Origin of the sequence: Actinomyces procaprae (assembly GCF_004798665.1) — a bacterium.
Classification (GTDB): domain Bacteria; phylum Actinomycetota; class Actinomycetes; order Actinomycetales; family Actinomycetaceae; genus Actinomyces; species Actinomyces procaprae.
Map to the genome: position 1 here is coordinate 922745 of NZ_CP039292.1, position 56752 is coordinate 979496.

The following is a 56752-nucleotide window of genomic DNA, read 5'->3' on the forward strand; positions in this document are numbered from 1 at the left end:
ATCGGATCGGTCGCCGCGCTGCTGGCGCTGGCCGGCTGCTCCACTGACTCCGCCGAGTCCGCGGGACGGCTGCTCACCATCCCCCGTGAGGACATGGGCACCTTCACCCGCAACTTCAATCCGTTCTCGCCTAACAATGCCCCCATGACTGCGCAGGCGATTTACGAGCCCATGCTGATCTTCAACGCGGTGCGGGGCGATACCGTGCCGTGGCTGGCCGAGTCGTGGGAGGCCGCCGAGGACGGCATGTCTATGACCTTCCACCTGCGTGAGGACGTCACGTGGTCTGACGGCAATCCCCTGGTCGCCCAGGACGTGGTCACCACCTTCGACGTCCAGCTCAAGACGCTCGGCGGCTACGACTACCTGGACACGGTCACCGCAGAGGATGATCACACCGTCGTATTCACCTTCTCCCGCGCGTACTCCGTCGCCTTGTACGAGCTCGGCCAGCAGCTTGTCACGCCGGACCACGTCTGGTCCAAGATCGATGACCCCGCCAAGGACACCAACGAGAACCCGGTCGGAACCGGTCCGTTCACGGAGATCGCCAACTTCCAGGCGCAGTCATTCGACCTCATGCCCAACCCGACCTACTGGCAGAAGGACAAGGTCAAGATCCCCGGCATCCGCATGCTCGCCTTCGCGGGCAATGACGGGGCGAACCTGGCCGCCATCAACGGCGACGTCGACTGGGCGCCGCAGTACATGGCGGACATCCAGACCGCCTACGTGGACAAGGACTCCGAGCACCGCCACTACTGGTTCCCCGGTATCGGCTCGACGATTCAGTGGACGCTGAACACCACCAAGGCCCCCTTCAATGACCCTGCGTTCCGCAAGGCAGTGAGCCAAGTCGTCGATCGTGAGGCGGTGTGCCAGACGGGTATGAGCGGCTATGCCAGCCCGGTCGACCCTACGGGGATGGGGGAGGGATTCGCCGACTGGAAGGATCCGGAGGCGCTCGCCTCCCCGCTGTGCACCTATGACGTGTCGGCTGCTGAAAAGGCGCTTGACGAGGCCGGCTATACCAAGGGCGCCGATGGTAGGCGCAGCAATCCCGATGGCAGCGAGCTCAGCTTCTCTATCTCGGTGGGCTCAACATCCTCGGACTGGCTGAGCGTCGCGCAGATCATTGTGCAGAACCTCGCCGACGTCGGGATCACTGCCACCGTGGATTCGCCGGACTGGTCCGAGGTCACGTCCTCCCTGGAGAACGGCAGCTTTGATACCGCAGTGTGCTGGTCCTCCGTCGGCGCCACGCCCTACACCTACTACCAGTCCGCCATGTCGGTCGACAAGGTCAAGCCCGTCGGCGAGCAGACCTTTGAGAACTACCACCGCTTCGGCGACCAAGAGGCCACCGAGCTGCTGGGACAGTTCGCAGCCACGTTCGACGAGGATGAGCAGAAGGAGATCTGCAAGCAGATCCAGGCTCGCTTCCTTGAGACCTGGCCGGTAATTCCGCTGTTCCCCGGCCCGGAGTGGGGCGCCTACACCGACGTCAACTTCACCGGCTGGCCGACTGAGGAGGACGCATACGCCTCTCTCAGCACCAGGTCGACGACGACGGTGCTGATCCTCACGAGCCTCGAGCCGCGGGCCTGAAGCCCCGTCGGTACGACTCGTCCACGCGACCGCGCAAGGAGAGTGACGCATGTCCTACGTCCTAAAACGGCTGGGATTCTATCTGCTCGCATTCTGGGCCTCAATCACCCTGAACTTCCTGCTGCCCCGATTGATGCCGGGCGACCCGGTATCACGCATGTTCGCCAAGGGCGGTGCGAAACTGACTGAGGAGCAGGCCCTTCAGCTCCAGCAGCTGTTCGGGCTCGACGATCGCCCCATGTGGCAGCAGTACATCTCATATATCAAGTCAATGCTGACCGGTGACATGGGGGTATCCATTTCCCGGTTTCCCAGTCCGGTGTCGGCGGTGATCGGCAGCCAGATCGGGTGGACCATCCTCCTGGGCGCCGTCGCCCTCCTGATCGCCGTGCTGCTCGGCAATCTGCTCGGGATCATCGCCGCCTGGTACCGGGGCGGTTTCATCGACTCCGTCTTCCCGCCGCTGCTGGTGTTCCTGGGGTCATTCCCCTACTTCTGGCTGGCCATGGCTGGCCTGTATGTCTTCGGTACCGGCCTGGGCTGGTTCCCGCTGCGGCATGCGTTCACCGCCGGGATTGTCGCGGACTGGGCAAGCCCCGCCTTCCTCGGAGACGTCGCCTACCACCTGGTGCTGCCGGCCTCCACCATTGTGCTGGTGTCACTGGGCGGCTGGGCGCTGGGGATGCGCAACACGATGATCTCCACCAACTCCGAGGACTACATCGTCATGGCCGAGGCCAAGGGGCTCAAGCGCTCCCGCATCATGCTGCGGTACGCGGCACGTAACGCGATGCTTCCCTCGGTGACCAGCTTCGGCATGTCCCTGGGGTTCATCGTCGGCGGCTCGATGCTCACCGAGGTCGTCTTCGCCTACCCGGGCGTCGGCTACCAGCTGCTCAGTGCGGTAAATGCGCTCGACTACCCGCTGATGCAGGGGATCTTCTTCACGATCACGGCTGCGGTGCTCGCCGCGAACTTCCTGGTCGACATCGTCTACGTCCGCCTCGACCCGCGCGTGCGGACCGCCTGAAAGGAGCCAGTCATGGGAAACCCACTGGTAGCCATGCCATCCGCGCGGAGCCGTCGCTCAACCGGGATTCTGCGCAGTCTCCTGAACTCCCGCAAGGCCCTGTTCGGGATCGCGGTTCTGCTGCTGTTCATCGCCCTGGCCCTGCTGGCGCCCGTCATCAGCCCCGGCGACCCGGCCCGGATCACCTCCTCCACGGCTGCGCCGCCCAGCGCTGAGCACTGGTTCGGTGTTACTCCGAAGGGCCAGGACGTGTTCGCCATGACCCTGTGGGGGGCGCGCTCCTCGCTGGCGGTCGGGCTCAGCGTCGGCATCATCGCGACCTTCGTGGCCCTGCTCATCGGGCTGGCGTCGGCCTACTTCGGCCGCGCGGTCGACGGCATCCTCGCCGTCGTAACCAATGTGTTCCTGCTGCTTCCGGGGCTCCCGCTCCTGGTGGTGCTCGCGGGCTTCATGCCTCCGGGCCAGGGGACGATCATCATCGTCCTGGTGGTCACCGGATGGGCGGGCGCTGCGCGGGTAATGCGCAGCCAGGCGCTGTCCGTGCGGGGGAAGGACTTCGTTGCGGCCGCCCTCGTCACGGGTGAGCGTCCGCTGCGGATCATGTTCGGGGAGATCCTGCCGAATATGGCCTCGATAGTGATGTCCACGATCCTCGGCTGCGTCAATGCGGCCATCGGCAGCCAGGCCGGCCTGGAGTTCCTCGGCCTGGGCGACTCCTCGGTGGTCTCCTGGGGGACCAACCTGTACTGGGCGTCGAACGACGGCGCGCTCATGACCGGTCGCTGGTGGACCTTCCTGCCATCCGGTCTGTGCATCGCCCTGGTGGCGTTCGCGCTGGCAATGATCAACTTCGGCGTGGATGAGGTCACCAACCCCCGTCTGCGCAAGCCCTCTAAGCGCGCCCGGAAGGCGCTGCGTGAGGGCGCGACTGCGGTGGAGGCATGACATGAGTGAAATCATGACCACTTCGGCGAGCTCGGGAGATTCCGGCCACCGGTCTGCAGACGACCAGCCACTGCTGGTGGTTGATGGTCTCCGTGTGGAGTACAGCGGCGACGCCCGCTCCGTAATCGGTGCGGACCGCGTGAGCTTCACAATCGGCAGGGGAGAGGTCCTAGGGCTTGCCGGGGAGTCCGGCTGCGGAAAGTCCACCACCGCCAATGCGATCATGCGGCTGCTCAAGCCCCCGGCCGAGATCACCCACGGATCGATCACCTTCGACGGCCGCGACGTGCTGGGCATGTCCGCGGAGGAGCTGCGCCGATTCCGGTGGCGAGAAGTGGCAATGGTCTTCCAATCCGCGATGAACGCGCTCAACCCGGTGATGACGGTCGGTGACCAGATCATCGACGTCCTGACCACCCATGAGCGAGTCTCCAAGCGGGAGGCGCGCGAGCGCGCCGCGGAACTGCTGGGAGTAGTGGGTATCCCCGCCGATCGGCTCAGAAGCTACCCGCATCAGCTCTCCGGCGGTATGCGTCAGCGCGCGGTCATCGCCATAGGCCTGGCGCTCAACCCCTCGCTGCTCATCATGGACGAGCCGACTACCGCGCTCGACGTGGTGGTCCAGCAGGAGATCATGGAGCAGGTGACTGAGCTCAAGGACCGCCTGGGCTTCTCCATCCTGTTCATCACCCACGACATCTCCCTGATGGTTGATATCTCCGACCGGATGGGTGTCATGTACGGAGGGCGCCTGGTGGAGATGGGGCCGTCGAAGGAGATCTTCTCCGACCCCCTTCACCCCTACACGCGCGCACTGATGGGGGCATTCCCGCCGATCAGTGGACCGCGGGTGCGCCGCACCGGACTGTCCGACTCCCGCGACGGCGCGGACCGCCCCTGGGCCCGTTCGATCGCGGACCTCGTTGAGGCTGCGCCCGGGCGCTGGGTTTCCCCCGTGCACGGCAATCCCTCGCAGACCGACTATGCCAACAAGGAGCTGTCATGAGTGAGCAGCTGATCGTAACCCCGCCCCTGGGAGAACCCGTGCTGAGGATCGAAGACCTGCATAAGGACTTCAGTCAGGGCGGCCTGTTCTCACGGAAAGTCGTCCACGCCCTCTCCGGCGTCGACCTGACCCTCCACAAGGGGGAGATTCTCGCGCTGGTAGGCGAGTCCGGATCGGGCAAGTCCACGATCGCCAGGATCGTCTCGCGGCTCGAGAAGCCCACCTCGGGGCGGTTCCTGGTTGACGGACGTGACATCCTCGCTGAAGAGCCGCGCCGAGTCTCGCGGTCCTACCGCGGTCGCGTCCAGATGGTGTTCCAGGACCCCTTCGGGTCGCTCAACCCGGTACACACAATCGGCCACGTGCTGCGCCGTTCGCTTGCGCTGCACCAATCCGGATTGCGCGGGGCGGAGCGTGAGCGCGCCGCCGCGGAGCTCATGGAGACCGTTGGCCTTGAGACGAGCATGCTCGACTCCTACCCGCACCAGCTCTCGGGCGGTCAGCGGCAGCGCGTCGCAATTGCGCGGGCGCTGGCCTGCGAGCCGGAGATCCTGCTGGCGGACGAGCCGACATCCATGCTCGACGTGTCGGTACGCATCGGAATTCTCAACCTCATGCTCAAGCTCCGCGACGAGCGGGGGCTCTCGATGCTCTACATCACCCACGATCTTGCCAGCGCCCGGTACGTCGCTGACACCACGGCGGTGCTGTTCGGCGGAGAGCTCGTGGAATCGGGGCCATCGGTGGACATCATGGCTCACCCGGACCACCCCTATACGCGGCTGCTGCTGTCTGCGGTTCCGGACCCCTCCCGGCGCCTCGTCCTCACCAAGGAGGAGCGTCAGGCACTGCGCGAGCAGGTGCTTCACCCCGTGTCCTGCCCGCACGCGGGTGGTGCCGAGCCCTGCTCGGAGACGGAACCGGTGCGCCACCGCGTCGGCGAGGACCACTGGGTGCGCTGCCACCTGTACCCTCCGAGAGGTGCCGCAGGCACCGCACTGACCACCGAGATGGGCAGTGGCGTGCAAGCAACTGAGGAGGCTGTAGCACCGTGAGTACCACCGTATGCCCCGAGCCTGCGCCCGCGGATGGCAGAGCGGCCGAGGACGCACTCGTGATGCGCGCGCAGGCCGATCCGCTCCTCCCGCGTTTTCATTTCACGCCGCCCGCGGGGTGGATGAATGATCCGAACGGCCTGCTCCAGCGCGATGGTCTGCACCACCTGTTCTATCAGTACAACCCGGAGGGGCCGACGCACCACCGGATCCACTGGGGGCACGCGGTCTCGCGGGACCTACTGAGCTGGACGGACCTGCCCATCGCGCTTTCCCCCGCCCGCCCGGGTGAGGGGCCGGACGATGACGGGTGCTGGTCAGGGGTCGCGGTGGTCGACGACGGTCGTCCCGCACTCGTCTACTCGGCCAACCACGGGGGCCGTCAGGCGGCGGCCCTCGCGGTTGCCGCCGATGCCACGGATCCCCTGCTCATCGAGTGGGAGAAGGACCCGCGTAATCCATTGATTGCCGGCCCTCCCGGTGAGCTGCCGGTCACCGACTTCCGTGATCACTGCGTATGGCAGGAGTCAGACGGGTCTTGGACGCAGCTGATGGGGGCGGGAACCGCGGACCGCGGGGGCGCGGTCCTGCGGTATACGTCCACGGACCTGCGCCAGTGGACCTATCGCGGGCCGATCCTCGTCGGCTCCGACTGGCGGGGGGTCCCGGAGGATCCCTGGACCGCCAGCATGTGGGAGTGCCCCGACCTCATCGCCCTGCAGCCCGCCGCTCCCGACGGCACCGGCGGCCAGGCGCGTCACGCCCTGATCTTCTCCGCGTGGCACCAGGGGCATCCCCAGGAGACTCTGGCATTCGTCGGCGATTACAGCGAGGGCCGTTTCCGCCCCGCCCGCCTGCAACGCGTCGACTGGGGCGGGCGCTTGTGCTATGCCCCCCAGAGCTACCTGGATGAAGCCGGCCGGCGCATCCAGTTCGCTTGGATGCCGGAGGCGCGTGATGAGCGCGGCGTGGCCCGTGCCGGCTGGTGCGGCGTCATGACGGTGCCGCGGCTGCTGTCGGCCGACGGCGATGCACTCGCCGTCGAGCCGGTGCCGGAGCTCACCCGGCTGCGGGACCGGCACGAGGAGATCCCGCAGGGCGCCGTCGACGGCGCGCGGCCGGCGTCGTCCATTTGCGGCGGCGGGCTGGACATCGAGCTGGAGCTCAGCCTGGACGCGTGCGGATATGCGGAGGTTGTCCTCGACCACGCCGGGGATGAGCCGGGCAGTGGGGAGCGGACCGTGATTCGTGTGGATCGGGGTCCTGAGGGCTGCACGATTCGCGTGGATCCCTCGCATGCCTCCCACGAGCCCGGGGTCGAGGCCCGGACGGTGACCATGCCCGTGCGTACCCGCGGCGACGCCGATGACCCGGTGCGTCTGAGGGTGATCCTGGATCGCTCAACCCTGGAGGTATTCAGCGACCGGCGTGCGCTGTCCGCACGCGTCTACCCGACCGACCCGGAGTCGACTCGCGTGGTGGTTACAGGAGCGCGTGCGCGAGTCGGCGCCGGCTCGGTATGGACCATGCGCTCGACCCGGCGCGCGGGACGCCGCCTGCGGCCGTAGCCGCCGCTACCTGCCCGGCGGGCTCAGTTGTCGCGGGTGCGGCCGCGCAGGCCGGCCCGCAGCACCTCCCGGTTCAGGGCGGCGATGGCCGTCAGCGGGATGCCCGCCGGGCAGGCCGGCACGCACTCCCCGTACAGGGAGCAGGGGCCGAAGATCTCATTCACCGTCTGCGCCATGCGCCGCGCCCGCCGGGAGCGCTCGTGGCGGCCCTGCGGCATCAGCGACAGATGCGCCAGCTTCGCCCCGGCGAACAGCATGGCCGCACCATTGGGGCAGGCGGCCACGCATGCGCCGCAGCCGATGCAGGCGGCGAAGTCGAGAGCCTGCTCCGCCTGCAGGTAGGGCTGGGGCACGGAGTCGGCGTCGGGGGCTGTTCCCGCGGCCACGTCCACCGTCCCGCCGGCGCGGATCAACTCGTCCAGGGCGGTGCGATCCACCACCAGGTCGCGGATGACCGGGAAGGCCGCCGAGCGCCACGGTTCCAGGCGGAAGTGGGTGACGCCGGGGAAGGCCCGCAGGTGCTGGCGGCAGGCAGGGGTGTTGTCCTGTGGGCCGTGCGGCTTGCCGTTGACCAGGAAGCCGCACATGCCGCACACGCCCTCGCGGCAGTCGGACTCGAATACGACCGGCTCGCCGCCGCGCTCAATGATCTGGTCATTGAGGCGGTCCAGCAGCTCGAGCAGGCTCATTTCCGGCTCGGCGTCGTCCACGGTGTAGTTCTCGAAGCGGCCGCGGGCGCGCGGCCCGTCCTGCCGCCAGATCTCCAGTTCCACTCTCATCGGTAATCCCTCACCTGCATCGGTACCAGCGAGAAGCTCAGCGGCTCACTGCGGCGCGTGTGCCGACCGGAGGCGTCGGTCAGCCAGGCGGACACGGTGCACCAGTCGGCATCGTCGCGCTTGGCCTCGCCCTCCGCGGTGGCGTACTCCTCCCGGAAGTGAGCCCCGGCGGACTCGCGCCTATCCAGCGCGTCCAGGATCATGACCTCGGCCAGCTCCAGGAAGTCGGCCACTCGCAGTGCCCTCTCCAACTCCTGGTTGAGACGCTCGGCGCCGCCGACGATCTTCACATCCGCCCAGAACTCCTCGCGCAGTGCCCGCACCTGGTCCAGGCCGTGGCGCAGCCCCGCCTCCGAGCGGCTGACCCCGCAGTCGGCGTACAGGATCTCGCCCAGGCGGCGGTGGAACCAGACGGGCCGGTGCGTGCCGCCAACTGCCAGCAGCGCCTCCACCCGGCTGCGGGCGTCGGCGAGGGCGGCGGTCACCTCAGGGGCGTCGTCGGCGAGCGCGCCGGTGCCCACGAGTCCGGCCAGGTAGTTCGGCACCGACAGCGGCAGCGTGAACCAGCCGTCCACGGAGGCGCTCAGCAGGGAGTTGGCGCCCAGCCGGTTGGCGCCGTGGTAGTTGTTGGACGCCTCCCCGCCCACGAACAGGCCCGGAATGGTGGACATCTGGTCGAAGTCCACCCACAGGCCCCCCATGGTGAAGTGGGCGCCCGGGGCGATGCGCATGGGCACCTCGTAGGGGTCCTCGCCGGTGGCGTCCAGGTACATGTCGAACAGGTTGCCGTAGCGGGCGGCGATCACCGGCTTGCCCAGGCGCTGCAGGGCGTCGCGGAAGTCCAGGTAGACGGAGTTGTGCAGCGGCCCGACGCCGCGCCCGGACTCGATCTGCTCCCGGGCGTTGCGGGAGGCGACGTCACGTGGGGTGAGGTTGCCGAAGGCCGGGTACTTTCGCTCCAGGTAGTAGTCGCGCTCCTCCTCGGGGATGTCATTCGGGGGCCGGTCGTCCCCGGGCCGCTTGGGCACCCAGATGCGCCCGTCGTTGCGCAGGGACTCGCTCATCAGCGTGGTCTTGGACTGCCAGTGGGAGGAGACCGGCAACGCGGTGGGGTGGAACTGCACCATGCAGGCGGAGGCGAATGCGGCGCCGCGGCGGTGTGCCCGCCAGGTGGCCGAGGCGTTGGAGGCCATCGCCAGGGTGGAGTAGTGGAAGACGCTACCGTAGCCGCCGGTGGCCAGGACGACGGCGTGCGCCGTCCAGGCCCGGATCTGGCCGGTAAGCAGGTCGCGGGTGACGATGCCCTGGGCGCGCCCGTCGGCGACGATCAGGTCCAGCATCTCGGTGCGGGAGTGCATGTGCACGCTTCCGGCGTCGATCTGCTCCTGGAGCGCCTGGGCGCAGGCGACCTCCAGCTGCTGGCCGGTCTGCCCACGCGTGTAGTAGGTGCGGGACACCTGCACGCCGCCGAAGGAGCGGGTGGCCAGCTGGCCGCCGTACTCGCGGGCGAAGGGGGCGCCGATGGCATACATGTGGTCGATGACCCGCACCGACTCGATCCCCAGGCGCACCACGTCGGCCTCGCGGCCGCGGTAGTCGCCGCCCTTGACGGAGTCCTTCACGAACCGGTTCAGGGAGTCGCCGTCGACCTTGCGGGCGCGGGCGGCGTTGATGCCCCCCTGCGCGGCCACGGAGTGGGCACGCCGGGGCAGGTCGTGCAGGCTGAAGCACTCCACCCGGTAGCCGAGTCGGCCCAGGGTGGCGGCGGCCCCGCTGCCGGCCAGGCCCGTGCCGACGACGATCACGGTCAGGCGCCGCCGGTTGGCGGGGTTGACCAGACGGTACTCGTCGCGCCGGCGCGCCCAGGCGTCCTCGGGCGGGCAGTTGGGCAGGTGCGGGTCCAGGTCGGGGCCGACGTCGTACAGGTCGTCGACCGGGGGCGGGGGGACGGCGCTCATGAGATCACTCCGCTCAACACCAGCAGGGGCAGCATGCCGTTGCCGATCGCTATGGCCAGGGCGACGGCGATGGCTATCACCAGGCAGACGCGGCGCAGTCTGCTGCCGGTTCCGCCCAGATCGTTGACCACCGACCACAGGCCCTGCGCCAGGTGCACTCCGATGGCCAGCATCACCAGGCTGTAGAAGACCGCCATGGGAGGTCGTGAAAGGCTGGCGATCAGGTTTTCGTACGCGTAGGCCGTCATCTGCCCGTCGGCGTGCGTGGGGGTGAGGAAGCCTCCGGGCGCCACCAGCCGGCCGATGGTCAGGTCCAGCAGGTGCACGGCGATGAATACGAGCAGCAGGGCGCCGGTGATGATCATGGAGCGGGCGCCGAGCGCGCGCCTCCGCATGCCTTGGCGGCGGTATGGCCCGCGGGCGCGGCGGCCCCGCCACCACAGTGTGATTCCGCCCGCCACGTGCAGGATCAGGCAGGTGCCCAGCACCAGCCGCAGGATCCACAGCACGCCCTCGTGGGGGACCAGCGGGTAGCCGATCTCCCGCAGCCACTCGGCGTAGTGGTTGTAGGCGTCCGGCCCCTGGAAGGCCTTGAGGTTGCCGATCATGTGGACCAGCACGAACAGCCCCATGAAGGTGCCGGTGAGCGCCATGGTCGTCTTCAGCGTGGTGAAGGACGGGCGGGCGCGGCGCCTGGGGCGGGGTGCGGGCAGGTCGCCGCGCGCTGGCGCCTGCGATGCTCCTTCCGGCGCAGCGGTGCCGGCGTTTGGGGCGTGGGAGCGGGTTGGTGCGGGCATCGGAGCTCCCCTCGACGACGATGTCCTGCGGGCGTCACCCACGGGTGTTCAGGTACGCAGTTATCGTAACGCGTGTCACAAAAAACGGGTGCAGCCGTGGCGGTCGTCTTGCATGGCGACCGGAGATGTTTCGCTAAATGGGCGTCCTGGGGCTGTGGGTGTGAGCGTCGCGGCACCCAGACCCCGGTTGACGGCGAGGGCTGGGGCCCTTCCTTACCGGGAGGCCGCCTGCGGGTCCAGCTCGATGCCCTTGCCGCCGCGGGAGAGTGCCTCGACCGCCCCGGACTGGGAGTTGCGGCGGAACAGCACGTTCGATGCGCCCGCCAGCTCACTGGCAGACACCACCCGAGGCTCCTTGAACAGCCCGTGTGAACCGGGCACTACGCCGCCCTGCGGCATCAGTGCCACGCGCGTGCCGGCGGTGACGAACAGGCCGGCCTCGACCACGCAGTCGTCGCCGAGCGGAATGCCCAGGCCCGAGTTGGCCCCCAGCAGGCAGCGCTCGCCCAGCGCCACTCGGCGCCCGCTGCCGCCGGTCGGCAGCCCCATGGTGGAGGCGCCGCCGCCGATGTCCGAGCCGTCGCCGATGACCACGCCCTGGGCAATGTTGCCCTCGACCATGGAACGGCCCAGCGTGCCGGCGTTGTAGTTGACAAAGCCTCCGTGCATGACCGTGGTCCCGGCGGACAGGTAGGCGCCCAGGCGCACATTCGCGGCGTCTCCGATGCGCACCCCGGAGGGCAGCACGTAGTCGGTCATGCGGGGGAACTTGTCCACCGACAGCACCTGGACCGGGCGGCCGAGCGAGGCCTGCAGGCGGATGCGCGTGGCTTCGAAGTTCTCCACCGCGCACGGTCCCGCCGACGTCCACACCACGTTGGGCAGGCGGGAGAAGAGGCCGTCCAGGTTGATCGTGTTCGGGCGCACCAGGCGGTGGGAGAGCATGTGCAGGCGCAGGTAGGCGCCGGCCACCGTCTGCGGGGCGTCGTCGAGGTCGGCGGAGGTGCGCACCACCGTGGTGTGCACGCCGCGGGCCGGGTCGCGGCGCTCCATGGAACTGAGCGTGGCCAGCAGGTCGGCATCGCCGTCGTCGGGTGCCTCGCCCAGGACCGGCCGCGGGTACCAGACATCCAGGGTGTTGCCGTCGTCGGTCACGGTCGCCAGGCCGAGACCCCATGCGCTGCGAGTCGTCATGGATGCACCATACGGGACGGCGGGCGGTGGCGCACGATACGCCGCGGCCGCTGCTTGCCTGCCGCCGAGCCACGACCTCGGGCCGCGTCGCCAACGCGGGGCCGGCGTGCGAGAATCGCGGCATGGCGCGTACCACGATCCATCTCATGCGGCACGGCGAGGTCCACAACCCCGAGGGCGTTCTCTACGGGCGCCTGCCCGGGTATCACCTCTCCGAGCTTGGCCGTCAGATGGCCGCTCAGGTCGCGGACGTCCTGTCCGCCTCCGGTCATGACATCGCCGCGGTGATCACCTCGCCCCTGGAGCGTGCCCGCGAGTCCGGTGCGCCCACAGCGGCCGCCTTCGGGCTGACTCCTGGCACCGACCCGCGCCTTATAGAGGCCGACAACCACTTCGAGGGCGTGCCCGTGAACCGTGACCGGAAGGTTCTGGCCCGCCCGGAGCACTGGCGCTACTACCTGAACCCGCTGCGCCCCAGCTGGGGCGAGCCGTACGCGCAGCTGGTGACGCGTATGAGCGCGGCCGTGCGCGCCGCCATCCCACAGGTGGAGGGGCGTGAGGCCCTGCTGGTGTCCCACCAGCTGCCCGTGTGGGCGCTGCGTCTGCGCCTGGAGGGGCGGCCGCTTGCCCACGACCCGCGGCGGCGCCAGTGCGCGCTCGCCTCGCTGACGTCGCTCACCTTTGACGGGCGCACCCTGGTGGGGCTGTCCTACTGGGAGCCGGCCGGGGATCTGCTGCGCCGCGCCGCGGACATGGTGCCCGGAATCTCCGCCGCCGCCGAGAACATCGGGCCCATTGAGGCCGAGGCGCCCAAGGCCGCCGCCGCCGAGCGCGCCGTGCAGGACGCATGACCGCTGCCCCCATGCCTCCGGGGCCGTTCCGGCCCGACGGCGGTGGCGTAGGCCCCAGCCCTGACGACGCCGCGGGCCCGAGCGCATCCGCCGACCATAGTGCCGCCGTCGGCCCGGTAGCCCCAGCGGGAGCGGCCGCGGGTGGACTGGTGCCCGCCCGGGCCGCCGACGTCGTTCCCGCCGCGCCGGCCCGGCCCGCCCCGCAGCGGCCCTGGACCGGGCAGGACTTCGTGTGGTGGAACACCGCCGGCGTGCTCACCGCACTGCGGGCGGGACGCCGCCCCAACCCCGTCTCCCCGGTGGTGGATCCCATTCGCGCTGCCTTCTCCGGTGAGGAGGTCATGCTGGCCACCTGCGATGCGGAGATGCTGGTGTGGCGGCGTGGCGACGCCACCTACAACCCCTCCCGGGGCTTCTTCCTGGCCGGCGGGCCGGTGGGACTGGCGCTGACCGCCGCCTTCTTCGGCGGGCAGGCCTACCTGAATTCCCGGCGCAAGCGGGCCGCCGAGGCCGACGCTGTGGAGAAGTGGCGGCACCTGGCCTACGCCCGGCTGACGGTGTCCACCCATGGCATCTACCTGGGCACGGGGGAGGGCGTCATGCCGATCGCCTTCGCCGACGTGCAGGAGGTGCAGCTCACCGGCGTGGGTGAGGTGGTGATGGCGGCGGCCAACGCCTCCGGCTCGGCGCGGTGGAAGCTGCGCGGTCAGTGGGCGGAGCTGGTGCTGGTGATGTGGGCGGCCCGGTACCTGCCCGGACACCCCCAGCTGGTGGGGCGCACCTGGCTGCCCGCCGACTGGTTCGCGCACGCCGCCGCCTGGGGCTACGCCGTCGACACCTCCAACTGGCCCCGCTATCAGCCGTGCGCCCTGGACTGAGCCAGGCTAGGTGTGGGATCATGACAGGGAGCCGAGCGGCGGCAACCGCCCGACTCCCCGGGAAACCGGGTGTCGCTCAGTGTCCTAAGACACTGAGAAGAGCTGTCAGGGCCCAGATAAATGGCGGAGTCGTTTGGATGGACTACGGTCCGCCAAATCTGGGCCCTTTGCTCACCCGTCATCCCCTTCCGCTTCTGTGCCTTGCGGCGGTGCTTCCGCTTCTTGGATGACATGCCCAGTCTCACCTCCTTATGGTGCGCTCCCCGGCTGAGCTGTGCTGAGTCGTTCCGGGGATGCGCCGTGGAGGCAGGTCAATCATCGCAGAAGTACTGCCTATGCGGGTTCTATGGCCTGTCGGCAGACCGGTTCGCGCACGCCGCCGCCTGGGGCTACGCCGTCGACACCTCCAACTGGCCCCGCTACCAGCCGTGCGCCCTGGACTGACGCGCCCGCGCGGGTGAAGCCGTGGCGGCGCCGGCCTCGGCGGGAGCCGTTGAGCTATTCGGTCCGGCGGGTGGCGACGGCGCGGCCGCGAGCGGCGCTGACGGTGAAGGCGGCCGCGCCGATCGCCAGGCTCGCCGCCGCGATCGCGGCCCAGCGCCCCGGGTAGGCGCCCGCCGCCTGAATCCAGCCCCACGGCGCCAGCCGCCACAGCGGCGTCGCCACCAGCACCTCGTTGCCGTCGATGATCAGGCCCATCAGGAACAGGCCCACGCCGATGATGATCGTCACCGCCGTACCGGCCACCTGCGCCAGCGCATGCGCGAGCGCCGCCAGCATGAAGACGACGAAGGGCATCACCATGAACACGTATACGGGGGCGCCCAGTCCGCCCAGCTCGGAGTCGGTGGGGAACAGCGGTGCGCCCAGGCGGGCGATGGCCCACGCCGGGATCAGTACCGCGGTCAGCAGCACCATCGCCCAGGTCAGCGTCGACGCCGTCAGAGCAGCCGGCCGGGCCCGTAGCACCAGGCCCCGCCAGGCGTCGGCCTGCGCCCGCCACGCCGTCGCCCCCGCCACCCAGGCGGCAATCGGCGCGCCCGCCAGGGTGAGCAGCGGCAGCGCGTAAGCGGCGGAGTACACCGCCTGCGTCAGCCCCAGGAGCGTCAGCAGCACGGCCGTCAGCACCGCCCACAGCCGCCAGGGCAGGCCCAGGGCGACCGCCCGGAAGGCACTGCGCGAGCCCGGCGAGGTCAGTCCGGCCAGAACCGCCGGGGACAGGCTGTGCTGTGGTGCGCGCGCCGTTAGGTCGGCTCCGACCATCGGATGTGCCCACACCCAGAAACGTGGGCGAAGAGTGAAAAGGCGCCGAACGTTGAGAGCCCCGACCGCCCGGTGCGTGCCCGCAAGCGAACTAGTTGCCCGCCGAGCGCCCAGCAGCACCGCGCCGACGCCGAGCAGGCACAGCCCGGCACTGCCTAGCATGCCCGGCGCCACCGGGTAGTCCCAAACCGGTGAGCCCGCCTCCAGGGAGACACCGTTGGCGTGCACCTCCAGCAGCGGCAGGGTCGGGCGCATCGCCCAGGTCCACGGCCGCGCCCACCAGGTCGGCGCCTCCGCCTGCAAAGCACCCGCAGCCGACCACACCAGCGCGAGCGCCGGGGCCAGTCCGACGGCGATGCCGCCCAGCCACTGGCCCAGCGCCAGCCCCCACACGCTCGCCCCCGTGACCGAAACCCACATCACCAGGGCGAACAACAGGTACTGGGGCCACGGTCCCCAGCCGACGCCGCGAATGAGTGCGTCGATGACGATCGGGGCCAGGAGGAGCGCCTGTGAAGCCAGCGCCGAGGCGGCCAGCACGGACATCCTCGCCGTCGCCGAAAGCGCCGGGGATACGCCCCGCCAGGCGGTCCCTCCCGCCCGATGGCGCCGTTCGCGCCAGGCGGCCATGGCGCCGGTCAATGCTCCCATGGGCAGGGCGAAGGCTGCGGGGTAGGGGTTCAGCCAGGGCAGCACGCCGTCGTTCCAGCCGTCGGCGGTAAGGGCGGCATGCGCCACCAGCAGGGCGTGCAGGGAGAAGACCACAACCGCCACCGGAACGCCCCAGGTGGCGGTGCGGCGGCTGCGCCCCAGCTCGGCGTGCAGCACGGCTCCGAGACCCGGCAGGCGCCGCGTACCGGCGGCTGCCCGAGACTCCGCGCGTGCGGGGACAGTCAGGTTGGTCACTGGGCGCTTCACCGAACTCATCGCAGGACCTCCCCGGTGCTGTGGGGCTCGGCCCCGGTGACGGCGGCGAGGAAGGCCTCCTCCAGGTCCTGGCCGGCCACCGCGAACTCGGTCAGCGGCCCCTCATAGACCATGCGTCCGCCCGCGAGCACCCCCACGTCATCACAGGTGCGCGCCATCTCCCCGAGCACATGGCTGGACACGACGACGGTGCGCCCGCCCGCGGCCAGCTCGCGCAGCAAATCGCGCAGCCAGATGATGCCCTGCGGGTCCAGGCCGGACTGCGGCTCGTCCAGCACCAGCACCTCCGGGTCGCCCAGCAGCGACATCGCCAGGGCGAGGCGCACTTTCATGCCGGTGGAGAAGCTCCCGGCCCGCTTGCGGCCAGCGCCTCCCAGGCCGACCTGCTCCAGCAGCGGGTCGATCACCTCCGGGTCGGTGCCGGTCAGCAGACAGTGGATGTGCAGATTGCGGCGGGCGGACAGCTGCGGGTAGAAGGCGGGGCCGTTGATGCTCGCCCCAACATGCATCAGGCTCTCGCGGCTCAGGGGCCTGCCCAGCACCTCGATCGAGCCGGCGTCGGGCCGCAACAGTCCCAGCGCGGTGTTGAAGGTGGTGGACTTGCCGGCGCCGTTGAGCCCCAACAAACCGTAGACCCGCCCCGGGCGCGCGGTCAGGTTGAGTCCCCTCAGCACTCTCTGCCTGCCGTAGCTCACCTCCACATTCCGTAGCGCCAGCCCGGGCGGGGCGGTGACGCTCGCGGCCGGCCGGGACGAGTCGGCGGTGGAAGCGGGAGACGAGGTGGGCGGTGACGATGATGTTGCTGCCATGCGGCCAGAATCCGCTTGGGCGTCCGCCGACGGATCCCCACAAGGGACACGACCAGAGCCGCCGCCCCGCCACCGATCTCCTCCGAAGGGGGGAGAGGCTGCCGTCTACAGGTCTGCGTCGACCATCCCGTACCTGAGCGCGTGGATCACCAGCTCCACCCGGTTGCGGCAGCCGGTGCGCCCGAGCAGCGCCTTGACATGCGTCTTCACGGTCGACTCGGCGATGTACAGGCGCGCGGCGATCTCCGGGTTGGTCAGGCCCCGGCAGACCAGCTCGAGCACGTCGCGCTCACGGCCGGTCAGCTTCTCCCCGGGCAGGAGCCCGACCCCGGCCCCGGGACGTTCGGCGGGCTCCGCGTCGATCGGCGAAGAGACGGGCATCGCGACCGAATCGACCGCTGCCACCGCCGGACCCGCTGCGGCCTGCTCGGGCTCTCCCTCCAGCGCGCGCAGTACGTAGGGGGTGATAACCGGGTCCAGCCAGGCCCGCCCGGCGGCTACTGCGCGTACCGCCGCCAGCAGATCCGCCGGCCCGGAATCCTTCAGCAGGAATCCGACAGCTCCCGCCCGCAGCGCCCCCAGCACCAGCTCCTCCTCCTGGAACGTGGTGAGCATGACTACCCGGGTAGGGCGGTCACCGCCCCTCCCGCTCAGCTCGGGGTCGGACAGCAGCCGGCGCGTGGCGGCAATGCCGTCGAGCCCTGGCATCCGGATGTCCATAAGCACCACGTCAACCGCATCCCCGCGCTCCCGGGCACGGCGCAGTGACTCCAGCGCCGCACGGCCGTCATGAGCGGTGGCCACCACGTCCACGTCCGGCTGGGCGTCCAGCAGGGAGCGGAAGGCGGCGACCAGGAGTCTCTGGTCGTCGACGACGGCGACGCGCAGGCGATTACCGGTCATCTGGTCCTCAGCTGTCCTGGATGATCGGGGAACCGGGCGTTGAGGAGGCCGGGGTCCGTGTGAGGTCGGACGAGAAGCTCACCGGAAAGACGGCGTCGAGCAGGAAGCACGCCCCGCCGTCGTCACTCGGTCCGGCCTCCAGGCGCAGGCGGCCGCCGACCAGACGCAGGCGCTCGGCCATGCCGGCCAGGCCATACCCGTGCTCCTCCCCGTACCCGGCGCCCGGGGCCGTAGTGGGCTCAACGCCGGATCGCGGATTAGCGATACGCACCGCGCACCTGCCGTCACGCATGGCTACGCTCAGGCGTGCGCTGCCGGTGCCATGCCTGGCCGCATTGGTCAGGCCCTCTGCGACCACCCGAATCAGCGTCAGCCGCTGCAACGCCGTCCAGGACTCATTCCAGGAGGCAAGCTCGGCAGCGGTGGGCAGGGCGGCTTCGACCTCCACGCCGGCGGCACGTGCCTGCGCCACCAGATCCGGCAGTCCGGTCAGGTCCGCCATCGGCGTCAACGTGTCCCGTGCCGCGCCCTGGCCGGCAGAGCCGCGCAACAGTGCCACCAGCTCACGAGTGGAGGCGAGCGCCGCCGCGGAGGCGTCGCGTACCGCCGTCAGGGAGTCGCGGGCGGCCTCGGGGGTGCCCAGGGCAAGGCCGGTGTCCGCCTGCACCTTGACCACGGTCAGGCCATGACCAACCAGGTCGTGCAGTTCCCGGGCGATGGACAGGCGCTCCGCGGACACCGCCTGCGCCGCAGCCAGCTCGGCCGCCGCAGCGACGGTGCGGTCCACGGACTCCGCGGCGGCGCGGCGGCTGAACGCCCAAAGGTAGACGGCGGTAACCACGAGCACGCAGGCCAGGGCGAAGCCGACAGGCGGATAGTTGAACATGTGGGCGGTGTGCGGGTTGACGGCGTACACCGTCTGCGGGTTGACCACGGCCCCGGCCAGTGCCGCCAACAACCCCGCCACGCCCCAGCGCCGGTCCGCGGCCCAGCGGGTGAGCGCGTGCAAGGCCGTCGGCACCGCCACGATGACCGGGGACAGGCCGAGGTTGACCGGGGTGGTGCGCAGCAGCGCCACGTAGGCCACCATGGCCAGGTAGACGACCACGCCCGAGACCACAGGCGCCCGGTGCCGGAAGGGCTGGGCCACGGTCACCACCAGCGCGATCAACGCGTTCGCCGCATAGGCCGGGTGTGGGCCCCAGGTGTGCACCAGCGTCAAGTCGGCCAGTACCACCACCGCCAACAGTGCCGTGAGCACTGCGTCGCTGAGCGGGATCCGGCAGGCGGCGGGCCCGATCAGACGGCAGTGCCGACGCCAGTCCAGGGCGGCAGCCGCCGGTTCGGCGTCTGACGCAACAGGCACCACCGTCCCGCCTGCGGCCGGGACTCCCGCAGCCGGTGCCCGCTGATGGCCGGCGGCGGCCCCGGTCACGACGTCGGGGAGTCGTCGGAGGGCACGCCGGGACCGCCCGCACCGGTGTGCCCGTTGGGGTCCTCCCCGGAGCCCGGGTCCTCCCCGTCGGCCGGGGTCCCCTTCCCATCGGTGGGCTTGTTATCCCTGCGCCGCCGCTTGATGTCCCGTTCCAGCCGGGCCAGGAACTCCGGGTCGTCGTCAGGCGCGACCGGGCGGGGACGTTCCGCCAGGCGCAGGTCGACGTGCTCCTTGGAGGACCACACCGTCCGCTCGATCTCCCCGCCGCGCTCCTCGGCGGCACGCACCCGGGAAGTGATGATCCAGGCGATCGGCCCCACCCCGGCGGCCAGCAGAATGATCAGGATCCATATGGGCTTGGGCAGGCGCGCCGGCATGCTCCCCGAGGGAGTGCGCACGCAGTCGATGACGGCATACAGAGCCAGCGCCGGTACGAGGATGTAGGGGACGGCACGCACGTATCTACCCTAACGGTTCCACGGAGTGTGGCGCTGGCCGGAACCCGTGCCACCCTGGTCATCATGTCCTCCGCAACCAGCTCCGGCCGCCCGTTGTTCCTCCTACGTGGCGGCACCCACCCCGACGACGTCGCCGCCCTCACCGCCGTCCTGCGTGAGCGCATGGCGGTCCTGGTACAGGATTCGGCGGCCGGGGGCGCCACCGACGACCCGGCGGGAGGGCGGATGCCCGACGTGGGCGCAGGGCAGTTACGGCCACTGCTGGTTCCCATCGGCCCCGGAGAGGATCCGGGGACCGTCCGGGCGGACCTCGCCCGCCGCCTGGATCCCGCCGGTCCCGCCGCCCGCCCCGACGTCGACCTGCTGCTGCGCACCTCCGGGTCCTCCACTGGCACCGGTGCGCTGGTGGCCATGCCCATGGCCGCCCTGACCGCCTCCGCGCGGGCCACGCACACCCGGCTGGGTGGGCCGGGCTCCTGGGTGCTGGCTCTGCCGGCGCACCACGTCGCCGGCCTGCAAGTGTTGATCCGCTCCCTCCTGGCCGGGCGGGCGCCGGTGGTGGCGGACGTCGGCGGCGGCTTCCGCCCCGATGCGCTCGCGGACGCGATCGAGCGAGCACTTGCGGCACGGCATGGCGAGCCGGTGCGCGTCTCCCTGGTGCCCACACAGCTGGTGCGTGCGCTCGGCCCCGGGCAGCGTCGGGCACAGCGGGCACTGGCCCGTGCCGCCGCCGTGCTGCTGGGAGGCGCAGCTGCCGATCCGGACCTGCTTCGGCGTGCCCGCGCCGCCGGAGTGAAAGTGGTGACCACCTATGGGATGAGTGAGACCGGCGGCGGGTGCGTATACGACGGTGAGCCCCTGGGCGCTGTCCAGGTGCGCATTGAGAATCCCGACGCCGCAGGCGTGGGCCGGATTGTGCTGTCCGGGCCCGTGCTGGCCGCCGGATACGCGGAGCGCGGAGCACGACCCGCGGGCGCGGCGGTCTTTCGTGAACTACCGGGCAGCACCCCGGACGGTGCGGTCGTCCGCCGCGAACTGGTCACCAGCGACCTGGGGCGGTTGGCGGCCGACCCCGACGGCGGGCGGCGGCTGACCGTCCTGGGGCGAGTCGATGACGTGATCATCACCGGCGGTGTGAAGGTCTCCCCGCGCGAGGTCGAGGAGGTACTGACGACGCTGCCGGGAGTTGCCCAAGCCTGCGCAGTCGGCGTGCCGGATGCCGAATGGGGCAGCGCCGTTGTAGCAGCTGTTGTCCCCGATGGGGATGTGGATGGCGGACGCGGCGCCTGGGTGCAGCGGCTGCACGCGGCGGCGCGGGAGCGGCTCGACGGGGCCCACGCGCCCAAGCGGATCACGGTGGTCGACGCGCTGCCGCTGCGCGGGCCAGGCAAGGTGGATCGGCGGGCACTGGCGCGCCGGCTCACTTCCGCCAGCCGAAACGCCGACTGAGTGGGGCAGATCTGGCAGGGAATGCACCACTTTCCCGCAGACAATGTTGCGGCCGAACCGAAAACGCCCCGAATACTGCCAATAGTGTGATGGACCCGAGGGCGGCGGCCAGTGAAAGTGGTGCAGATTGTGACACCCGGTCCTGAGATAGGCTCTGCGCGGCCCAAGGAGGAAGACATGAGCGACCGGGATCTGCCCGCCGGCAACGGCCCACGCGCCACGAGCTGGACGGAGGTGGTGCGCCTGCGCACCCTGCCCGCAGCCGTCGCCCCGGTCATCCTCGGAGCAGGCGCCGCCTCCGCCATGGGCGCGGCCTCGGCGCCACGGATCCTGCTCGCGGCCGGCGTGGCCCTCGCGCTGCAGATAGGCTCCAACCTGGCCAACGACTACTCAGACGGCGTACGCGGCACGGACGACGACCGCACCGGCCCACCCCGGCTGACCGCCTCCGGGCAGGTCGACCCGCGCCACGTGAAGTTCGCGGCATTCGGCTGCTTCGCCGTTGCCGGGGTGCTCGGGCTGGTGCTGGTGGCGCTCTCGGGGCAGTGGTGGCTGCTGGGCGCCGGGGCCGCGGCGGTGGCGGCCGCCTGGTTCTACACCGGCGGCTCGCACCCATACGGCTACGCGGGTCTGGGCGAGGTCTTCGTGTTCATCTTCTTCGGCCTGATGGCCACCTGCGGCACCGTCTACGTGCAGGCCGGGGGCGTGCCCGGATGGGTGTGGCCGGCCGCCTGCGGCATCGGTCTGATCGCCTGCTCGCTGCTGATGGTAAACAACCTGCGGGACATCGCGACCGACCCGCAGCACGGGAAGCTGACCCTCGCGGTACGCCTGGGGGAGCGGGGCGCCCGGAGGGCCTTCACAGCCATGGTCACCGCGCCCATAGTGCTGGCGGTCACGGCGGCCTGGTGGGCGCGCACCGACCTGACGGCCGGAGCAACGGACGGCTCACTGTGGGTCCCGCTCGGCACTGCGGCTCTGCTGGTAGCGGTGCTGGCCGTCATGGCGGAGCGAACACTGCGGCCGGTGCGGGCCGGTGCGACCGGCCGCGAACTCATTCCGGCCCTGCGTGACGCCGGGCTCTACGAGCTCGCCTACGGCGGCGCCCTCGCGCTCGCCCTGATCGCCGCGGCGTGAGATCGGCGGGGCCTGGGCGCAATGGTTTGCGTGGCGCCCCCGCAGCGGGCTAGCGTGCTGACCATGGCGAATATGCACCTGACGACTCGGACCGCTGGCAGCGCACAGGCGCTCGCGGTCATGTGTCGTGAGTGCATGTGTCGGTGCTGTCAGGCGCTCTGAAACCGTCCAAAAGGTGTGACGCCCGCCGACGCCGGATCCGCCGCTCAACCTACGCCCCAGCCGCTCTGGAACCGCATCTGCCTGTGAGCAGGCGGCAGCTGTAGCGGTTACCGCCCGCCGGGACTCGCCCCATGAGGCCCCCGGCGCCGCGCGGTTCTGTGGACTCTACGCAAACCGTTGAGATGCGCCGCGTCGACGACGCCGTCCGCCCGCGCCTGGCAGCCCGCTGCTCTTCGGACACCCCTCCCAGACCGTCCACTGGCCGCCGCCCGCTCAAGCCCACGGGTCGACGCCGACAGGAGAATGACCATGTCCACCCCGAAGAACACTCCCGACCAAGCCCCAGACAACACCCCCACCCCCGGCGACGCCGACGACATCACCGCCGAGAACGCCGCCGCCGTCCTCGCCGCAGACGAAACCGACGCCGCGGAGTCCTCCAAACCCTCGCGCCTTACCCGGCGGCGCTTGCTCACCGTCGGCGGACTCGCCGCCGCGGCCGTCGTCGGCGGCGGCGCCTGGCTGACCCTGCGGCGCACCAACTCCGGCGTCGTCGGGGCCGCCGAGAAGCTCCCGCTGGTAATCGGCGGTGATATCTGCGCCGCCCCGCTGTACGCCGCCTACCACCAGGGCTACTTCGATGACGCCGGCCTGAATGTCACCCTCGCCCGCACCCAGCGCACCGAGGACACCAAGGACGCCCTCAGCGCCGGGAAGTACATCGGCGCCCCCGGCATCTTCTTCTCCTGGCTGGAGCCCATCTACAACGGCATCAACGCCAAGCTGACCGCGGGATTCCACTCCGGCTGCCTGCAGCTGGTGGTTAACAACGACTCCCCGATCTCCTCCTACGCGGACCTGAAGGGAGCCACCATCGGCGTGCCCTCACTGTCCTCCTCTGCCTTCGCCTACTTCTCGATCGGCCTGGCCAAGGCCGGTATCAACGTGGACCCCGAGCACGGGGACATCACCTGGACCACCATCGACGAGGACTCCCTGGGCACCCGCCTTACCAACGGCGACGTCGATGCCATCATGGGCTCCGACCCGGCCCCGCTGCTGCCCGTATTCGACGGCACCGCCCACGTGATCGAGTCCAACGACGGCGAGCCCTTCTGCTGCTCCGTGGCCCTGAACGGCGACTTCGTCGCCAAGCGTCCCGACGACGCCAGGGCACTGACCGAGGCGTGGCTGAAGGGCTCGGACTACTTGGCCGCCTCACAGGCCAACCGCAAGGAGATCGCCAAGATCGAGGTCGACAACAACTATGTGGCCGCCGACCAGTCCCTGGTGGAGCAGGTGCTGGAGACCTACGGCTGGGAGGCCTCGGCCACCGCCTTCCGTGAGGCCATTGAGCCGGGCATCGAGGACTTCAAGCTCACCGGCTACATCGACGCCGGTATCTCCGCCGCCGAGCTCGCCGACACCGTCTACGCGGACCTGGGGATCAACCGGTGAGCGCCGCATCACGGAGGGCGACCTTCGCGGCACTTGCCGTCTGGATCCTCTATGGCGCCGTGGTCGCGGCGGTGCCCGACGCCGCCGACGCGCGCACGGCCAGCACGACGCCGCTGCTTGCCCTGCTTGGCGCCTGGATCGTGGCGCTGGTCGGCTGGACCGCCATCGCCCAGGCGCGTCCCGGATCGGCTGCCGCGGGGGCACTGGCGCACCGACTGCCCTGGATCGTGTTCTTCGGGGCGTGGTTCATCGTCTGGCAGCTGACCACGGTCAAGTCCGGGCTGCTGGACCCGCCCTACTTCGTCGCCCCGGAGGTACTCATCGAGGCCTTCCGCGGCGACTGGACGCTGCTGGCGAGGTGCCTGGGGTCATCGGCGCTGCTGTTCCTGACCGGCTACGCCGTCGGGTCGGTGCTGGGCTTCGTCACGGGCCTGCTCATGGGCTGGTCGCGGCGGGCCGACTACTGGCTGCACCCGCTGCTGCAGACCATTGGGCCGGTGCCCGCGGCCTCACTGCTGCCGCTGGCGGTGCTCGTCCTGCCGACGACGTACGCCTCGGCCGCCTTCATCGTCGCCTTCGGGGCCTGGTTCCCCATGGCGACCATGACCCGCGCCGGCGTGCGGGCGGTGCCCCGCTCCTACATTGACGTGGCCCGCACGCTGGGCGCCGGCGAGTCCTTCCTGGTGCGTCGCATCGCCATCCCGGCGGCCCTGCCCGACATGCTCACCGGACTGTTCACGGGCCTGGGTACGAGCCTGGCGGCGCTGATGACCGCGGAGCTGGTGGGCGTCGACCAGGGACTCGCCTGGTACATCAACTGGGTCAAGGGGTGGGCCGACTACCCGCGCATGTACGTGGGCCTGGCCGTGCTCATCATCTTCTGCCGCGCCCTGATGATTCTGCTGTTCAAACTGCGCTCCTCGCTGCTGGCCTGGCAGCAGGACCTGGTGAGGTGGTAAACGATGACTGCTTCAACGCCCTCCGCCGCTTCCAAGGCTTCTGCGCCGGCGCAGGCGGATACTGCGGGCGCCCCCAGCACCGGCGCCGCGTCGCGCGGAGCGCGGGTGCGCCTGGCCGGCATCAGCCACCGCTATCCGCTGCGGCACGACGTCGACCACGGCTGGGTGCCGGCCCTCATGCGTCTGGTTTCCCCCGCCGCCCGGGCCCGGTATGAGGCCGAGTCCGCCAAGCCGGCTCAGTTGCCGGTGCTGGACGGCATTGACCTGGACATCGCCGCGGGCGAGTTCGTATCCCTGGTGGGCCAGTCCGGATGCGGCAAGTCCACGATCCTGCGGCTGCTGTCGGGGCTGGAGAGTCCCAGTCAGGGCAGCGTCGTCGTCGACGGCGAGCCGGTGACCGGCACCGCCCCCGAGCGGGCCCTGGCCTTCCAGGACGCCACGCTGCTGCCGTGGCGCACGGTGCGCGAGAACGTCGCCCTGGGGCCGCAGGCACGCGGACGGCTGGAGCCGCGGCGGGTCGAGGCGGCGCTGGAAGTGGTGGGGCTGCGCGACTTCGCCGACGCCTACCCGACCACCCTGTCCGGCGGTATGGCGCAGCGTGCAGCCCTGGCCCGGGCCCTGGTGAACCGGCCGCGCCTGTTCCTGCTGGATGAGCCCTTCGGCAAGCTCGATGCGCTGACCCGCCTGACCCTGCAGGACGAGATCGCTTCCCTGTGGGCCTCGCAGGGCTTCACCGCGGTGCTGGTCACCCACGACGTGGAGGAGGCACTGCGCCTGTCCAACCGTGTCATCGTGCTCTCCGAGCGGCCCGCGCACGTGGTGGAGGACATTCGCGTGCCCGAGGGGCTGGGGCGTGACGAGGCAGCCCCCGAGTTCCAGCGGTTGCGGCGCCACATTCTGACGCTCCTGGGACGCTGACCGGGCTATGACCGACGGCGCCCGCCCCGGCAGGAGAGCCGGGACGGGCGCCGTCGTCAAGTGAGGGGGCTCAGCGGGTGGCCGCCTCCGGGGAGACCTCCGCGTCGGGCTCGCGGGTGATGCGGTTACGCAGGTCGCGGCGCACGATCTCAATGGACCACATCCACACGATGTGGCCGAAGAACTCCGAGAAGTGCTCCGACCAGGTCTGGGCGCCGTCGATCCAGGGGAAGGGGTTGGGCGCCCAGCCCAGCAGCGGCATGACGATGACGTGCGCGCCCACGTACACGAAGACGCCGAAGACAGCACCCTGCCACAGCTTGATCCGCGGGAAGTACTCGGCGGCGATGCAGTAGATCAGGCCGAAGACGATCGCGAAGCTGAAGTGCACGATGAAGGACATGATCGGCAGCTCGTTGTTGGAGAACGTCACCGTCAGGTGCGAGGTCTCCGGGGACATGCCGAACCACTCCAGCATGGCCTGCGGCGGGTTCGTGTCCGAGCGGATGCCGGGTGTGCGCGGCGGGAAGGGCACCTCCCAGCCGAACTTGACCAGGGCGGAGAAGGCGCCGCCGATGAGGCCGACGAGGGTGGACACGCCGACGCGGCGGCGGGACGGCTCGGTCGAGCCGAGCAGGCGGGTGATCCAGGCGGGCATGTGGGAACCTCCGGGTATTGCGGCGGGGTCGCCGCGGCGATGATGAGCAGGCGCTCGCGGCGCGCGCTCATCGGGGTCGACCAACGATTTCACGGCGTAGCGTCGGTGTCCAAGCGACCCGGCGGCGAAGGCGGGCGTCGAACTCGTCAACACAACTCCAGCAAGCGCATAGGGTAAGGCTGTGATCTACTACCAAAGGGACGATGAACACGGCGGAACGGCGCTGGGTGTTGTCAGTGCCATCCTGGCGGTCGTTCTGGTGTGTGGTCTGCGGCTGGCAGTGATGTTCTCCGCGCTCTTTGTCATTGTGGACCAGGCGGCTACGGGGGCCTTCGTACTGTTGTGCTACTTCGCGGCGCTTGGAGCCGCCTGGTACGGCGCCCACCGTTTTTTGTTGTCGCCCCGGACCGTGCAGGTGACTGAACGCGGCATGCACGTCGCCAGGGACTACCTGCCCTGGCCGCGGCGGCGCGAGGAACTGCTAGTTGTCGAGAAGCGCCGCCTGGGTGGGCGCGTCCACCACCGCGCCGTCTACGACTCCAAGTTCGGCCGCGTGCGCATGCGCGGACTGGAGAACATGAAGCAGTACGACAACCCCGCCGTCGCACGTCAGGCGGTGGAGGACCGACTGGACCAGGTATGGGCGGCCTGTGAGTGGGCGCGTGCGGACGCGGCCAAGAGACGCCGCCAGGTGGCTGCGGAGCAAGGCGCAGACGCTCAGAAGTAGTAGGGGAACGGCGACCAGTCCGGCTCGCGGCGCTCAAGGAAGGCATCGCGGCCCTCGGCGGCCTCGTCGGTCATATAGGCCAGGCGGGTGGCCTCCCCGGCAAATACCTGCTGGCCGGCCAGGCCGTCATCGGCCAGGTTGAAGGCGTACTTGAGCATGCGGATGGCCTGCGGCGACTTGCCGGCCACGATGCGCGCGTACTCCAGGGCCCGCTCCTCCAGCTCGGCGTGGGGGACGGCCTCGTTGACCACGCCCCAGCGCTCGGCCGTGGCGGCGTCGTAGGTGCGGGCCAGGAAGAAGATCTCGCGGGCCCGCTTGTCCCCGACCTGCCGGGCGAGCAGGGCGGAGCCGTAGCCGGCGTCGAAGGAGCCCACATCGGCGTCGGTCTGCTTGAAGCGGGCATGCTCGGCGGAGGCGAGCGAGAGGTCGCAGACCACGTTCAGGGAGTGTCCGCCGCCGGCCGCCCAGCCGGATACGGCCGCGATGACGACCTTAGGCATGGTGCGGATGAGTCGCTGCACCTCCAGGATGTGCAGGCGCCCGGCCCGGGCGGCGTCCAGGCGCTCGCGCTGGGCGGCGACGGCGGCGTCGTGGTCGTCGGTGGGCGCGGCCGCGGCGGCCTCGTCTACGGCGTCGGGGCGTGACGTCCCGGCGTCCGCCCAGGCAGTGGAGGTGGCCCCGGCGTCGTCGCTCTTTTCATACAGGTAGCCGTCCCGTCCGCGCACCCGCTGGTCGCCGCCGGAGCAGAAGCCCCAGCCGCCGTCCTTGGGGGAGGGACCGTTGCCGGTGAGGATGACGGCGCCGACGTCGCCGCTCATGCGTGCGTGGTCGAGCACCCGGTACAGCTCGTCGACGGTGTGGGGGCGGAAGGCGTTGCGCAGCTCGGGACGATCCAGGGCCACCCGCACCACCGGCAGGTCGCGCACCCACGCGCCGTTGGCGTCGCGCTCGCAGCCGCGGTGGTAGGTGACGTCGGTGAGTGGGCCCGGACCGTCGCCGCGGTTGGCGAAGCCGGCGACGTCGCGCCAGCGGAGAGGATCGAAGATCTCCGAGACCCGCTGCGGCAGCGGGTGGGGCGACGGCTCGGCAGTTGACGACTGGCTCATGCGCACAGGGTAAGGGGAGGAGACGGCGTCTTGGTCAGCCGGTGATGTAGGCGGCCATGAGTTCGGTGCGTGAGTTGTAGCCGAGCTCGCGGAGCACATCTGACACGTAGAGGCGGACCGTGTTCTGTGAGAGGTTCAGGCGAGTCGCAATCCGTTTGTTGGTCAACCCCTTCAGCAGGCAGGCGTGGACCTCTTGGAGGTGCGGCGGCAGCTTCTCGACGGCGGCCTGCGCCTGCCGCACGGCATCGCTCCGGTCCTGCTGCACCCGGTAGGCCTCTACGAGCAGCTCGGTGGGTCGGGAGGACATGACGGGCTCGCCCCGGGCGGCACGAACCAGGGCATGGGCAACCGCCTCCGGTGGCTCGTCCTTGGTGATGAACCCGCTGACTCCCTCGGCTAGTGCAGCTCTGAGGGAATCCTCGCGCCGAAACACGGTAAACATGACGACGGCGATGCCGGGGCGGTTCTGAATGATGGCGCGCGCGGTGTGGGGGCCGCTCAGCCCCGGCATGTCGATGTCGACGAGGGCCACGTCGATGTCCAGATTGCCGCGGCTGAGCAGGTCCAGCGCGGTCATTCCATCCGCGGCGGTGGCGACGACGGCGACGGGCGGCTGTGCATCGATCTGCTCGGCGAATACGGTGCGGATGAGCGGATCGTCATCCACGATCATGATCCGCAGCGGTGGGGTTACCTCAGACATGGGACGCTCCAGTGCGTTCCGGTAGTTCGGTGGAGCGGGTAGTTCCTGGGTGATCAGGTGCCGGGGCGATCGGGATGGTTGCCAGGACGGTCCAAGACTCACCTACCCTACTGGCGACGAGCTGGCCGCCGGCCTTCTCGAAGCGGCTCGCCAGGGTGGCTAGGCCGTGTCCGCCGTGTAGCTCGGCGGGGACCTCGCGGTCACGCCAGGGCGCGGTGAAGGTGATCGCCAGGTGCTTCTCGGTCGGTTCGACTACCAGCGAGAGCAGATCGCCGTCGTCACTGTACTTCAGGGCATTGACGGTGCACTCGCGAATGAGTGCCGCGAGCAATCGGCTGGCTTCGGGCCCGTACCGCGGGAGAAGACGTTCGGTATTGTCCAAGTCCGCATCAAGGGTGATGGACCGCTGCGCAAGTGCCTTCCTACTGGTGGCAACGAGCTCAGGGATGGCGGGTTCTTCGGCCTGGGAATACGGGGATGTCGCGAGGTTGTCGATGAGCGCGCGCAGGTGACCGAGGGACTTCCGCGCGTTCGCCTCGACGGCGGCTGCTTCGGACTCGTGCTCCGGGGCTGCATCGCGCAGCTGGCAGGTCAGGATCAGTAGGTGAGTCAGGTCCGCGGCGAGGTCGTCGTGCAGGGTGTCGGCGATGTCACGGCGCAGTTGGCGGTTGAGCGCATCGGCCGCCTCGCGAGACGCCTTGGCCTCCCGCTCTAGCGCATGCATGCGCCTACCAACCCATTGGAGCAGCAGCCCCGCACCACCGCAGATGACGGCCCAGAGTGCCATTGGGGTAAGAACGTCTGCGGGTGTATCTGCCGAGGGGAGTTGAACGATGTGGACGGTGAGGAAGACCGCGACGGCGACGAGTACTCGTCGCCGCGCAATGAGGTCAATTACCACCACGTAGGCGAGAACTGGTGTCCAAACGAGGTATGCGTCAGGGAGCAAAAGCGCTGTGGCGAGAGTGGCCGTGAATACTAGTACGCCAATACGCTCGCTTCCTATGTAGACGATGAAAGTGGCAACCTGGAGTGCCTCCCACCACGCGGAGATAGGGTCACGTGATGTGATAAGCGTATGCAAGTCTAACGCCAGTATGATGGCTGAGACCAAAGCTAGGGATAGGGGCCTGACCTGTGTCGGTGCCAGTGGGTGAAATGCTCGAGTCATTGTCGTTGACACAACCAGGATGACGGTAAAAGCGTGCACCAGGGAGGCGGAGTCCGGTTTTCTGGGCTAGTGCTCACTGGTGCAACCACGAGGGCCGCTGTCAATGCAAGGCAGGTGAATATAACTCTGTTTCTACTTGGCTCACTCGTCTTCTTCGATCCGGTTGCCATCTTCGTCAACGTAGTAGCCTTCATCGTCGATCTCCTGGAAATTCAAGCGGCCGTCCTGAATCTCCTCGGCGAAGTGCTCGCGCGTCATCAAACGCACTTGACGGCCTCGCCTCATCATTTCCTCGTGGTTGAGGGTGGTGTCCCAAGGCTTCTCAAGCGTGATGATGATGACCATGTAGAAGATCCAGGTCACCAGGGTGAGGGTGAGTATTGAGGCGGACGCCAACAGCGTAGCAGCCGCGAAGCCTGCAATGGCTGGGCAGATGAGCGATATGACAGTCAGGAGCGCTCCTTCGGGGTCCTGAGAGCGCTTGGCACGCATGATCAGCCGCGAAGCCGTCGCGTCGAGAATCTCCCGTATGACTGCGGCCACGATCACGAACGCGACCACGCGGTCGATGGTCAGGCCCATGTGGGTCAGCGCCGACCAGATCCCTATGACGATGCCAAGTCCGACTCCATAGAGCAGAGCCATGAAGGCCCTCCCGGAAGCCAGCGCCCAGAGCGGGATCGCTGGGCGCCAGCGGGAGTCGGATTCCTGTGTTGTGGTCGCCATGGGTTCTCCTGATTGGATTTCGTCCGTCGATCTGCGATCGGCCGATACCTATCAGGGTGAGTATAGGGAAAGTATGAGCCGAATCATAGACTGATCTTCGTCAGGGTTGTCGTGCCAGACCGCTATGCAAGCCGGATGTTCCGCTTCGGTGGCGTCACTGCCGCCGACCGGGGTGCCATCAGTCGTCTCCTTCGGGTATGGGGATCTTCCCGTACAGCCAGTAGAGCAGTAGGAAGGAGACCAGCGCCGTCGTGCCGAATACCAGGATCGCGGGCAGGGGCTCCACCAGCAGCACCCCGATGAGCGCCATGGCAGATACCTGCACGACGAGCTCCAGCGCCTCGCGGAGGAACTTGCCCACGTGCGACTTGGAGACGAAGTCGCCCCAGAGGATCACCACTGCCAGCCAGGCCAGCATCAGAATCGGCGGCAGCCAAACCAGCGTGAGACCGCCGTACTTGGGTCTGCCGACGGGTAGAAGGGCGACTGCTGTCAGGGCGAGGTACATCGGCGCCGTGACCATGACAACCATCACCGCGAGCACGACGTACCCGCGCAATTCCTGCAGTGACCTTTTCATGCGGGATTCCTTCGGAACCAGGGGGAGCGGAGGTTTGGAGGGTCGGTTTAGTTACGGCCTTCTCGGAGTCTCAGCCACTGAATGAATGTGCCCAGGGCGGCGGTTATCCACGGTGTTGGGGTCAGCGTGACCGCGCGTACGCTAGTGCCATCGAGAATAGCGAGCGCGATCACTGAAAGCACGAAAACGAGGCAAAAGCTTCCAATCAGTATTGTTATCGTTCTCCCTGAATCACGGTAGGTGGTTTTCATTTCCGGTTCCTCGTCGATCCGTTGGGTGCGTATGCGTGTATGTGGCTGGCCTCGTCACCTCGGCCGGGCAGCAACTGTGCCGACGCCTCCAACACCCCAGTCTATGCCGCGCGGGAGCGCCTGAACAGTTGACCTTCGTCAGGTGTTCAGCTGCCTGTTCTCGTGCCGCTGTCGCATGCTCGTACCCTCGCCGACAGCAAGGATGCTCGCGCTCGGCCGGCGGTGGGCGGTTCGACTCCGAGGCCGACTACGCCTGAGGTGCTCATCGACTACCCGGGCGGTCTGCGTACACCGCCCAGCCTCTATGCCTAGTGCGATCCGCAACCTCGCGAGTGGTTCTGGATGATGAGGTGCCCGGTCTTTTCCGTGGGTCCCGGCAATGACTCTCGTCGCATGATGATGGCAATGGGGTATGATAGCCGGAATAGGTACACGGTTGGGTACCCGGTGTCGCATGACGCTGCGAACATGAAGGTGTGCTACTGGTATGAGTTTCCGATTGAAGGTGTCGTCACTGATCGCGGTCGTGCTGGTGGCGGTGTTGTTGTCACTGGGTGGCTGCTCGCGTGACGCAGCGGTTACGGAACCTACCGGAGATGATTCCACCGCCCACCTGTACGCCGTCTATCCAGAGTTCGGCGATCTTGACGATATGGTGCATGAAGCAGACGCCATCATCACGGTCGAATTCATCTCGGCGCGTACGGACGTAATCTATCCTGAGTCGAGCGACGATGATGATCCGGTTACTAATCCGCAGGCGGGCGTCGACCCCACTGAGATCGATATGACCGACCTCGGCGTCCCGGTCACGATCTCCACCGTCAAGGTCACCTCAAGCCTTAAGGGCGAGTTGTCGGCAGGCGACCTGCTGGAGGTCAGCCAGGTAGGCGGACTGATGGATGGCGTCCAGTACGTTGAGGATCAGACGCTGCTACTGGGTGACATTGTCAACGCAGACAGCCTGATGCTTTTCGTCAACATCCATGACGACGGCAGTGCGGACCTGGTGTCGGCGTCCTCGGGTGTGCTGGTAGAGGGCGGGAGCGAGCTGAGGGAAGCCTGCACTTCGGATGACCGCTGTGGGGAGCAGATGGCAACGACCGTTCAAGAGGTGGAGCAGGCCGTGGAGGAGACCGAGAACTCGGAGTGATTGGCCGGCCGCCGACGTGGATGTGCTATCGGCCGTCGTGCACGGCTCACAGCGCCCGTCGCAGACCGACCGGCCGTATGCCGATAGCCTGTGCCCATGACGCTCATGACGCAGAGCCCCCAGACGGCCCCGGACCCCGCCGACCGCACGGTCATCGCGCGCTCGGCCGGCGGTGGCCGCGTCGACTCCGAGACCGGCCGCCTGCGCGAGGTCATCGTCCACCGGCCCGGGCGGGAGATCGCCCGCATCACGCCGATCAACGCCAACGCCCTGCTGTTCGACGACGCCCTGAACATCGCCCGCGCCCAGGCCGAGCATGACGCCTTCACCGCCATCCTGCGCGCCGAGGGCGTGATCGTCCACGACTTCCGCGACCTGCTCACCGAGACCCTGGCCGTCCCCGCGGCCCGCCGCCTGGTCCTGGAGGAGACGGTCGGCCCGCAGGCGGTCGGCGTGTCCACCTCCGAGGTGCTCATCGACTACCTGGGCGGCCTGCCCGACGCCGAGCTCGCCGAGGTCCTCCTGGCCGGCATCACCCGCAACGAGCTGCGCGAGCGCCTCGACCCCGCCGACGCCACCACCCTGTTCGCCACCACCTACCTGTCCACCCTGGAGGGGCAGTTCGTGGTCACCCCCCTGCCCAACCACCTGTTCACCCGCGACACCTCCGCCTGGCTGTACGGCGGCGTGTCCGTCAACACCATGGCGCTGGCACCCCGCCGCCGCGAGGCCGTCAACTACGAGGCCGTCTACCGCTTCCACCCCGCCTTCTCCGGCCGGCTCGACCTCGCCCCGCTCCCAGGGACGTCGTCGACGTCGTCGGAACGGGCTACGGGGGAGCGCGGCCCGCTGTGGGTGGAGCCGCACGGCGCCTCCCCGGCCACCGTCGAGGGCGGCGACTTCCAGGTGCTGGGCAACCGCACCCTGGTCATGGGACTCACCCACCGCTCCAGCGCCGCCGGCGTGGAGCGCCTGGCCACCCGCCTGTTCGCCGACGGCGTCGCCGACCGGGTGATCGGCATCCACATGCCCGACCGCGCCTTCTACACCGAGCTCGACGCCGTCATGCACCTGGACACCCTCATGACCATGGTCGCCCCCGACACCTACCTGCGCTTCTCCGGCTTCAACGACGTCACCACCGTGGAGATTGAGCCCGGTGCGAACCACGGCTCCACCAAGGGCTCCGCCCTGCGCGTGACCGTCCACGACGGCGGCGACATGGACACCGTCCTTGCCCGCGCCGCCGGTATCGACGCGTTCAAGGTCATCAGCCCCGACATGTCCGACGAGGCCGAGGCTCTGCGTGAGCTGTCCCGCGACTCCTGCAACGTGGTCGCCCTGGCGCCGGGGCGGGTCATCGGCTACGCCCACAACCAGAGCGCCAACGACGTGCTGCGTCGGGCGGGCGTGGAGGTCATTGAGACGCCCGGCGTCGAACTGGTGCGCGGCCGCGGCGGCGCCCACTGCATGACCTGCCCCGTTACCCGCGATGCCGTCTGAGACGGCCGGCGGGCAAGCGGCCTGGCCACCGGCTCCACCGCAGTGGTCCCGCGCCTGCTGTGAGCGTTTGTGCCCTGGTGTGCGGCAATTACCCGCACACCACGACACAAAAGCTCGTACCAGACGGATTAGGCGTGTAGTCGCTCAATAATCGCGGTGTGCGCGGCTGCCACCGCCCGCGCATGGCCTACGATCGTTCCCTGAGCTCACGCGCTGAAAGGACCTTCGCATGCCCGCCGCCATCCCGGCCCCCGACCCCGCCGTCCTCGCCTCGCTGAAAGGGTGCAGCTTCCTGCGCGAGCTGGACTTCACGCCGCAGGAGTGGATGACACTGATCGCCCTGGCGGCGCAGCTGAAGGCCGACAAACGAGCAGGGCGGGAGACTAAGTACCTGGTGGGCAAGAACATCGCCCTGATCTTCGAGAAGACCTCCACTCGCACCCGCTGCTCCTTCGAGGTGGCGGCGCACGACCAGGGTGCGCACACCACCTACCTGGACCCCTCCGGCTCGCAGATCGGGCACAAGGAGTCGGTGGCGGATACCGCCCGGGTGCTGGGGCGCATGTTCGACGGCATCGAGTACCGGGGTGACAGCCAGGCCAAGGTGGAGCAGTTGGCCGAGCTGTCGGGCGTGCCGGTGTGGAACGGGCTGACCGATGACTGGCACCCCACCCAGATGCTGTGTGACTGCTTGACCATGCTGGAGCACACCGACAAGCCCGCGGGCGAGATCGCCTACGCCTACGTCGGCGACGCCCGCTTCAACATGGGTCGCTCCCTGCTGGTGACCGGAGCCCTGATCGGCGCCGACGTGCGCATCGTCGCCCCCAAGGCGCTGTGGCCCGACGACGAGTGCGTCGCCGCCGCCCAGACCCTGGCCGCCGACACCGGTGCCCGCATCACGCTCACCGAGTCCGTGGATGAGGGCGTGTCCGGGGTGGACTTCGTCCACACCGACATCTGGGTTTCCATGGGCGAGCCCAAGGACGTGTGGGCCGAGCGCATCGAGCTGCTGCGCGGCTACCAGGTCAACGCCGCCCTGATGACCAAGGCCGGGGAGCAGGCCAAGTTCATGCACTGCCTGCCCTCTTACCACAACCGCGAGACCACCATCGGGGAAGAGATCTACCAGGCCACCGGCATGGACGGCCTGGAGGTCACCGAGGACGTCTTCGAGTCCGAGGCCTCCATCGTCTTCGACCAGGCCGAGAACCGCATGCACACCATCAAGGCCATCATGGTCGCCACCCTCGGCGACCCGGCGGTGACGGCGCAGGTGGGCTGAGCCGATGCCGGCCAGTTGGCCATACCATCTGGCCGACCTCCGCGGCGCACGGGTAGCCGATCGGAGGATTGACTGCGGCGCGTCGGCAGGGGAACCTTGAGCCATCCCCCCTTTCTCGCGTGGATCGCTGTGGAATCGGGGATCCTTGGCTCAGGGCTATTCTTCGGGAGGTAACGATGTGGTTCAAAACTCCGATGCGTGCACTGCGCACCCTTATGGCGCTGTTCGTGCTCGCGGGGGCTATGGTCGTTGCTACTACGCCTAGCGCGCAGGCACTGCCCTACCGCGAATGCAACAACGGGTGGGCGTACCACGTTGAGGTAGTTGGTGGGGGCGGAGCGGGTGTGTATGTTCCCGCCTATGGTGACGGTAACTCGCTCACGCGGAATTGCTGGCTTGAACGCACTTCGTCAACTCGAGTGCGTCAGGAGGTGCGACGCCTGCAGTACGGACTTCAGGACTCAGGGCAAAGTCTGTATGCGGATGGAATATTCGGTAATATTACCCGTACGGCGGTTGTCAATGTGCAGGCGAAGAACCGGATCGCCGCCGATGGAGTGTACGGTCCGCGCACTGGATCGGTCATTCGGTGGTGCTACTGGTATGATAAGAAGCAATGGTGCGGCCGTTGGGTCTGAACAAAGAAGTGTGGTGCCCTCGTGTCTGATCGATACTCCAACGCGGCCCGGATTCGCCTCACGGTCCTCCTGTCAGCCTTCCTGATGCTGGCGTCCTGCGCCACGGGAGGCTCTCACACCGCCGACGGAGGTGCTGAGGCGGGGGGCGGAGGTGTGCCCGCCTACCAGGTCTCGGCCACACCCGCACCAGGCGAGGTGCTCGGGGTAGTCAAGGACCCGCTGACCTGGTCGTTGCCCTTCGATCGGGTGCTTGACGGAAATCTTGCCCGGTTGGAGCAGCATGCGAGTGACCTGCTGGTGGACCAGTGCATGGCGGAGGCTGGGTTCGACGACTATGAACTCATGAATAGTTCCGCGGTTCCATTCCCGGAGACCTCACCTCACGGGAATGCGACGCTGTTCAATGTGGCGATCGCCCAGAAGTACGGCTACCGGATGGCGCCCGACCCCTCATACAAGATTTCGTGGGAGAAGATCGACCTTCAGGGCGGGGGCTACTACGACAATAAACCGGAATCCTTTAAGAACCAGTGGTATGCATGCTTGGACGAGGTTCAGGTGGAGCTTCACGGGCCGCCCACAACCGAGTACCTCGAAGTTGACGAGAACGGGCCGATCCCAATCGAGTCCCAGCTCAACCGCTTCATGGTGGACACATCCTCTCCGGAACTGCAGGCGGCGGCGGAACAGTGGCGCACCTGCATGGCGCCGCAGGGCATATCTGATCTTCCCGAAGAACCTTGGGAGGCGGGAACGTTAGACCTTCCTGAGTCGCTTATGACGAGGCTCGACTACTGGCCGACCGGTGACCCCTCTGCCGGTGAAATCTCGGTGGCCACCGCGGACGCACAGTGTCGGGAGTCCTCGGGCTGGACTAACCTGCTGTACGAGGCGACCTGGGACCAGCAGGCTGCCTTCGTTGCCGCCAATGAGACGGAGATCAACGGCATCGTGGCGGAGAATGAGGCCGAAGCGGCACGCATGCGTTCCATTATCACCGAGGCCGGCGGAACGCCGTGAGTCGGCTACGGCGGTTTCTGCTCGTATCCGCCCTTGTTGCCGGTGCCGTGCTTCTCGTCGTCGGCACGTGGCTCGTGGCCGCCCGAGTCCAGTCACCGGCCCAGCGGGAGGCGGCCGCCGCGCCGCCGTCGGCCGAACCGGTCACCGTCGCGGTGACGCGGGGCGACCTCACCGAGCAGACCACCGTCCTTGCGACCGCGGTTCGTTCCGAGAGCGTCACCGTCGCCGTTCCAACCCCAATCGAGGGACAGGGCGTGGTCACCCGCTCGGCTGCGGCCCGGCGACTCTGTCTCCTCGGGCGGCGTGATTGTATGGGTCAACAGCCGCCCGGTCATCGCGCTAAGGGGGTGAATTCGCCCTCTACCGCGATCTGTACCTGGGCGCCCGGGGCGACGACGTCCGCATGATCCAACAGGCCCTGGCCGATCTCGGCTACGCGGTCGGCGCGGACGGGGAGCTCGGGAGAGCAACTGCAGCCGCCATCCGCGAGCTGTACCGGAGTGCCGGGGCCCAGGCGCCGCAGGGCTCCGAAGGCTCGTCCGCTGGCGCCGTCGCTGCAGAGCCCACCCCCTCCGCGGAGCCGACTGCGGTCGCGTCCCAAGGCCAGCCGGTCCTGGTGCTGCCCGCCTCGGAGGTCATAATCGTACCGACGCTCCCCGCAGTTCTGACTTCGGTCCCCGCGACCGGTACCGCAGTGGACGGCGAGGCCACGGCAACGTTCAGCACCCAGGAGATCACGCTCACGGCCACGGTGCCGCCGGCCATACAGGCGCGGTTGACATCGGGCCTGGCCGGCACCGCCACCCTTCAGGGGCAGGATATGTCAATGGACGTTGCGGTGGCGCAGGTGAATTCCCCACAGCAGGACGCTTTGTCACCTACCCAGCAGGAGCAGGAAGATGCTGCTGACTCCGCAGAGGCGTCCGTGATCCTGCGGGCGAGCAGCGGCCAGATCCCCGACGAGTGGGTGGGGCACAGCGACGTGTTGGTCACCCTCAACCTCTCCGAGCCGGTGCTCGATGCGCTACTGGTCCCGCAACGAGCCGTCTCGGCCGACGTCAACGGGGTGACCACCGTCCTGGTTGAGCAGAAGGACGGCTCCTTCACGCAGGTGGTGGTGACCGAGCTCGGATGCGTTGCGGGCACCTGCGCCGTCGATGCCGAGGACGGTACCCTCACCGAGGACATGAGCGTGCGGGTCGATGGCTGAGCTCCAGCTGCGCGGCGTCGGGAAGATCTACGGAGGTGAAGTGCCCCTTGAAGCCCTCCGCGATGTCACGCTGACCATCCGTCAGGGCGAGTTCATCTCCATCCAGGGTCCGTCGGGGGCCGGCAAGTCCACTCTGCTCAACCAGCTGGCACTGCTGGACACCCCGACCAGCGGCGATTACCGAATTGACGACGTCGACGTGGGCACGCTGAACGAGCGCAGGCGCGCCACGGTGCGCTCGGAGAACTTCGCCTTCGTCTTCCAGTCCTTCCACCTGCTCAAGGGACGCAGCCTGGTGGAGAACGTCGCCCTCGGCCTGCTGTATCGGGGCCTGGACCGGCGGCGGAGAGTTGAGGCCGCTCGGGAGGCGCTCGCATTCGTCGGCTTGCAGCACAAGCGCTCGCAGAAGGTGGAGAAGCTCTCGGGGGGAGAGCGTCAGCGCGCCGCCATCGCCAGAGCCGTCGCCTCGGGCGCGCCGGTTATCGTTGCCGATGAGCCCACCGGCAACCTGGATTCGCGCAGCAGCGAGCAGATCATGGAATTGCTCGCGCAGCTGAACCGACGTGGCACCACGGTCATAGTGGTCACTCACGACGACAACGTCGCCTCCTATGCCTCCCGGCATCTGCGGGTTGTGGACGGCCGGGTGGAGGAGCTCAACCGAACGAGGCTACATGCCCCCGAGACGGAACCTTCCGCGATGCGCGGGCGCGCTTCCCGCCTGCGGCTGCCCGACGCCTTGGGTGACGTATGGCGCGGCCTGCACTCCCGCCTAGCGCGCTCGGCGGCCCTGGTCGCCTGCATCGCCCTGGCGGTGGCGCTGGCGACGACGACTACCGGGTTGTCCACCACCGCGCGATTCCAGGTGTCCGACGTGTTCGACTCCAGACGCAACCAACTCGTCGGGTTGGCAGCCGCCACCACCGACGTCTCGGCTGCCGAGCAGGCCCTGTCCGCAGACTCCGCTGCGCGTATCCGAGACCTCGCCGGCGTGCGCGACTTCGCCATACTCGCTACCCACTCGTCGGTCGAGGTAGCGTCACGACCCTCCGCGACCACTACACCGCTTCAACTCGTCGGTAACGTATCTGCTGCACTTCCGCAGTCATTGTTTACGGTCACTGGCCCGCAGCCCTTGGCCGTGCTGGGCGAGGATGAGGTTATCCTCGGTTCACACGCAGCCCAGAGCCTGCAGATCGGCCCCCTACTCGCTTCGCCGGTGATCTGGCTGGACGGACGGCCCCGGGTTGTTGTCGGAATCCTCACTGACGCGGGCCTGGACGTCGGCCTGCTCGACTCGGTCATCGTGCCCGAATCCGAGGCCGTCTCGTATTCGCAGCCCCAGTACGCCTCGGTCAAGCTGCGGGTGAACCCCGGAGCCGCCCAACAGGTTGCCGAGCAGGCGCCCGTTGCCTGGATCCCCAGCGCGCCGCAGTCCGTGACCGTCGATGCCCCGCCGGATCCCACGACGCTCCGGGCGGAGGTGGAGGACTCCATTCGAACCGTCCTTTACACCCTCACCGCCGTCGCCGCGATCGCCGCCCTCACACTGGTCGCCGCCCTCATGATCTCCACGGTCATGGAGCGCACCGGAGAGATCGGGCTGCGTCGCGCCATGGGGGCCAGGCGCATCCACATCCGCTTCCTCATCGCCGCCGAGGCGACTGTGACCGGGCTGCTCGGGGGAGTGCTGGGTGTCTACCTCGGCATGATGTCGATCCTCGCCATCACCATAGGTAGGGGCTGGCAGCCCGTCATGGACTGGGGCAGCGTGCCACTTGGTATTGCGGGAGGCCTCGGCGTCAGCCTCCTTGGAGCCGTGTTCGCCACCCACCGGGCCTCGCGCATCGAACCCGCCGAGGCGCTGCACCACTGACCTGTACGTACACCTACCCTCGAATCGGCCGAATCGCCCAGGAGAAGCACCATGGCAGACCCTCAAGTCAGAAAAACACAACAGTGGCTCAACACCACCTACGGCTCGAAGGCGGGCTGGGTGCGGCTGGAGGAGGACGGGCTCACCGGCTGGTCTACCATCTACGGCCTGCGCCGCGCGCTGCAGGCCGAACTGGGAATCAGCCAACTCGCCTCCGGCTTCGGGCCGGCCACCACCAGTGCCTTCCGCACGAAGATTGGAAAGATCGACGCCTCTTTCACCGGTTCCCAGAACATATTGTGCATTCTCAGCGGGGCGCTGTGGTGCAAGGGATACACGGCCATCACCCTCAACCCGGGCGCCGTCTTCGGCTTCGAGGGCCTGAGCGGTTCGGTGGCCTCGGTGCGCGCTGACCTCGGACTGAGCACAGGCGCATCCCCGGCGGTCGACGTCAAGATCATGGCCTCGCTGCTGTCAATGGACGCCTACACGATCCTCAGCGGCTACGGCGGAACCGCTGAGATCCAAGCCGTGCAGCGCCGACTGAACGGTATCTACCACGCACGGCAGGACTTCGCCCTGGTGCCCTGCGACGGCGTGCACTCCAGAGCGGTGCAGACCGCTCTCCTGCTCGCCCTCCAGTACGAGCTCGGCATGGCCGACGGCGTGGCCAACGGCAACTTCGGCAACGGTACTAAGAACGGCCTGAAATCGCAGGCGATGCTGAGCACTGGCAGCGTCGACGGCGCCAAGCGTTTCGTCATGCTCTTCCACGCAGCCATGATCCTCAATGGACTCGGCATCTCTCTGAATAGCAGCTTCACCAGCACCACCAGCAGTGTCATCAGCAGTTTCCAGTCCTTCATGGAGATCCCCCAGACCGGGAAGGGCGACTATACAACCTGGTGCAGTCTTCTTGTCTCCTGTGGTGATACGAGCATCGCAACCAAGGGATTCGACACTTCCGAGAAGCTGACCGGCGGAAAGGCCGCGGCTGCGGTGCGGCGGGGCTACACCCATGTGGGCAGGTACCTTGTTACCGGTAACTACATCAGTGCCCCCGAGCTCGATGACCTGAGAGCTGCGGGACTGCGCCTGATTCCGCTCTTTCAGCGCTTCAACAACGAGGTCTCCTACATGACCTATGATAACGGTACTTCGCAGGCCTTCGAGGCCCTGACGCGTGCACGGGTGCTCGGACTGCCCGCCGGATCAGTCATTTACTTCGCCGTTGACTTCGATGCCACGGGCGACGTGGTGAACGGACCCGTGGCCAACTACTTCCAGGGCGTCAACGACGTCATGGGATCGGTTCCGAACAGTTATCAGGTGGGCATCTATGCCCCCAGAAACGCCTGTCAGACGATGATCGATCGCGGTCTTGCGGTAGGCGCCTACGTCTCCGGCATGTCCACCGGTTATTCCGGCAACATGGGCTATGCCATGCCCCAGGAGTGGCACTACAACCAGATCCTTGAGACCAGTGCGGACCTCGGAAGTGGATCAAGCACCCCCATCGACAAGGTCGTTGTGTCGCGTAAGGGCCCGTCGGTGGATTTGGCGGCCGTGCCGGGACCTCCGATCGAGAAGGAAGGAGCCAATTCGGCAACGGGATTCGACCTTCTTTTCATGTGGTACGTGAATGCTGAAGCGAGATGCTCGATGGCGATCAATGATCTTCCTGATGGGGCGGCAAAGGCGTACGCCGCTGATCCGTCTGCCTTTATTCTGGGTTGGCTCCGTAAGCCAACCTATTGGGGCAATGCGAATAGAGGCATGTGGCTCGTCTACACCCCTGAGGTCGATAATCAGGGTGCTACCTCGGCGCGCGTAGTATGTGAGAATGCACTGAGCCGGGGTGCAGTGCCCCCCGATACTGTGTTGGACTTGCCTCACTGGGCTGTATCCACGCTGGCGTACATAAGCTGGGGCGCAAACATCAGTCCGGCGCAGTATGGGTATGGTGACTTAGGCGGGTGGGCTCTCGATCTGTATTCGGTGTACGGGAAGTGGGAATCGAGTGGCGGTGGCGCCGATCTTTATTCCTGGGCGCTGGAGGAAATCGGTGCCGAAGGTGATTCGGTGTTCGGGCGGGCGGACTTGCTTGCGGATGTTGATGCCTGGTTGGTGGCGAACCCTGGATCGACCACCCTGTTTAGGGAGAGGTTCCGGCGTGTTCGGTCTATGGCGCCGAACGATAGGATACGGGAATTCTACAGGACTCGATTCGCGTCTAGTGCTTCCAATGTCGATGCCGCGTTTGCGGGAATTGCCTATGGGTTAGATCTGGGTCTATTCAAAGATATCGGGCCAACGTTGCCGATATTGAGGGATGCTGGGAACTTTGAGGCCCCGCCGACTGAGGAGCAGCGTCGCGCCTTGACGTCGGCGTTCGCTGACCGATTGGCTCGAGGGGTGGAAGATGAATTCTGATTCGCAAGTTCGTCGACGGCTTCTTCTCGGGCTTGGTGCCATCGTACGTACGGTCATGGTGCTGGTTGGCATCGCGCTTCTGTTATGGGGCGCGCAGTGGGCGGCAATGGCCTTCGGTCTGTCGATCGTTCGTCCGACTATGCCTGTCACAGCGCATTTGAGCGACCGTCTTCGAGAAGGGGATGGTGTGTTCACATTTGTGTGGTGGCGTTCCACGCTGGAGGCGGCGGCTGGCTTCGCCCTCATTCCGAAGTGGCGCCCGAAGTATCGTTTTGATGTGGCCTCTGTTGCCGTCGCAGTGTTTGCTGCATGCTGTATGGCGTTCTTGATTCAGGTGTTTGCGGGATCCCGGGAGTATGGAACTTGTGTATACCCGGGTTGCTGGCCGGGTCTGTGGGATGGTGCAGTCCTGGCGGCGCCTTTCTTTGCCGGTTTGTTGACTCTGGCGGTGATGGCTTTTTTTGCCGACCGGATCCCTCTGTGGGTGCGTTGTCTGTGCCCGACGGCTGTGTACTTGGTGGGGATGGTGTTGCTGGCGGCTACGTGGGACCGCTGGCTGTTGCCCTTCTTCGCGGGCCCGCCACCCTGGTAGCTATCCCACTCACATGGAATCTCGCGGTATGTCCTGATTTCCGCATCATCACCCCGACTCAAGGAACAACCATGCACTCATCCACACCCAAAGACGCATCGCAGCCATTGCGCATGTCCCGACGCAGCCTGCTATCCGGGTTCGGCCTGGGAGCCGGCGCCGCACTGCTGGTGTCAACGGCTCCGCAGGCGCATGCCGCGGGAGCCGAAGTCAGCCTCACGCCCGGGGAAGAGACCACCGAAGTCGCCACCACCGACGGCACGACCGTGACCGTGCCGGTTCTACTGGGCGGAACCCTCACTATCACTGGAGGCAGCCTGCCGGCCGGAACGCGTATAGCGCTGACCTGGTCCTCAGCCCTGTACGCCACTGAGGAGGCACCCGCGATCACCCGTGACGATGAGGCATTCGACTGCGCCTTCGAGGCGGAGCCCACCGACGACGGCACCACCGGGAGTGCGGCCGTCCTGCTCGGCGCGGAACTGCCCGAGGGCGCATTCACACTGGCACTGGGCTCGGTCCGAGCCCTGACCTATCCCGACGACATCATTGCCCCGCCCACCGCGACGACAATTGCCCTCGCGCTACCGGACGGGGACCGGGAAGTCACGCAAGAACCGGCCGATACCGGCACCAGCACTGATCTTCTATGGGGAGCGACGATCGGCGTTACCTGGACCGCGCTGCGCTGGGCCGACGGCTTCCATCTGTGGAAGCCGGATACCGTCGCCCTGCATTCTGTCGGGCCATCGCCGGTGCCCGCAGAAACCGTCATCGACGTCCAAGTGGATGCGGGTGCATTCACCGATCTGGCCGTCGGACCCGAAGATGCTCAGGCGTCCGGCTCGGTTCAGGGAACGGTACTGCGCGCCTCGTACCCGATCCCCGAACCCGTTGCCGCCGACACAATCCTGGCCATCCCAATCACTGTTGCCAATGCCGAACTCGGCGGCGAGCTGGCGTCCTACGAGCCGCCGCTGCTGGCGCTCACCAACGCCGCCGCCTCGCAGACCCAGCGACTCACTGGCCTGGAGACGGTCAGCAGGCAGGACAACGCCGTCGATGCCGCCAGCAAGGTGCTCTACGGCATGGACGAGGAATGACGGCCGAATCGGTTGCCGTTACGCACTGATCGTCACGCCCCGCCGTCACGACCCCGCCGCCTGGCTATCCTGTCCGCGTGACCATCCCCAACCGCGTCCCGGCGTCCGCGTCGGCCCGCGCCCGCGGCGAACTCGATCTGGACGCCCTGCGCGCCGGCGTCGGCGGGCGGCTGCTGGCCGACATCGACCGGGCCGTCGTCTGGGACGTCGCCATGCGCACCCCCTTCCGCGGCCTGACCCGCCGCGACGGCGTGCTCCTGCACGGGCCGGCCGGCTGGGGCGAACTCGCCCCCTTCTGGGACTACGACGCCAACACCTGTGCCCCCTGGCTGGCCTCCGCCCTGGAGCAGGCCACCGTCGGGGGCACCGACCTGCCCCGTCACCGTGAGACGGTCCCCGTCAACATCACCGTCCCCGCCGTCGGTCCCGAGCAGGCCCGCTCCCTGATCGCCGCCGCCGGGGCGAGCACCGCTACCGGCCCCGCCCGCAGCGCCTCCCGCCGGTCCGACGCCGTTCCCGTCACCGTCAAGATCAAGGTCACCGGGGCCCGCGTCTCAGACCGTGAGGCCCTGGCCGCCGACATGGAGCGCATCGAGGCCGTGCGTGACGCCATCGGTCCGCGCGGACGCATCCGCATCGACGTCAACGGCGCCTGGGACCTGGAGACCGCCCGTAAGCTCCTGCCCCTGCTGGACACCGCCGCCCAGGGCCTGGAGTACGTGGAACAGCCCTGCGGCTCCACCCAGGCGCTCGCCGACCTGCGGCGCCTGGTGAACATCCCCGTCGCCGCCGACGAGTCGATCCGCCTGTCCAACGACCCGCTGGCCGTGACCCGCCTGGGCGCTGCAGACGTGGCCGTCATCAAGGTCGCCCCGCTTGGTGGCGTGCGTCGCTGCCTCGCCCTGGTCGAGCGCCTCGGCCTGCCCGCCGTCGTCTCCTCCGCAATCGACACCAGCGTCGGCATCGGCGCGGGTGTCACCCTCGCGGCCGCCCTGCCCGAGCTGGAGCACGCCTGCGGGCTGGGTACGGTGCGACTGCTCGCCCGCGACGTCGCTGCTCCCTCCGCCGTACCCGCCGACGACGCCCTGCCGGTACGGCCCGTGCACGTCTCGCGGGCGCTCCTGCGCACCGCCTCCGCCGACACCGAGGTCACCGCCCACTGGCAGACCCGCCTGGTTCACATCGCCGCCGCCCTGCAGCGCAGACGTGAACGGGAAGCCGCAGACCCCAGCCTGGCCGTGGCGGGACTGCGGCTATGAGCGCAGCGCCGCCGTCGCTCAGCGCCGCCCGTGCCCTTGTCAACGCACTTGTCCGGGCCGGTGTGCGCCAGGTTGTCCTCGCGCCCGGATCCCGCTCCGCACCCCTGGTGCCGGCGCTGGCCGCGGCCGAGCGCGACGGCGCACTGCGGGTACGTGTAGTGATTGACGAGCGCACCGCCGGCTTCGTCGCCCTGGGATGCGCTCGCGCCGAGCTATTGGCAGGGTGCCGCCGCCCGGCCGCCGTCGTCACCACCTCCGGCACCGCCGTCGCCAACCTGCACCCGGCTGTCGCGGAGGCCGACGCCGCCGGCGTGCCCCTGCTCCTGGTCACCGCCGACCGGCCCCACGAGGCGGTCGGCACCGGCGCCAACCAGACCACCGAGCAGACCCGTATCTTCGGTGCGGCGCCGCGGCAGGTGGTGGACCTGCCCGCGGACCTCACCGCCGACCTGGGGGAGGTTGCCGGCGCGCGCGCCATCGCCGGCCAGGTGCGCCGGGCGGTGGACGCCGCCACCGGCGCCCTGACCAACGACCCGGGGCCGGCCCAGGTCAACATTCGTTTCCGGCCTCCGCTCGCGCCCGAGCCCGGCGGGGAAGCTCCTCCCGGTGCTGAGACGGTCCCCGGTGCCGCGCCGAAGCCCCAGGGGGACGCACCGCAGCCCCCGGCGGGGACCGGAGCGGAGGCGACGGATCCGCTCGTGTCCTTCCCGGCCTCCCCGGGCCCGGCGGCATGCGGGGCGGCGCCTGCGGCCAGCGGTGTGCCCTCGTGCCGGGAGGAGCGCGGCATCGTCGTCGCCGGGGACAGTGTTGATGACATCGGCCGGTACGCCCGCGCCCTGGCCGAGTACCTGGACTGGCCGCTGCTGGCTGAGCCGACCTCCGGTGCCCGGGGCGGGCCACAGGCCCTGACTCGTTATGCCGAGCTGTTGGCGACGTCGGCGGGTACACGGCTGGCGGGGCGCGCTCAGCGTGTCGTTGTGGCAGGACACCCCAGCCTCACGCGGCCTATCAGCAAGCTGCTTGCCCGCGACGACCTGCGTATAGACGTGCTGGCCTCCACGGCCCGCTGGACCGACGTCGCGGGCGCGGTCAACTCCGTGACGCCGCTTGGGGTCCCCGGTGCTCCGACGGCGTCGGCGCTGTCCGAGCTGGCTGCCGCCCTCGGCCTGTGCCCCGGCCCGCGCGGCTGGACGACGCGGTGGCGTGCTGCCGTCGACGCCCTGCCCGCCGTCAGCGCGCAACCGCGCTCTGGGGCGCTGACCGCGGACGCGGCCGTAACCGCCGTGTGGGATGCCGCCCGCGCGGCCGTCCCGGGCGGAGCCGCGCCCCTGCTGGTCGTCGGCTCCTCCATGACCATCCGGCGGCTGGACCGGCTGGCCGCGCCCGCCGTCGGACCGGCGCCGGCCGCGATCGCCAACCGGGGGCTGGCCGGTATCGACGGGACCCTCGCCACCGCGCTAGGGGCCGCCATCACCGCCGGACCCGTGCGCGCCGTCGTCGGGGACCTGACCTTCCTGCACGACGCCATGAGCCTGTCCCGCGGGCGGCTGGAGGCTCAGCCGGACCTGCAAGTCGTAGTGATTGACGACGGCGGTGGTGAGATCTTCTCCACCCTGGAGTACCCGGCGGTGACTCCGGCAGCGGACTTCGCCCGGTACTTCGCCACACCGCAGCACGCCGACCCGGGAGCAGTCGCAGCCGCCCTTGGCATCACCGTCCACCGGCCCGACGACCTGGGCGCGCTGCGGGCACTGCTGGACGAGCCGGTGCGAGGGATCAGTGTGGTGCAGGTGTGCGCGTAGTCTCGCAGGGCGTGCATGTGGTGCATGCCACTGTGTACTTGTGATATCAAGCTTCAACACGGCATTCACAGGCATGTCCCAGACTAGTGTCGGAGATGACTCAGGTCATGCGTATTGGGTGAGACTCGTCTAGTGAGCGGGCCGTTGGCCCGAGGAGGAGAGCCATGAGCACGAACGATCCCTTCGCCGCATCCGGCGACGCCGAGCGGCCGTCCGCTGACGAGACACAGCGGCTTGGCGCCGGTTCCACGCCGCAGCAGCCCGGCTCCGGCTATGGAGCCTCCAGTGGCAGCGGCGCCTCAGGGTACGGTCCGGGATCGGGCAGCGGCGGGGGAGTGAGCCCCTCATCGCCCTACACCTCCGCGCCCCAGCCGCCCGCCGGCTACAACTTCGGCCGTACCTCCGCGTCGGGCTCCGGGACCTCGCCCTACGCGCCGTCCGCCCAGGGCGCCGGCTCCTGGCCCTACGGACAGTCCGCCGGCCAGGCCGCCGGCGCGGGCAGCTACCAGAGCCCCTACCAGCAGCCGAGCGCGCAGAGCTCCAGCGGCGCAGGCAGTACTCAGCCGCCTTACCAGTCACCGAATCAGTCACTGACTCCCACGGGCCCTGAACCGGGCGGAGCCCGCCGCGGACCGGGCTGGGGCGGCGTGATAGCCACCTCCGTGGTGACCGCACTGCTCGCCTGTGGGGGAACCGTGGCAGCCGTGCACTACCTGGACGACGGCGAAGACACCGGCCGTTCATCCTCCGCGCCGACGGCGATCGCCACCGGCTCCACCACCCAGACGGTCTCCTCCACCGGCACCGCCCCCGACTGGGAGGCCGTGACCGCGGCGGTGTCCAACGCCGTCGTCGCCATCACCGTGGCAGTGAGCGAAGGCACAGCGGTCGGATCCGGCGTCATTTACGACTCCTCCGGCCACATCATCACCAACAACCACGTGGTTGCCGGTGCCTCCCAGATTCAGGTGACGCTTGCGGACGGGCGCATCTACGAGGCGAAGACCACCGGCACCGACCCGGCCACTGACTTGGCCGTCATCGAGCTGGTCGATGCGCCGGATGATCTGACAGTGGCACAGTTCGGCAACTCCGACGACCTGGTCACCGGCGAGGACGTCATGGCCATCGGCAATCCGCTGGGGCTGTCCTCCACCGCCACCACTGGCATTATCTCAGCGCTGAACCGCCCGGTGGTCACTGTCCAGGAGGACACCGACTCCTCAAACCAGGGCGGCTCCTCCCTGCCGGATCAGCTCAGCGGCCTGCTGGGCCAGTCACAAACCACGACAACCATGCAGTACACCAACGCCATCCAGACCGATGCGGCGATTAATCACGGCAATTCCGGTGGCCCGCTGTTCGACAACACCGGCGCCGTAATCGGCATCAATAGTTCGATCGCATCCATGCCCAACTCCACGGAACAGTCTGGATCCATCGGTATCGGCTTTGCGATTCCCTCCAATCTGGCGCAGAAGATCGCCGATCAGCTCATCCAGACCGGTACGGCCACGCACGCTTACCTCGGCGTGGCCATCGAAACCGGTGGTGCCACGACGTCTGATGGCGTCACCCGTGCCGGTGCTGAGGTCAGCACTGTGGAGTCCGGTTCTCCGGCGGATCAGGCCGGTATCGAGGTGGGCGACGTGATCACGGCGATTGATGGGAAGACCACCAGTCAGTCGGCCGCTCTGACCGGATTCGTGCGCCAGTACTCTGCCGGTGACGAGGTGACCTTGACCGTCATTCGCGACGGCAAGGAGATGGAGATCCCGGTGACGCTCAAGGAGCGCGAAGACTCCTGAGCCGGAGGTCCAAGAGACGGCGGGAGCAGTAGCTGAGTTCGGCCGGGGCGCCAGGCGGGCGCCCCGGCCGAATCCGCGTTGTGGGCACAGGCGACGCGTGGGCTCAGGCGAAGACGACGGTGCGATGGCCGTTGAGCAGCACCCGGTGCTCGGCGTGCCAGCGCACCGCCTGTGCCAGTACTCGGCGCTCGACGTCCTGGCCCTTGGCGCGCAGTGTCTCCACGGAGTCCTCGTGGCCGGCACGGGTGACGTCCTGCTCGATGATGGGGCCCTCATCCAGGTCGGGGGTGACGTAGTGGGCGGTCGCGCCGATCAGCTTCACGCCGCGCTCATGCGCCTGGCGGTAGGGGTTGGCACCCTTGAAACTGGGCAGGAAGGAGTGGTGGATGTTGATCACCCCGCCGTGCAGGCGCTCGCACAGGGCGGGGGAGAGGATCTGCATGTAGCGGGCCAGCACCACCAACTCAACGCTCAGGGAGTCAACCAGTTCCAGCAGCTGCGCCTCGGCGTCGGCCTTGGTCTCCTTGGTGACGGGGATGTGGTGGAAGGGGACACCGTAGAAGTCGGCCACGGGCCGCAGGTCCTCATGGTTGCCGACCACGCCGACGACGTCGATCGGCAGGCCCTGGCTGCGGGCGCGGAAGAGCAGGTCGGTCAGGCAGTGGCCCTCCTTGGACACCATGATCAGGGTGCGCATGGGGCGGCCGACCTCGTCCAGTGACCAGGTCATGGAATAGTTGCGGGCGAGCTCTGCGAGGTCCTTCTCCAGCTCATCCCGGGCGACGGTGGTCATTACCTGTACGCGCATGAAGAACAGGCCGGAGACCTCGTCGCCGAACTGCTTGGACTCGGTGATATTGCCGCCGCGCCTGGCCAGCGCCCCGGAGACCGCATTGACGATCCCGGGGCGGTCGGGGCAGGACAGGGTCAGCACGAGGTGCTGCGCGTCGGCGGGTGCGGTGGGGGCGGGCGTGGTCATGGCAGGAGGGTAGCCGACCGACCGGGGCTGGTCGGCTGGCGCTCATCCTTGGCGCGCCTTGAAACGCGGGTTCTTCTTATTGATGACGTAGGTGTGGCCACGACGGCGCACGACCTTGCTGCCCGGTTGCTTGGCGAGTGAGCGGATGGAGGCGCGGACCTTCATGATGTCTCCTTTAGTGGGTCTGTCGTGGTTTCAGCGGGTGCGTTTGCCGTAGCGCCGTTCGAACTTCTCCACCCGTCCGGCCGTATCCAGGATGCGGCCCTTCCCCGTCCAGAACGGGTGTGAGGCACTGGAGATTTCTACGTCGACCAGTGGGTAGGTGTTGCCGTCCTGCCATTGGATGGTGTGGGGCGACGTGATGGTGGAACGCGTGAGGAAGGCGAAGTCTGCGGCCTTATCGCGAAAGACAACGGGATGGTAGTCGGGGTGGATTCCTGGACGCATGGAGCGACTCCTGAAGTCTAGAGATTGTCGATGAGGGAGCTACCAAGAGGCCTTGGTAATGCCGGGCAGCTCGCCCCGCAGGGCCATCTCCCGGAAGCGGACGCGTGAGATGCCCGCCTTGCGGACGAACCCGCGGGGACGTCCGTCCCCCACATCGCGGTTGCGCAGGCGGGTGGGGGAGGCATCGCGGGGCAGCGCGTGCAGAGCGGCCATGGCGGCTTGGCGTTCCTCGACGGAGAGCGCCGGGTTGACACTGTCGCGCTTCAGCTCGGCGCGTCGTTCGGCGTAGCGGGCCACGATCCGGCGGCGACGCGCGTCGGCGGCTAGTTTGGACTTCTTGGCCATCAGCGCGACTCCTTGAACTCGACATGGCGGCGTGCAACCGGGTCGTACTTGCGTCGGACCAGGCGGTCGGGGGTGTTGCGGCGGTTCTTACGGGTGACGTACGTGTATCCGGTACCGGCGGTGGAAACCAGTTTGACGACCGGACGCAGATCCTTATTGTGTGCAGCCATCAGACTCGCTCCCCTCGGGCGCGCATCTGCGCGACCGCAACGTCGATACCCACTCGGTCGATGATCTTGATGCCCTTGGCGCTGACCCTGAGCTTGACCGTGCGTCCCAGGGACGGTACCCAGTAGCGCTTGGTCTGCAGGTTGGGCAGCCACCGCCGCTTGGTGCGGCGATGAGAGTGTGAGATTGAGTACCCGGTGACCGGACGGGCGCCGGTGACTTGGCAGTAGCGGCTCATGGGAGCCATGATATGCGAACGATTCTCATTACCGTCAACTGGAGGTGCCGTGCACTGCCTCACCCTCATCAGCGCCGTCGATCCCATGCTGCTGGACCTGACCGCACTCAGCCTCTACGGCGAGAGAGCGCTGATCCTGCAAGCGACTCTGCTCCCCGAGTACGCTGAGCACGGCGCCATTCGCCTGACGGCGGCGTCGGCACTGGATGCCGGCCTGGCCCCCGCCTTCGGGGCGTCGTCCACTCTTGATGTACCCAGGCCGACCGAATGCTGGACCTGCTCGCTGCGCGAGGTGCTGGTCGCCGTCGCCGAGGATCGTGCACGCCTGGAGCCGGACGGCGCCACTGTGGTACTGCTGCCGGTGGGCGTGGAACTGGTCCACCTGGTTCCTGGTCTTGCCGAGGAACTCGCCTCGGTCTCTGGGGCTTGCCTGGCCGGCATCGCGCATGTCATTGACGCCGATTCCGCGGCGGAGGATCTGCTGGAACATCGACCGCTGTCGGCGTTGGCCGGACAGGCGTACGCCGACGACGCGCGATGTGCGGGGGAGATCCACATGGTCGCCATTGGGTATGCGGATGTGGTGATTGTGCTGGGTGAGGATCCGGTTGGTCGGGACCTGGTGGAGCATCTGCGCCCGCATGACACCCTGCTGCTGCCGGGCATGGATGCTCCGCTGCTGCCGGAGCTGCTGAGCGTGCGGCACGATGTCGACTCCGCGCTGGCCCGTGTTCATCCCGCCACCACCAGGGCGTGGGGCGGGCCCGACGAGCACGGGGTGCGCACCCTGGATCTGTCCTCCGACCTGCCCTTCCACCCCGGGCGGCTGCGCGAATTCGTGGCGGATCTGGCCGGAAACGGGCTGCTGGCCCGCGGCTGCTTCTGGCTTCCCAGTCGTCCCGGGCGCGTGTGCACCTGGGAGGTGGCCGGTGGAGTGGTGAGTGTGGGAGACGCCGGGCCCTGGGATGCCGTGCCGCGCGCGGAGGTCGCGGAGGTGAACGAACTGGCCGTTGCGTCGACCGGGTGGTCCCGAGGCGACGTAGACGGGCCACGATGCCACTTGGTTGTCACGGGAGTGGCGGACGAAACGCAATGCGCGCGGGTGGCCGATGCATTTCATCGGATTCTGTTACGTCCTGATGAGATGGGTGAGGCACTGGCCTGGGCGGGCGCACCGGATGGTCTGGAGGACTGGTTCGGGCAGGAGTGACTTTGGGGAATAGACGTAGTCATGCGGCGGAGTCATGCCTGTCAGGTGGTGTCACCTGACGACTCGGCGCTCGCGGCCAAGCGCGTCGGCTGTTGCTGCCTGGCCCCGACGCGCCGTCGGCGCTAGCATGGGGCCGTCGTCGTGACTGGCGAAAAGGTGGTCACCACCGGGGAGCGGCGGCACGTCACGGGTCCGCCCGCACCCTGCGGTGGCTCCGGGACGCAGCAACGGAGAACCTGGTCGCCCGCCTGGGCCGAGGTCGACGCCAACGCGCGGCCCGCGCCGCGCACACATCAGGAGAACCATGACCGACTCCGCGGCCACCGCCCGCACCGCCCTCAACAACCAGCCCCTGGCCGACCTCGACCCGGAGATCGCCAAGGTCCTCGACGACGAGCTTGCTCGCCAGCGCGGCACCCTGGAGATGATCGCCTCGGAGAACTTCGTGCCGCGCGCCGTCCTCCAGGCACAGGGGAGCGTGCTGACCAACAAGTACGCCGAGGGCTACCCCGGGCGCCGCTACTACGGCGGCTGCGAGGTGGTCGACGTCGCCGAATCCCTGGCCATCGAACGCGCCAAGACCGTCTTCAACGCCGAGTGGGCCAACGTCCAGCCGCACTCCGGCGCCCAGGCCAACGCCGCCGTCCTGCACGCCCTGGCCAACGGCGGCGACACCATCCTCGGCCTGTCGCTCGCCCACGGCGGTCACCTCACGCACGGCATGAAGATCAACTTCTCCGGCAAGAACTACCACGCCACCGCCTACGGCGTGGATGAGACCACGCACCGCATCGAGATGGAGCAGGTGCGCCAGGCCGCCCTGCGCGAGCGCCCCCGCGTGATCATCGCCGGCTGGTCCGCCTACCCCCGACACCTGGACTTCGAGGCCTTCCGCTCCATCGCCGACGAGGTCGGTGCCGCCCTGTGGACCGACATGGCCCACTTCGCCGGGCTGGTCGCCGCCGACCTGCACCCCTCCCCGCTGCCGTGGTCCGACGTCGTGTCCACCACCGTCCACAAGACCCTCGGCGGCCCCCGCTCCGGCATGCTGCTGACCAACCGCGCCGAGCAGTGGGGCAAGAAGCTCAACTCCGCCGTCTTCCCCGGTCAGCAGGGCGGCCCGCTTATGCACGTGATCGCCGCCAAGGCCGTCGCCATGAAGATCGCCGGCACCGACGAGTTCAAGGACCGGCAGGCCCGCACCCTCCAGGGCGCCTCCATCCTCGCCCAGCGCCTGCTCGCCGACGACGTCGCCGCCGCCGGCATCAAGCTGGTCACCGGCGGCACCGACGTCCACCTGGTGCTGGTGGACCTGCGTGACTCCGCCCTGGACGGCCAGCAGGCGGAGGACCTGCTGCACGACGCCGGCATCACCGTCAACCGCAACGCCGTCCCCTTCGACCCGCGCCCGCCGCGCGTCACCTCCGGCCTGCGCATCGGTACCCCGGCTCTGGCCACCCGCGGCTTTGGGGCCGCCGAGTTCACCGAGGTCGCCGAGATCATCGCAACCGCCCTGGCGGCTGGTGCGGCCGGCAACGCCGACGACCACCTGCTCGCCTCCCTGCGCGGACGCGTGCAGGCGCTCACCGACGCCTTCCCGCTCTACCCGGGGCTGGCCCAGTGAGGGCCCCCTGGGAGGGCGCCGCCCGAGTCCTGGACGGTAAGGCCACCGCAGCGGCGCTCAAGGCCGAACTGGCCCAGCGCGTGGCCGTGCTGCGTGAGCGCGGCATCACCCCGGGTCTGGGCACGGTGCTGGTCGGAGAGGACCCCGGCAGCGTCAAGTACGTGGCCGGCAAGCACGCCGACTGCGCCGAGGTGGGCATCGAGTCCATCCGCGTGGACCTTCCCGCCACAGCCACGCAGGCCGAGATCGAGACGGCCATCGACCGTCTCAACGCCGACCCCGCCTGCACCGGCTACATCGTCCAGCTGCCGCTGCCCGCCGGCATCGACACCAACGCCATCCTGGAACGCGTCGCCCCCGACAAGGACGCCGACGGCCTGCACCCCACGAACCTCGGCCGCCTGGTGCTGCGCGGCACCGGTCCGATCACCTCGCCGCTGCCGTGCACGCCGCGCGCCTGCATCGAGCTGATCACCCGCCACGGCATCGACCTGGCCGGCAAGAACGTGTGCGTCGTCGGCCGTGGCGTCACCGTGGGCCGCTCCATCGGCCTGCTGCTGATGCGCAAGGATGTCAACGCCACCGTGGACGTCTGCCACACCGGCACCCGCGACCTGGCCGCGCATGTGCGCCGCGCCGACGTCGTCATCGCCGCCGCCGGCTCGGCCGGCATCGTCACGGCCGACATGGTCGCGCCCGGGGCGGTAGTCCTGGACGTGGGTGTCTCCCGCGTCGTCAACCCGGAGACCGGCAAGGGGCGGATCATGGGCGACGTCGCCGACGGCGTCGACCAGGTCGCCGCCTGGCTGTCCCCGAACCCGGGGGGAGTCGGCCCGATGACGCGCGCCCTACTGCTGGCCAACGTCGTCGAGATCGCCGAACGCAACGCAGCCGACTCATAGGCGCTGGGCCCTGGAGCAGCGGTTCTGGGCTGCGTCACCTGGTTGTGGCTCCCGCTGTGACACGTCTCGGATGAGCTAGGCGCGCTTCACGGGGCTATCCGGCTGACGGTTCGTACCTTTGCCTCGACGCTTCGTACTTCGGCCTGACGGTTCGTACCCGTAGGTGCCGAACCGTCGTAAGCAGGTACGAATCGTCGACCAGAAGGTACGAACCGTCGGCCTTGGTGCCGAACCGTCGTCGGGCTGCATGGCCCGGGAATATAGGCGGCGCACGGCGTACCGGCCCACCGACGTCCACAGGTGTGGTTGGTGCGCCCCTCATTCAAAAACTTGTGAACGGTCAGATGCGGCACGGCGCCGACATCCTCCATGCTGTAGCCATGACCGGTCATGTCTCCTCTGTGCTCCCAGCTGTCGTATCCACCGCCGGATGTCTTGGCACCGTTCCTGAAACTGCCGTACCCATCATGCGTGGACAGATTCTCCTGCCGCAGGCCTCCGCCAGGCACTGGGACCAAAAACGCGAAGTGACCCTGGCCAGGGCCGTCGCCGCGCTGCGTGCCGGCGCCGGTACGATCGCCATCGCATACGAGGCCGCAGTACTCATTCACGGGGGATCACTGCGCAGATTCGAGCCCGATGTTGATGTCCTGCTGTCGTATAGGCCACGTGTGTCCGCCACCGCGCTTCCGCAGGTGATCTACGGTGGAAGACTTGCGCGGCGGGTCCCCAGGGGCGAGCGTATCCCGCTGGAACGTGCGGAACGGTTGGGGCGACGGGTGCGACTACGCCGTCACTACCGCGAAGACCTCCGCGAGCACGACATTGTCACCATCAACGGGGTGCCGGTGACTTCGCTCGCCCGTACGTTGACCGATTGTCTGCTCGACCTACCTCCCGCAGATGCGCTGGTGGCAGGCGACTCGCTGCTACGAGTCCACTGCCGCCCAGACCGTTGGCGCAGTCGAGACACCAACGCGCTGTGGCAGGAGCTGGTTGCCGACGTCGAAGGGCGGCTCAGTTCTTACCGCCACCGCAACGGGCGGGTACGCGCACAGAGTTTGCTCAAGCTGCTGTCCCCCTGGGCGGAGTCTCCGGGCGAAAGCGAGCTGCGCAGAATTCTCCTGGGGGCCGGCTTTCCAATGCCGGACCTTCAGCACCGGGTAGTCGCTGAGAACAATGAGTACTTCCTGGATCTGGCCTGGCCGGAGATCATGCTCGACGTCGAGTTTGACGGCGCCCTGAAGTATGCGGGAGATGACGTAGTGTTCCAGGAGGGAATCCGGCAGGACCGGCTCAAGCGCAGCGGCTGGAGGGTCGTGCGGTTCAAGACGCCGGCACTGCGAGAACCAGACCGTATTGTCCGCGAGGTGCTTGATGCCTCTCCTGAGGGAAGAACGTGGGTGTTGCGGCCGCGGGCCTGGATGAACGCGATGAGCCCGTTGCCGTGAGTCGCACCCGTCTGCGGCGAGGGCGTTACGCCTCGGCGAGATTGCTTTGCGTGACGTCAGCAAGGCGATCGGCGGGCCCGGGTTCTTATGGGTGCCTGTTTTGAGGTGTTGGCTGTGCCGTGAGTCGACGGTCAACATCCGTGCGAGTCTGACGGTTCGTACCTTTGCCTCGACGCTTCGTACTTCGGCCTGGCGGTTCGTACCCGTAGGTGCCGAACCGTCGTAAGCAGGTACGAA

The 56752-nt window shown here is 68.4% G+C and carries 53 protein-coding genes (1 of these 53 only partly in view); 32 read left to right on the forward strand and 21 right to left on the reverse strand.

Annotated features, from left to right (window positions below; genetic code table 11):
- The 6 genes in view from E4J16_RS03525 to E4J16_RS03550 are tightly spaced (at most 49 nt apart) and all read left to right on the forward strand, a layout consistent with a single transcriptional unit that may run on beyond the window.
- Positions 1-1608 carry the 3' portion of an ABC transporter substrate-binding protein gene (locus tag E4J16_RS03525; RefSeq protein ID WP_240038251.1) on the forward strand. Its footprint begins 48 nt before the window's first position, so the window shows 1608 of its 1656 coding nt (coding positions 49-1656); its start codon lies beyond the left edge, outside the window; its stop codon occupies positions 1606-1608.
- Between the two features lie 49 nt (positions 1609-1657).
- Positions 1658-2638, forward strand: a complete 981-nt coding sequence (locus tag E4J16_RS03530; RefSeq protein WP_136313281.1) for an ABC transporter permease — start codon at positions 1658-1660, stop codon at positions 2636-2638.
- A 12-nt stretch (positions 2639-2650) separates the two neighbouring features.
- Positions 2651-3583 carry an ABC transporter permease gene (locus tag E4J16_RS15630; protein ID WP_136193820.1) on the forward strand — a complete coding sequence of 311 codons (933 nt, stop codon included), beginning with the start codon at positions 2651-2653 and terminating at the stop codon, positions 3581-3583.
- A 1-nt stretch (position 3584) separates the two neighbouring features.
- Positions 3585-4589, forward strand: coding sequence for an ABC transporter ATP-binding protein (locus E4J16_RS15635; protein ID WP_240038252.1), 1005 nt, complete (start codon positions 3585-3587; stop codon positions 4587-4589).
- Positions 4586-5644, forward strand: coding sequence for an ABC transporter ATP-binding protein (locus E4J16_RS03545; RefSeq protein ID WP_136193819.1), 1059 nt, complete (start codon positions 4586-4588; stop codon positions 5642-5644). The genes E4J16_RS15635 and E4J16_RS03545 overlap by 4 nt, the downstream gene beginning before the upstream one ends.
- The gene (locus tag E4J16_RS03550; protein WP_136193818.1) at positions 5641-7212 is read left to right on the forward strand and encodes a glycoside hydrolase family 32 protein; all 1572 of its coding nucleotides are present in this window, start codon (positions 5641-5643) and stop codon (positions 7210-7212) included. The genes E4J16_RS03545 and E4J16_RS03550 overlap by 4 nt, the downstream gene beginning before the upstream one ends.
- A 23-nt stretch (positions 7213-7235) precedes the next feature.
- On the opposite strand, the gene E4J16_RS03555 is transcribed toward E4J16_RS03550, so the two are convergent.
- The 4 genes from E4J16_RS03555 to dapD all read right to left on the reverse strand — a co-directional run bounded on the left by E4J16_RS03555 (position 7236) and on the right by dapD (position 11940).
- Positions 7236-7991, reverse strand: a complete 756-nt coding sequence (locus tag E4J16_RS03555) for a succinate dehydrogenase/fumarate reductase iron-sulfur subunit (RefSeq protein WP_136193817.1) — start codon at positions 7989-7991, stop codon at positions 7236-7238.
- Positions 7988-9949 carry a fumarate reductase/succinate dehydrogenase flavoprotein subunit gene (locus E4J16_RS03560; protein WP_136193816.1) on the reverse strand — a complete coding sequence of 654 codons (1962 nt, stop codon included), beginning with the start codon at positions 9947-9949 and terminating at the stop codon, positions 7988-7990. Before E4J16_RS03560 ends, E4J16_RS03555 begins: the two co-directional genes overlap by 4 nt.
- Positions 9946-10746, reverse strand: a complete 801-nt coding sequence (locus E4J16_RS03565; protein ID WP_204519928.1) for a succinate dehydrogenase cytochrome b subunit — start codon at positions 10744-10746, stop codon at positions 9946-9948. The genes E4J16_RS03560 and E4J16_RS03565 overlap by 4 nt, the downstream gene beginning before the upstream one ends.
- A 213-nt stretch (positions 10747-10959) precedes the next feature.
- The gene (gene dapD / locus E4J16_RS03570; protein ID WP_136193815.1) at positions 10960-11940 is read right to left on the reverse strand and encodes a 2,3,4,5-tetrahydropyridine-2,6-dicarboxylate N-succinyltransferase; all 981 of its coding nucleotides are present in this window, start codon (positions 11938-11940) and stop codon (positions 10960-10962) included.
- A gap of 122 nt (positions 11941-12062) precedes the next feature.
- On the opposite strand from dapD, the gene E4J16_RS03575 reads away from it, so the two are divergent.
- The 3 genes from E4J16_RS03575 (at position 12063) to E4J16_RS15080 (ending at position 14113) form a co-directional block, all read left to right on the forward strand.
- Positions 12063-12791, forward strand: a complete 729-nt coding sequence (locus E4J16_RS03575; protein WP_136313282.1) for a histidine phosphatase family protein — start codon at positions 12063-12065, stop codon at positions 12789-12791.
- Entirely contained in the window at positions 12788-13669 is an 882-nt protein-coding gene (locus E4J16_RS03580) for a hypothetical protein (RefSeq protein WP_240038253.1), read from the forward strand. The genes E4J16_RS03575 and E4J16_RS03580 overlap by 4 nt, the downstream gene beginning before the upstream one ends.
- A 300-nt stretch (positions 13670-13969) precedes the next feature.
- Positions 13970-14113, forward strand: coding sequence for a hypothetical protein (locus tag E4J16_RS15080; protein ID WP_168709458.1), 144 nt, complete (start codon positions 13970-13972; stop codon positions 14111-14113).
- 54 nt (positions 14114-14167) lie between these two features.
- On the opposite strand, the gene E4J16_RS03585 is transcribed toward E4J16_RS15080, so the two are convergent.
- From E4J16_RS03585 to E4J16_RS03605, 5 genes are all read right to left on the reverse strand, one after another.
- Entirely contained in the window at positions 14168-15859 is a 1692-nt protein-coding gene (locus E4J16_RS03585) for an ABC-2 family transporter permease (protein WP_136313283.1), read from the reverse strand.
- The gene (locus tag E4J16_RS03590) at positions 15856-16668 is read right to left on the reverse strand and encodes an ABC transporter ATP-binding protein (RefSeq protein WP_136193812.1); all 813 of its coding nucleotides are present in this window, start codon (positions 16666-16668) and stop codon (positions 15856-15858) included. Before E4J16_RS03590 ends, E4J16_RS03585 begins: the two co-directional genes overlap by 4 nt.
- Before the next feature lie 105 nt (positions 16669-16773).
- Entirely contained in the window at positions 16774-17571 is a 798-nt protein-coding gene (locus tag E4J16_RS03595) for a response regulator transcription factor (protein ID WP_136313284.1), read from the reverse strand.
- A 7-nt stretch (positions 17572-17578) separates the two neighbouring features.
- Complete coding sequence (locus E4J16_RS03600; protein ID WP_136313285.1) at positions 17579-18937, reverse strand: sensor histidine kinase; 1359 nt, start codon at positions 18935-18937, stop codon at positions 17579-17581.
- A gap of 65 nt (positions 18938-19002) precedes the next feature.
- Positions 19003-19464, reverse strand: a complete 462-nt coding sequence (locus E4J16_RS03605; protein ID WP_136313286.1) for a PLD nuclease N-terminal domain-containing protein — start codon at positions 19462-19464, stop codon at positions 19003-19005.
- Between the two features lie 63 nt (positions 19465-19527).
- Between E4J16_RS03605 and E4J16_RS03610 the strand changes: the two genes are divergently transcribed.
- The 5 genes from E4J16_RS03610 (at position 19528) to E4J16_RS03630 (ending at position 25547) form a co-directional block, all read left to right on the forward strand.
- On the forward strand, positions 19528-20913 hold the full coding sequence (locus E4J16_RS03610) for an AMP-binding enzyme (protein WP_136313287.1): 1386 nt from the start codon (positions 19528-19530) through the stop codon (positions 20911-20913).
- Positions 20914-21090: 177 nt separating this feature from the next.
- Positions 21091-22050, forward strand: coding sequence for a 1,4-dihydroxy-2-naphthoate polyprenyltransferase (locus E4J16_RS03615; RefSeq protein ID WP_136313288.1), 960 nt, complete (start codon positions 21091-21093; stop codon positions 22048-22050).
- A 471-nt stretch (positions 22051-22521) separates the two neighbouring features.
- Positions 22522-23670: an ABC transporter substrate-binding protein gene (locus E4J16_RS03620; RefSeq protein ID WP_136313289.1), complete on the forward strand. Its 1149-nt coding sequence runs from the start codon at positions 22522-22524 to the stop codon at positions 23668-23670.
- Positions 23667-24629, forward strand: coding sequence for an ABC transporter permease (locus tag E4J16_RS03625; protein ID WP_136193805.1), 963 nt, complete (start codon positions 23667-23669; stop codon positions 24627-24629). Before E4J16_RS03620 ends, E4J16_RS03625 begins: the two co-directional genes overlap by 4 nt.
- A gap of 3 nt (positions 24630-24632) precedes the next feature.
- On the forward strand, positions 24633-25547 hold the full coding sequence (locus tag E4J16_RS03630) for an ABC transporter ATP-binding protein (RefSeq protein WP_136193804.1): 915 nt from the start codon (positions 24633-24635) through the stop codon (positions 25545-25547).
- A gap of 70 nt (positions 25548-25617) precedes the next feature.
- Here the strand turns inward: E4J16_RS03630 and E4J16_RS03635 are convergent, their stop codons facing one another.
- On the reverse strand, positions 25618-26205 hold the full coding sequence (locus E4J16_RS03635) for a YagU family protein (protein WP_136313290.1): 588 nt from the start codon (positions 26203-26205) through the stop codon (positions 25618-25620).
- A gap of 181 nt (positions 26206-26386) precedes the next feature.
- Between E4J16_RS03635 and E4J16_RS03640 the strand changes: the two genes are divergently transcribed.
- On the forward strand, positions 26387-26932 hold the full coding sequence (locus tag E4J16_RS03640; protein WP_136193802.1) for a hypothetical protein: 546 nt from the start codon (positions 26387-26389) through the stop codon (positions 26930-26932).
- Here the strand turns inward: E4J16_RS03640 and E4J16_RS03645 are convergent.
- The 5 genes from E4J16_RS03645 to E4J16_RS03665 all read right to left on the reverse strand — a co-directional run bounded on the left by E4J16_RS03645 (position 26923) and on the right by E4J16_RS03665 (position 31218).
- Complete coding sequence (locus E4J16_RS03645) at positions 26923-28038, reverse strand: 1,4-dihydroxy-2-naphthoyl-CoA synthase (RefSeq protein WP_136313291.1); 1116 nt, start codon at positions 28036-28038, stop codon at positions 26923-26925. The genes E4J16_RS03640 and E4J16_RS03645 overlap by 10 nt on opposite strands.
- Positions 28039-28072: 34 nt before the next feature.
- Positions 28073-28741: a response regulator gene (locus E4J16_RS03650; RefSeq protein ID WP_136313292.1), complete on the reverse strand. Its 669-nt coding sequence runs from the start codon at positions 28739-28741 to the stop codon at positions 28073-28075.
- Positions 28734-29528: a sensor histidine kinase gene (locus E4J16_RS03655; RefSeq protein ID WP_136313293.1), complete on the reverse strand. Its 795-nt coding sequence runs from the start codon at positions 29526-29528 to the stop codon at positions 28734-28736. Before E4J16_RS03655 ends, E4J16_RS03650 begins: the two co-directional genes overlap by 8 nt.
- A 525-nt stretch (positions 29529-30053) precedes the next feature.
- Positions 30054-30638: a hypothetical protein gene (locus E4J16_RS03660; protein ID WP_136313294.1), complete on the reverse strand. Its 585-nt coding sequence runs from the start codon at positions 30636-30638 to the stop codon at positions 30054-30056.
- A gap of 178 nt (positions 30639-30816) precedes the next feature.
- Positions 30817-31218 (reverse strand): hypothetical protein, encoded by a 402-nt coding sequence (locus E4J16_RS03665; RefSeq protein ID WP_136313295.1) that lies wholly within the window; start codon positions 31216-31218, stop codon positions 30817-30819.
- Between the two features lie 738 nt (positions 31219-31956).
- On the opposite strand from E4J16_RS03665, the gene E4J16_RS03670 reads away from it, so the two are divergent.
- From E4J16_RS03670 to E4J16_RS03730, 13 genes are all read left to right on the forward strand, one after another.
- Positions 31957-32622 carry a hypothetical protein gene (locus E4J16_RS03670; protein WP_136313296.1) on the forward strand — a complete coding sequence of 222 codons (666 nt, stop codon included), beginning with the start codon at positions 31957-31959 and terminating at the stop codon, positions 32620-32622.
- A 105-nt stretch (positions 32623-32727) separates the two neighbouring features.
- Positions 32728-34125 carry an arginine deiminase family protein gene (locus tag E4J16_RS03675; RefSeq protein ID WP_136314567.1) on the forward strand — a complete coding sequence of 466 codons (1398 nt, stop codon included), beginning with the start codon at positions 32728-32730 and terminating at the stop codon, positions 34123-34125.
- A 229-nt stretch (positions 34126-34354) separates the two neighbouring features.
- Positions 34355-35410 carry an ornithine carbamoyltransferase gene (gene argF, locus E4J16_RS03680; protein ID WP_136313297.1) on the forward strand — a complete coding sequence of 352 codons (1056 nt, stop codon included), beginning with the start codon at positions 34355-34357 and terminating at the stop codon, positions 35408-35410.
- 242 nt (positions 35411-35652) lie between these two features.
- Positions 35653-36048, forward strand: coding sequence for a peptidoglycan-binding domain-containing protein (locus E4J16_RS16190; RefSeq protein ID WP_420809337.1), 396 nt, complete (start codon positions 35653-35655; stop codon positions 36046-36048).
- Positions 36049-36201: 153 nt separating this feature from the next.
- Positions 36202-37068, forward strand: coding sequence for a hypothetical protein (locus E4J16_RS03690; protein WP_136193793.1), 867 nt, complete (start codon positions 36202-36204; stop codon positions 37066-37068).
- Between the two features lie 376 nt (positions 37069-37444).
- Complete coding sequence (locus E4J16_RS03695) at positions 37445-38278, forward strand: peptidoglycan-binding domain-containing protein (protein ID WP_275669601.1); 834 nt, start codon at positions 37445-37447, stop codon at positions 38276-38278.
- Entirely contained in the window at positions 38271-40154 is a 1884-nt protein-coding gene (locus E4J16_RS03700; protein WP_136193791.1) for an ABC transporter ATP-binding protein/permease, read from the forward strand. The genes E4J16_RS03695 and E4J16_RS03700 overlap by 8 nt, the downstream gene beginning before the upstream one ends.
- Before the next feature lie 51 nt (positions 40155-40205).
- Positions 40206-42587 carry a glycoside hydrolase domain-containing protein gene (locus E4J16_RS03705; RefSeq protein WP_136193790.1) on the forward strand — a complete coding sequence of 794 codons (2382 nt, stop codon included), beginning with the start codon at positions 40206-40208 and terminating at the stop codon, positions 42585-42587.
- Positions 42577-43179 carry a hypothetical protein gene (locus E4J16_RS03710; protein ID WP_136193789.1) on the forward strand — a complete coding sequence of 201 codons (603 nt, stop codon included), beginning with the start codon at positions 42577-42579 and terminating at the stop codon, positions 43177-43179. Before E4J16_RS03705 ends, E4J16_RS03710 begins: the two co-directional genes overlap by 11 nt.
- Positions 43180-43250: 71 nt before the next feature.
- A complete protein-coding gene (locus tag E4J16_RS03715) occupies positions 43251-44282 on the forward strand; it encodes a hypothetical protein (RefSeq protein ID WP_136313299.1) in 1032 nt (343 codons plus the stop codon).
- 77 nt (positions 44283-44359) lie between these two features.
- Positions 44360-45541 (forward strand): o-succinylbenzoate synthase, encoded by a 1182-nt coding sequence (locus E4J16_RS03720; protein ID WP_240038255.1) that lies wholly within the window; start codon positions 44360-44362, stop codon positions 45539-45541.
- Positions 45538-47343: a 2-succinyl-5-enolpyruvyl-6-hydroxy-3-cyclohexene-1-carboxylic-acid synthase gene (gene menD / locus E4J16_RS03725; protein WP_136313300.1), complete on the forward strand. Its 1806-nt coding sequence runs from the start codon at positions 45538-45540 to the stop codon at positions 47341-47343. Before E4J16_RS03720 ends, menD begins: the two co-directional genes overlap by 4 nt.
- A gap of 164 nt (positions 47344-47507) precedes the next feature.
- Complete coding sequence (locus E4J16_RS03730) at positions 47508-49151, forward strand: S1C family serine protease (RefSeq protein ID WP_136313301.1); 1644 nt, start codon at positions 47508-47510, stop codon at positions 49149-49151.
- A 103-nt stretch (positions 49152-49254) separates the two neighbouring features.
- Here the strand turns inward: E4J16_RS03730 and purU are convergent, their stop codons facing one another.
- From purU to rpmB, 6 genes are read right to left on the reverse strand one after another with little or no spacing between them, the layout of a single operon-like run.
- Positions 49255-50130, reverse strand: a complete 876-nt coding sequence (gene purU, locus E4J16_RS03735) for a formyltetrahydrofolate deformylase (RefSeq protein WP_136193785.1) — start codon at positions 50128-50130, stop codon at positions 49255-49257.
- 42 nt (positions 50131-50172) lie between these two features.
- Entirely contained in the window at positions 50173-50295 is a 123-nt protein-coding gene (gene ykgO / locus E4J16_RS03740; RefSeq protein ID WP_017194831.1) for a type B 50S ribosomal protein L36, read from the reverse strand.
- Between the two features lie 30 nt (positions 50296-50325).
- The gene (locus E4J16_RS03745; RefSeq protein ID WP_136193784.1) at positions 50326-50577 is read right to left on the reverse strand and encodes a type B 50S ribosomal protein L31; all 252 of its coding nucleotides are present in this window, start codon (positions 50575-50577) and stop codon (positions 50326-50328) included.
- 39 nt (positions 50578-50616) lie between these two features.
- Positions 50617-50922, reverse strand: a complete 306-nt coding sequence (gene rpsN / locus E4J16_RS03750; protein WP_136313302.1) for a 30S ribosomal protein S14 — start codon at positions 50920-50922, stop codon at positions 50617-50619.
- Positions 50922-51092 carry a 50S ribosomal protein L33 gene (rpmG, locus tag E4J16_RS03755; protein ID WP_136193782.1) on the reverse strand — a complete coding sequence of 57 codons (171 nt, stop codon included), beginning with the start codon at positions 51090-51092 and terminating at the stop codon, positions 50922-50924. Before rpmG ends, rpsN begins: the two co-directional genes overlap by 1 nt.
- A complete protein-coding gene (gene rpmB, locus E4J16_RS03760) occupies positions 51092-51328 on the reverse strand; it encodes a 50S ribosomal protein L28 (RefSeq protein ID WP_168708164.1) in 237 nt (78 codons plus the stop codon). Before rpmB ends, rpmG begins: the two co-directional genes overlap by 1 nt.
- 49 nt (positions 51329-51377) lie before the next feature.
- Here rpmB and E4J16_RS03765 point away from each other — a divergent pair, with 49 nt between their 5' ends.
- The 4 genes from E4J16_RS03765 (at position 51378) to E4J16_RS03780 (ending at position 56515) form a co-directional block, all read left to right on the forward strand.
- Positions 51378-52538 (forward strand): GTP-binding protein, encoded by a 1161-nt coding sequence (locus tag E4J16_RS03765; RefSeq protein WP_136193780.1) that lies wholly within the window; start codon positions 51378-51380, stop codon positions 52536-52538.
- Positions 52539-52842: 304 nt separating this feature from the next.
- The gene (gene glyA / locus E4J16_RS03770) at positions 52843-54162 is read left to right on the forward strand and encodes a serine hydroxymethyltransferase (RefSeq protein WP_136313303.1); all 1320 of its coding nucleotides are present in this window, start codon (positions 52843-52845) and stop codon (positions 54160-54162) included.
- Complete coding sequence (locus tag E4J16_RS03775) at positions 54159-55064, forward strand: bifunctional methylenetetrahydrofolate dehydrogenase/methenyltetrahydrofolate cyclohydrolase (RefSeq protein ID WP_136193778.1); 906 nt, start codon at positions 54159-54161, stop codon at positions 55062-55064. The genes glyA and E4J16_RS03775 overlap by 4 nt, the downstream gene beginning before the upstream one ends.
- A 467-nt stretch (positions 55065-55531) precedes the next feature.
- Positions 55532-56515: a hypothetical protein gene (locus E4J16_RS03780; RefSeq protein ID WP_136193777.1), complete on the forward strand. Its 984-nt coding sequence runs from the start codon at positions 55532-55534 to the stop codon at positions 56513-56515.
- Positions 56516-56752 lie beyond the last annotated feature (237 nt).

Bases quoted from the DNA above. Each gene is read 5' to 3' on its own strand.
- E4J16_RS03530 (WP_136313281.1), top strand. From the start codon at position 1,658: ATGTCCTACGTCCTAAAACGGCTGGGATTCTATCTGCTCGCATTCTGG.
- E4J16_RS15630 (WP_136193820.1), top strand. From the start codon at position 2,651: ATGGGAAACCCACTGGTAGCCATGCCATCCGCGCGGAGCCGTCGCTCA.
- E4J16_RS15635 (WP_240038252.1), top strand. From the start codon at position 3,585: ATGAGTGAAATCATGACCACTTCGGCGAGCTCGGGAGATTCCGGCCAC.
- E4J16_RS03545 (WP_136193819.1), top strand. From the start codon at position 4,586: ATGAGTGAGCAGCTGATCGTAACCCCGCCCCTGGGAGAACCCGTGCTG.
- E4J16_RS03555 (WP_136193817.1), bottom strand. From the start codon at position 7,991: ATGAGAGTGGAACTGGAGATCTGGCGGCAGGACGGGCCGCGCGCCCGC.
- E4J16_RS03560 (WP_136193816.1), bottom strand. From the start codon at position 9,949: ATGAGCGCCGTCCCCCCGCCCCCGGTCGACGACCTGTACGACGTCGGC.
- E4J16_RS03565 (WP_204519928.1), bottom strand. From the start codon at position 10,746: ATGCCCGCACCAACCCGCTCCCACGCCCCAAACGCCGGCACCGCTGCG.
- dapD (WP_136193815.1), bottom strand. From the start codon at position 11,940: ATGACGACTCGCAGCGCATGGGGTCTCGGCCTGGCGACCGTGACCGAC.
- E4J16_RS03575 (WP_136313282.1), top strand. From the start codon at position 12,063: ATGGCGCGTACCACGATCCATCTCATGCGGCACGGCGAGGTCCACAAC.
- E4J16_RS03580 (WP_240038253.1), top strand. From the start codon at position 12,788: ATGACCGCTGCCCCCATGCCTCCGGGGCCGTTCCGGCCCGACGGCGGT.
- E4J16_RS03585 (WP_136313283.1), bottom strand. From the start codon at position 15,859: ATGAGTTCGGTGAAGCGCCCAGTGACCAACCTGACTGTCCCCGCACGC.
- E4J16_RS03590 (WP_136193812.1), bottom strand. From the start codon at position 16,668: ATGGCAGCAACATCATCGTCACCGCCCACCTCGTCTCCCGCTTCCACC.
- E4J16_RS03595 (WP_136313284.1), bottom strand. From the start codon at position 17,571: ATGACCGGTAATCGCCTGCGCGTCGCCGTCGTCGACGACCAGAGACTC.
- E4J16_RS03610 (WP_136313287.1), top strand. From the start codon at position 19,528: ATGTCCTCCGCAACCAGCTCCGGCCGCCCGTTGTTCCTCCTACGTGGC.
- E4J16_RS03615 (WP_136313288.1), top strand. From the start codon at position 21,091: ATGAGCGACCGGGATCTGCCCGCCGGCAACGGCCCACGCGCCACGAGC.
- E4J16_RS03620 (WP_136313289.1), top strand. From the start codon at position 22,522: ATGTCCACCCCGAAGAACACTCCCGACCAAGCCCCAGACAACACCCCC.
- E4J16_RS03630 (WP_136193804.1), top strand. From the start codon at position 24,633: ATGACTGCTTCAACGCCCTCCGCCGCTTCCAAGGCTTCTGCGCCGGCG.
- E4J16_RS03635 (WP_136313290.1), bottom strand. From the start codon at position 26,205: ATGCCCGCCTGGATCACCCGCCTGCTCGGCTCGACCGAGCCGTCCCGC.
- E4J16_RS03645 (WP_136313291.1), bottom strand. From the start codon at position 28,038: ATGAGCCAGTCGTCAACTGCCGAGCCGTCGCCCCACCCGCTGCCGCAG.
- E4J16_RS03650 (WP_136313292.1), bottom strand. From the start codon at position 28,741: ATGTCTGAGGTAACCCCACCGCTGCGGATCATGATCGTGGATGACGAT.
- E4J16_RS03655 (WP_136313293.1), bottom strand. From the start codon at position 29,528: ATGGCACTCTGGGCCGTCATCTGCGGTGGTGCGGGGCTGCTGCTCCAA.
- E4J16_RS03660 (WP_136313294.1), bottom strand. From the start codon at position 30,638: ATGGCGACCACAACACAGGAATCCGACTCCCGCTGGCGCCCAGCGATC.
- E4J16_RS03665 (WP_136313295.1), bottom strand. From the start codon at position 31,218: ATGAAAAGGTCACTGCAGGAATTGCGCGGGTACGTCGTGCTCGCGGTG.
- E4J16_RS03670 (WP_136313296.1), top strand. From the start codon at position 31,957: ATGAGTTTCCGATTGAAGGTGTCGTCACTGATCGCGGTCGTGCTGGTG.
- E4J16_RS03675 (WP_136314567.1), top strand. From the start codon at position 32,728: ATGACGCAGAGCCCCCAGACGGCCCCGGACCCCGCCGACCGCACGGTC.
- argF (WP_136313297.1), top strand. From the start codon at position 34,355: ATGCCCGCCGCCATCCCGGCCCCCGACCCCGCCGTCCTCGCCTCGCTG.
- E4J16_RS16190 (WP_420809337.1), top strand. From the start codon at position 35,653: ATGGTCGTTGCTACTACGCCTAGCGCGCAGGCACTGCCCTACCGCGAA.
- E4J16_RS03700 (WP_136193791.1), top strand. From the start codon at position 38,271: ATGGCTGAGCTCCAGCTGCGCGGCGTCGGGAAGATCTACGGAGGTGAA.
- E4J16_RS03705 (WP_136193790.1), top strand. From the start codon at position 40,206: ATGGCAGACCCTCAAGTCAGAAAAACACAACAGTGGCTCAACACCACC.
- E4J16_RS03710 (WP_136193789.1), top strand. From the start codon at position 42,577: ATGAATTCTGATTCGCAAGTTCGTCGACGGCTTCTTCTCGGGCTTGGT.
- E4J16_RS03715 (WP_136313299.1), top strand. From the start codon at position 43,251: ATGCACTCATCCACACCCAAAGACGCATCGCAGCCATTGCGCATGTCC.
- menD (WP_136313300.1), top strand. From the start codon at position 45,538: ATGAGCGCAGCGCCGCCGTCGCTCAGCGCCGCCCGTGCCCTTGTCAAC.
- E4J16_RS03730 (WP_136313301.1), top strand. From the start codon at position 47,508: ATGAGCACGAACGATCCCTTCGCCGCATCCGGCGACGCCGAGCGGCCG.
- purU (WP_136193785.1), bottom strand. From the start codon at position 50,130: ATGACCACGCCCGCCCCCACCGCACCCGCCGACGCGCAGCACCTCGTG.
- ykgO (WP_017194831.1), bottom strand. From the start codon at position 50,295: ATGAAGGTCCGCGCCTCCATCCGCTCACTCGCCAAGCAACCGGGCAGC.
- E4J16_RS03745 (WP_136193784.1), bottom strand. From the start codon at position 50,577: ATGCGTCCAGGAATCCACCCCGACTACCATCCCGTTGTCTTTCGCGAT.
- rpsN (WP_136313302.1), bottom strand. From the start codon at position 50,922: ATGGCCAAGAAGTCCAAACTAGCCGCCGACGCGCGTCGCCGCCGGATC.
- rpmG (WP_136193782.1), bottom strand. From the start codon at position 51,092: ATGGCTGCACACAATAAGGATCTGCGTCCGGTCGTCAAACTGGTTTCC.
- rpmB (WP_168708164.1), bottom strand. From the start codon at position 51,328: ATGAGCCGCTACTGCCAAGTCACCGGCGCCCGTCCGGTCACCGGGTAC.
- glyA (WP_136313303.1), top strand. From the start codon at position 52,843: ATGACCGACTCCGCGGCCACCGCCCGCACCGCCCTCAACAACCAGCCC.
- E4J16_RS03780 (WP_136193777.1), top strand. From the start codon at position 55,532: ATGCGTGGACAGATTCTCCTGCCGCAGGCCTCCGCCAGGCACTGGGAC.